The sequence below is a fragment of the Paenarthrobacter sp. 22069 genome, assembly GCF_052046035.1.
Classification (GTDB): domain Bacteria; phylum Actinomycetota; class Actinomycetes; order Actinomycetales; family Micrococcaceae; genus Arthrobacter.
Genome location: NZ_JBQEQF010000009.1, coordinates 113,357 through 156,336, shown reverse-complemented (window position 1 = coordinate 156,336; position 42,980 = coordinate 113,357). Strand labels below are relative to the sequence as shown.

The window sequence follows — 42,980 nt, the reverse complement described above, 5'->3', positions numbered from 1 at the left end:
CCCGACGTCGCTATTCATATTTGCCTAGTGCGCGTGATCTCCGCGGCTGTACTCGTACACCCAGCCAACCAGTGCCACGACGGCGAGGCCGCCGGCGATGAAGATGATCCAGGTACCTACGGCCAGGCCGAGGAATCCGGTGGCGCAGGCGATGCCCAGAACCAGGGGCCACCAGCTCCAGGGGCTGAAGTGCCCCTGTTCGCCGGCGCCTTCGTGGATTTCGGCATCACTGCGGTCTTCAGGCCGCAGCCCGACGCGCTTGCCGGTGAAACCGAGGTAGGCGCCGATCATGCCGGCGAGCCCACCGACGAGCAGGATGCCCAGGATACCGACCCACTCACCCCAGCTGGTCAGGAACCCGTAGACCAGGGCGACGGGAACGAAGAAGAAAACTCCAGAGCCAAAGATCCAGGATTCGATTTTCACTGTGCGGTGTCCTTCTGGTCGGCGTTGCCGAGAACCGCTGCTGCGGGAGCCGGCGACTCAGCTGTGTGGACCTGGCGGAGTTCCGGGTGGTGCAGGTCCAGGGCGGGACGCTCCGAACGGATCCGGGGCAGAGACGTGAAGTTGTGGCGCGGCGGCGGGCAGGACGTGGCCCACTCGAGCGATGCACCAAAGCCCCACGGATCATCGACCTGGACTTTCTCGGCGCTGCGCCAGGTGATGTAGACGTTCCAGAAGAACGGGATCAGGGACGCGCCGAGCACGAACGACGCCACGGTGGAGAACTGGTTCATCCAGGTGAAGTTGTCCTCGGGGAGGTAGTCGGCGTAGCGGCGGGGCATACCCATAACGCCGAGCCAGTGCTGGATCAGGAAGGTGCCGTGGAAGCCCAGGAAGAGGAGCCAGAAGTGGATCTTGCCGAGGCGCTCGTTCAGCATCTTGCCCGTCCACTTGGGCCACCAGAAGTAGAACCCGGCGAACATGGCGAACACCACGGTGCCGAACACGACGTAGTGGAAGTGGGCTACCACGAAGTACGAGTCCGAAACGTGGAAGTCCAGCGGCGGCGACGCCAGGATGATGCCCGTCAGACCGCCAAAGAGGAACGTGATCAGGAAGCCGATGCTCCACAGCATGGGCGTCTCGAAGGTGATGGAGCCGCGCCACATGGTTCCGATCCAGTTGAAGAACTTCACGCCGGTAGGCACTGCGATGAGCATGGTCATGAACGAGAAGAACGGCAGCAGGACGGCGCCCGTCACGTACATGTGGTGCGCCCACACCGTCACCGAAAGGGCGGCAATGGCGATGGTGGCGTAGACCAGACCTTTGTAGCCGAAGATCGGCTTGCGGCTGAAGACCGGGAAGATCTCGGAGACGATGCCGAAGAACGGCAACGCGATGATGTACACCTCGGGGTGGCCGAAGAACCAGAACAGGTGCTGCCACAGGACGGCACCGCCGTTTTCGGGATCGAAGATGTGCGCACCGAACTTCCGGTCCGCGCCCAGCGCGAACAGGGCCGCGGCCAGCGGCGGGAAGGCCATGAGCACCAGGATCGCGGTGATCAGCGTGTTCCAGGTGAAGATGGGCATCCGCCACATGGTCATGCCCGGCGCGCGCATGCAGATGATGGTGGTGATGAAGTTGACCGCACCGAGGATGGTGCCGAAGCCGGACAGTGCCAGGCCAAAGACCCACAGGTCACCGCCGATGCCGGGGGTGAACGTGGTGTTGGACAGCGGCGCGTAGGCGAACCAGCCGAAGGACGCAGCGCCCTGGGGGGTGATGAAGCCGGACACCGCGATGGTGGAACCGAACAGGAAGAACCAGAACGCCAGTGCATTCAGTCGCGGGAACGCAACGTCCGGAGCGCCGATCTGGAGCGGCATGATCACGTTGGCGAACCCGGCGAACAGCGGGGTGGCGAACATCAGCAGCATCACGGTGCCGTGCATGGTGAACAGCTGGTTGTACTGCTCTTTGGTCTGCAGGATCTGCATGCCGGGCTCGAACAATTCGGCACGGATCAGCAGCGCCATCACGCCGCCCAGGCAGAAGAACACGAAGGACGCGATCAGGTACATGTACCCGATGGTCTTGTGGTCAGTGGAAGTGATCCAGTTGACGACGATGCGCCCCTTGGATTTGGGTACCACAGGAGCCGACAGGACTCCCGCAGGTGCGGATTGGGTATACGTAGCCACGTCGCTCCCCTTACTTGGTTTCGTTCAGGTTCGGGTTGCGGTCGTACTCGACGCCGAGCAGGCCGGTGTTGCCTTCAGCCTTGAGCTGGTCCATGTGGGCCTTGAATTCGGATTCAGACACCACCTTTACGCGGAACAGCATTTCGGAGTGGTACTCGCCGCAGAGTTCGGCGCACTTGCCGTCGAAGGTGCCCTCTTTGGTGGGCGTGAACCGGATGTAGTTGGTCTTGCCGGGAATCATGTCGCGCTTCTGCAGGAAGGCGGGAACCCAGAAGGAGTGGATGACATCGCGGGCGTTGAGTTCGAGGTCAACAGACTTGTTCACCGGCAAGTACAGGGTGGGGAGCTGTTCCTTGTCGATGGTGTTGCCGGTGAGGTGCGCCTGGACGCCGGCCTCGTGGACGTCTTCCTGGATCACGTTCCCGGACTTGTAGTTGAAGTCCCAGGCCCACTGCTTGCCGCGGACGTCGACAACGACGTCGGCCGGCTGCGAGCGGTCATCGATCGCCTGCTGGTCGCGGTCGGTGAAGTAGAAGAACACCAGGACCATGAAGATCGGGATGGTGAGGTAGAAGACTTCCAGCGGAAGGTTGAAGCTGGTCTGGCGGGGGAAGCCGACCGTTCCCTTGCGGCGGCGGTAGGCAACCAGGCACCAGATGATCAGGCCCCAGGTAATGGCGCCTACAACAAGCGCTGCAATCCATGAGTTGACCCAGAGGTCCATGATGCGGTCGGTGTTGCTGGTGGTGCCACGTTCAGTGGGCATCCACCCTTTCTCTACCTCTGGCGAACATCCGGTCAAAACCAACGCGCCGGCAATCGCCAAGCTTGAGATCGTGGTGATCGTTTTGCGTCGGCTGCCGGTTCGGTTCTGCGAACTCACAGACGGCCCTTCCTACTTGTTGCTGTTGTCCGGGCAGCCATCGGCGCTCGGGCACAAAAAAGTTTTACTACTCGGTGTAGAGCTTACCGCTCCGCCGGGCGTTTCGCCCACATGTCGGCGCCGAGCCCCCGTGCCGTTTTGGACGGCAGGAGACCCGGCGCGGACATCGGGCGAAATAACCGGCTTAGTGGAACGAATCACCGCAGGCGCAGGAGCCTCCGGCGTTCGGGTTGTCGATGGTGAAGCCCTGCTTGGAGATGGTGTCTTCGAAGTCAATGCTGGCGCCGCTGAGGTAGGGCACGCTCATCTTGTCGACGACGACCTCCACTCCGTCGTAATCGCGGACGGCGTCACCATCAAGGAGCCGTTCATCGAAGTAGAGCTGGTAGATCAACCCTGAGCATCCACCGGGCTGCACGGCGACGCGCAGGCGCAGGTCCGTACGGCCTTCCTGCTCAAGGAGGCTGCGTACCTTCCCCGCGGCGACGTCGGTCAGGTTGACCTCGTGAACGGGCAGTTCGTCGCTGGCCACGGTGGTGGCGGTGCTGTTTTCGTTGGTTGAGGTGCTCATTGGCCTACCTTCTTAGGACGGTCTGGCGGCGTCGCCGAAACGGCGCCTGCCCCTACGGATACGGTATGGGCTATAGCTACATGCTACGCGCGGCAGTGGTGTAGCTCTAACTCCTGACGTAACCGTCAAAGCGTGCAGGTTGTTCCCTGGACGCCGGCCTGGCGGCACGGGCCGTCAGAGGCCTTCGTCGTTGAGACGGGCCAGCATCAGGGCTTCGGCGAGGATGGCGTTCCGGAAGTCGCCGATATGCAGCGACTCGTTCGCGCTGTGGGCCCGCGAATCCGGATCCTCAACGCCGGTCACCAGGATCTGCGCCTGGGGATAGAGCTCCGTCAGGTCGGCGATGAAGGGGATGGAGCCGCCGATGCCTGTTTCCACGGCAGGAACTCCCCAGGCCTCCCCCAGCGCCCACAGCGCCACGGACGCGGCAGCGGAGGAGGTATCGGTGCGGAACGGATTGCCGGCCTCACCCGGCGTGAATACGACCTTGGCGCCAAACGGTGCCGCTCCCTCGACATGCCGCCGCACCGCGTCCATCGCTTCGGCAGGCACTTGCCCCGGCGCCAGCCGAAGGCTGAACTTCGCCCTGGCGCGGGGAATGAGGGTGTTGGAGGCCACGTCCACTGCGGGGGCGTCGAAGCCGATGATCGACAGCGCCGGCTTGGTCCAGAGCCGCGACGCGATGCTTCCCGTCCCGGCCAGGCGGACACCGTCGAGCACCGAGGCATCGGCCCGGTAGTCGGCCTCCGGCATGTCCACGGTCGTTTCATCGGTCGACACGAGTCCGGCAATTGCCACGTTCCCCTCGGCGTCGTGAAGCGTGGCGATAAGGCGGGACAGAAGGGTGGGCGCATCCAGGACCGGACCGCCGTACATGCCTGAATGCACCGCGTGGTCGAGGACCTGCACTTCGATGGTGCCGTCCACCAGGCCGCGCAGGCTGGTGGTAAGGGCCGGCACCCCCACCTTCCAGTTGCTCGAATCGGCGACGACAATAACGTCCGCCCGCAGCAGTTCCCGGTTCGCCTCCAGGAATGTCCGGAACGTGGGCGAGCCTGCTTCTTCCTCACCCTCGATGAAGAAGGTCACTCCCAGTCCCAGTGAATCGCCGAGTACGTCGGAAACGGCGGCATAGGCAGCAGCATGCGCCATGATCCCGGCTTTGTCGTCGGCGGCGCCGCGTCCGTAGAGGCGGCCGTCCTTCTCGACGGCGGTGAACGGCTCGGTGTGCCACAGGGATTCATCACCGGGCGGCTGGACGTCGTGGTGGGCGTACAGCAGGACGGTGGGACGGCCTTCTGCCGCCGGGCGGCGGGCGACGACGGCGGGACCACCAGGTGTGCCGTCAGCCTTGTTGACGGTGAGCACCTGGACTTCCCCGATCCCTGCACTCCGCAGAAGGGCTGCGACGGCTTCCGCGCTGTGCTCCAGGGGGGTGCGGTCGAAGCTGGGCCATGCAATGCCAGGGATGGCAACCAGCTCTTTGAGCCGCGCCAGGGTGTGGTCGAAGGAGCGGTCTACCGCTGAACGGAGATCGTCCGTCCTGCCGGAAACCCCAGGGGCCGGACCTGAGGTGCTGGTGGTGCTGTGCGGGGTGGCCGCCGGTGTTGAAGTCATGGCCAAAACATTACCCCCGTCACATGCGGCGGCAGCGTTGGGCTGGGGTGACTGTACGCAACCGGACGCCGGCTGCAAGGTATTCTGTTCAGGTGTTCGGACGTAGAAAAGAAGCGCCCTCGGCGCAGGAAACCATAGACCAGCAGGCAGCGGAAGCGGCCGCGCGGCAGAACAGCGCGGCGGGCAAGGGTGCGCCTACCCCCACCCGGAAGGCCCAGGAAGCCGCCCGCAAGCGCCCGTTGGTGCCCGAGGACCGCAAGGCATCCAAGGCCGCCGAACGCCAGGCCGTCCAGGACCAGCGCCTGAAGATGCGGCGGGCCATGGACACCGGCGACGAGAAGTTCCTTCCCCTGCGCGACAAAGGTCCGCAGAAGCGGTTTGCCCGTGATTTCGTGGACGCCCGCTTCAACCTTGGCGAGTACCTGATGTTCGGTGCGCTGGTGTTCGTGCTGGTGTCCCTGGTGGTTCCCGCCTCCAGCGACATGATGATCTATGTCCTGGGTGCTTTCTGGGTGATGTTCCTGGCAGTCTTCGTGGACGTCTTCATTCTCTCCCGCAAGCTCCGCAAGCGCCTGGCGGAGAAGTTCGGTGAAGTGGAGCGGGGTACCGTCTGGTACGGCTCCATGCGGTCCCTTCAGTTCCGGAAACTGCGCCTGCCCAAGCCCCAGGTCCAGCGGGGCCAGTACCCGGCCTGAACAGGTATTAAGAGTTAATGACAGAAACCCCGGCGGGATCCGCCGGGGTTTCTGTTGTTAAGACGAGGCCGCAGGCCTGCTGCCGGAATGCCGTGGCCGCGGAGGATCAGGAACGGCGGTTCTTTGCCAGTTGACTGTTGATCCGTGCTGCCCAGAACGGACCTTCGTAGAGGAATGCCGTGTAGCCCTGCACCAGGGTGGCGCCGGCGTCGAGCCTTTCCTGTACGTCTTCGGCTGTTTCCACCCCGCCGACCGCGACCAGGGCGAGGGCGTCACCGGTGGCGTGCTTGAGCCGTTTCAGCACCTCGAGGGAACGCTGTTTCAGGGGAGCGCCGGAGAGGCCGCCGGCCCCGCATTTCTCTACCTCGTGGGCAGGTGAGGAGAGTCCGGTCCGGGCGATCGTGGTGTTGGTGGCGATGATACCGTCCAGTTTCAGGTCCAGGGCCAGCCGCGCCACGTCGTCAATGTCCTCGTCGCTGAGGTCGGGGGCGATCTTCACAAGCAGGGGCACGTGCCGTCCGGCGGCCCGGTCCGCTTCCTGGCCTACGGCGGTCAGGAGTGGGCGCAGGGTGTCCACGTCCTGGAGGAGGCGCAGCCCGGGCGTGTTGGGCGAACTGACGTTTACCACCAGGTAGTCGGCAGCGGGGGCCAGGCTGCGGGCGCTGACCAGGTAGTCGTCAACGGCGTCGGCCAACTCAACCACCTTGGTCTTGCCGATGTTGACCCCGATTACAGGCCGCACCGCCGGGTACTGCCGCTGAAGCGCAGCCCGCGCTGCTTTCAGCCGGGGCGCTACGGCCGCGGCGCCGTCGTTGTTGAAGCCCATCCGGTTGATGACCGCCCGGTCCTGGATGAGGCGGAAGAGCCGCGGCTTGTCGTTGCCCGGCTGGGCCTGCCCGGTGATGGTGCCTACTTCCACGTGTCCAAAACCGAGTTCGGTGAGGGCCTCGATGCCGTGGCCTTCCTTGTCGAAACCGGCCGCCAGCCCAAAGGGCGAGGGGAATGTGACACCAAAGGCGGTGGTCTGAAGCGACGGTGCCGGGGCGGTCAGCTTCCGCAGGAGCTTCCCGGCGCCGGAAGCATGCGCGAGCCGGATGCCCCTGAATCCGATCGTATGGGCGCGCTCGGCGTCCATCCATGAAAAGGCCAGCCTGAAGAAAGTGGGATAAACGCGCATGCCTCCAGTTTCCCGTTACTTGGTGCGCCGCACCAAAACGGCGACGGCGGAGGGCGTGGAAGAAGTGCCGGCATGCCGGTCTACCATGAGGGCATGCGCTGGCAGCAGGACATCCTGGGAGGCGACTTCGAGTCGCACTCTTTTGTCGCCAAGGGGACGGACGGCGTGGAGCGGACAGCAACGCTGGTGCGGCTGCGGCCGTCTGCCGGTGGCGGCGCCGGCGGCCGCCGGGCGGTGCTGTTCCTGCATGGCTGGAGTGACTACTTCTTCAATGAAGACCTGGCGCGCTTCTGGGTTTCGGCGGGTTATGACTTTTATGCACTGGACATGCACAACCACGGACGGAGCCTGCGTCCGGAGTCACCCGGCGGGTATGTGGCCGACCTAAACGCGTATGACGCGGAAATCGAAGAAGCGGGCCGGATCATCCGTGCTGAGGGTGCTCCCGGGCCGGTGGCGTTGATGGGCCATTCCACCGGTGGCCTGGTGGCAGCCTTGTGGGCCAGCCGGCACCCGAAGGATGTATCGCTGCTGGTCCTCAACAGCCCGTGGCTGGAGATGCATGGAAGTGCCCTGGTGCGCCGCGCGGCGGCGGGCATGGTGCGCCCGGTGGCGCGCGTCCGGCCGGAGGCAGTTCTCCGGCTGCCCCCGCGCGGGCACTACTGGCGCACCATAAGCAGCGCCGCGGACGGCGAGTGGGCGCTGGATGAACGCTACCGGCCGCGCATGGCCTTCCCCGTCCGTGCCGGCTGGCTCAGGGCCGTGCTCGCCGGGCATGCGCGGGTGGCCAAGGGCCTGGGCATCGAGGCACCAATCCTGGTGCTGTTATCGATGGGGAGCGCCAACGGGCTGTTGTGGTCCGAGGAGATGCGGCGCACGGATGCGGTCCTGGACGTCAACACCATCAGCGCCCGCGCCCTTACCCTGGGCCGGACGGTGACTGTGGAACGGATCGACGGCGCACTGCACGACGTCTTCCTCTCGCCCGCCCCGATCAGGGACGAAGCCTACGGGCGGTTGCTGCGCTGGTTGCGGGCCTACGGCTGACGCTGCCCCGCCGCCGGTATCCCAGGAGGGGCTGCAGCCGCGTCCACTGCCCCGCCGTAGCGCCGGTCGCGCCTGGCATATTCCTCCACGGCGGCCCAGAGCGTCCGGCGGTCCACATCGGGCCACAGCGTGTCCATGAACACGAACTCCGCGTAAGCGGACTGCCAGAGCAGGAAGTTGGACAGCCTCTGCTCCCCCGAGCTGCGCAGGAAGAGGTCCACGTCCGGCAAATCCGGTTCGTCCAGGTATTTCTGGATGGTCCGCTCGGTGATCGCGCCCGGTTTCAGCCTGCCGGCTGCCACGTCAGCGGCAATGGCCGAGACGGCGTCGGTGATCTCGGCCCGGCCGCCGTAATTAACACACATGGTCAAATTACAGGTGGAGTTTGCCGCCGTGAATTCCTCGGCCTCCTCCAGCTCCCGGATAACCGAGCCCCAGAGGCGTGGGCGCCGCCCCGCCCAACGAACCCGGACGCCCCAGTTGTCCAGCTGGTTTCGCTGCCTTCGCAGCACATCCTTGTTAAATCCCATGAGGAACCGGACTTCCTCAGGCGACCTGCGCCAGTTCTCGGTGGAGAACGCGTAAACGCTAACGTACTCGATGCCCAACTCAATGGCGCCTGCCATGACATCGAGGAGTGCAGGCTCCCCGGCCTTGTGTCCCTCGATGCGCGGCAGGCCCCGCTGGTTGGCCCACCTGCCGTTGCCGTCCATGACGATGGCGACGTGCCGGGGAATGAACTCGGATGGTATGGACGGGGCCACGGCACCGGACGGGTGCGGGTACGGTGCCACCACAGGGTGGGTCCGACGGCGGGGTGCGGTGTTCTTTTTTCCCAGGGCCACTGTCAGCTACGCTCCACATGTTTGAGGGATTTCAGTACTCGTTCGAGATGCCACTGCAGGTAGGCGGCCACCAGCCCCGCAGCCTCCTTGCGGTGCTGCTGCCGGGACGCGTCCGCCGTCGTCCAGTCGCCGGTCAGTAGCGCCGCCAGCAGGATGACCGTTTCCGGCGCCGGGGCGGGTGACCCGGGCGGCCGGCACTGGGTACAGACCATGCCGCCCAGCGGAGCGGAAAACGCAGTGTGGGGGCCAGGCGCCCCGCAGCGTGAGCAGTCCGTGAAGCTGGGCGCCCAGCCGCCGGTGGCCAGCGCACGAAGGAGGTAGGAGTCGAGGATCAGGCCGGCTGCGTGCTCGTCCCGGCTCAGTGCGGCGAGGGCCCCGACCAGCAGGTTGTATTGCGCGGTCCCGGCCTCCCCGTCGACGTCCGTAAGTTTCTCGGCTGTCTCGGTCATCGCGGCCGCGACGGTGTACCTGGCATAGTCCGCGGCGATGCTTCCGCCGTAGGCGCCCTTGGCGACGGCTTGGGTAACGATGTCCAGCGTGCGGCCTGCTACCAGCTGGAGGTCTGCCACCATGAACGGTTCAAGCCGGGCCCCGAAGCGGCTGCTGGTGCGGCGCACGCCCTTGGCAACGGCCCTGACCTGTCCGTGGTGCTTCGTGAGGAGGGTGATAATCCGGTCCGCCTCCCCCAGCTTATGGGTGCGCAGCACCACGGCGTCGTCCCGGTACGCTCGGGAGGCAAAAGAATTTTGGGCCACGCTCCATCTTCCCATCCCGCCCGGCAGGGTACCGCCAGGCCACGGGGGTCCCGCCGGGTTTGGCCGGCGGCACCCCCGGGGGTTTCTAGGCCTGGGCGTCCCGGATGGCGCGGTTGACCGCAGAGATCACGGCTTTGAGGGACGACATGCTGGTGTTGGCATCGATGCCGACGCCCCACAGGACCCGCTCCCCCACAGCGCACTCCACGTAGGCTGCCGCCATGGCGTTTCCGCCTTCGGACAAAGCGTGCTCGCTGTAGTCCAGTACGCGGACATCCACGCCGTCCTCGTGCAGGATGTTCAGCAGGGCGGCGATCGGACCGTTGCCGGTGCCGGTCCGGCTCACCTTGGCCCCGTCAATGGTGAGGGAGGCGTGCAGCGTCATGCCGCCGTCGGCATCCGTCTCCGTCTTGACTGCGCCCAGGGAGTAGCGTCCCCACTGTCCGTCAGCCTGCCCGGACGGCAGGTATTCGTCCTGGAAGGTCTGCCAGAGCTGGGCGCCGCTGACTTCGCCGCCCACAGTGTCCGTGCGGCGCTGGATGACGCCGGAGAACTCGATCTGCGCGCGGCGGGGCAGGTCCAGGCTGTGCTCGTTCTTGAGCAGGTATGCCACGCCACCCTTGCCGGACTGGGAGTTCACACGGATGACGGCCTCGTAACTGCGGCCCAGATCCTTGGGGTCCACCGGGAGGTACGGGACCTGCCAGGTGAAGTCGTCCACGGCCTTACCCGCCGCTGCAGCATCCCGCTCCAGGGCTTCGAAGCCCTTCTTGATGGCGTCCTGGTGCGACCCGGAGAAGGCGGTGAAAACCAGGTCTCCGCCGTACGGCGAACGTTCCGGCACCGGCAGCTGGTTGCAGTACTCCACGGTCCTGCGGACATCGTCAATGTTGGAGAAATCGATCATGGGGTCGATGCCCTGGACGAACAGGTTCAGGCCCAGGGTGACCAGGTCCACGTTGCCGGTGCGTTCACCGTTGCCGAAGAGGCAGCCCTCGATGCGGTCTGCGCCGGCCATGTACCCCAGCTCCGCGGCTGCAACACCGGTCCCGCGGTCGTTGTGCGGGTGCAGGGACAGGATGATGCCCTCGCGGGGGTGCAGGTGGCGGCTCATCCACTCGATGGAGTCGGCGTAGACATTGGGCGTGGCCATCTCCACGGTGGCGGGGAGGTTGATGATCACCTGGCGGTCGGCGGAGGCTTCGAAAACGTCGGCGACGGCGTTGCAGACCCGGACGGCATACTCCAGTTCGGTTCCGGTAAAGGACTCCGGAGAGTATTCGTAGGTCACGTGGGTGTCCGCGAGGGTTTCCTCGTACTTCTTGCACAGCCGGGCCCCCTGCAGGGCAATGTCCAGGATGCCGTCTTCGTCCTGGTTGAAGACAACGCGCCGCTGCAGCACGGACGTGGAGTTGTAGAGGTGGACGATGGCCTGCTTGGCACCCACCAGGGATTCATAGGTACGTTCGATCAGGTGTTCCCGGGCCTGGGTCAGGACCTGGATGGTGACGTCGTCCGGGATGTGGTTGCCCTCGATGAGCTGGCGGACGAAATCGAAGTCCGTCTGTGAGGCGGACGGGAAACCGACCTCGATTTCCTTGTAGCCCATGCGGACCAGCAGGTCGAACATCTTCATCTTGCGGGCCGGGCTCATGGGATCGATCAGGGCCTGGTTGCCGTCGCGCAGGTCCACGGCGCACCAGCGGGGGGCTTTGGTGATGATCTTGTCGGGCCAGGTGCGGTCCGGCAGTTCTACCTTGATCTGGTCTTGGAAGGGCATGTACCGGTGGGCAGGCATTCCGGAGGGCTTCTGTGCGTTTCGCATGATGTTCGTGGCCTTTTCTATCGATCTTCAGTGAAAGGGTGGCCGGGCAACACAAACTCCGCAGCGAGGGTGGGCCGTGCGCTAGATAGCGTCTGTGACCTCGCCGCGGCAGCTAAGGAGAAGGAGCTCTGCACGCACACTTTGAGGGTAACACGGGTGCGTAAGATGAAAGGGCACTACCGTCCGTAAAGTCCAGCATGCAGACGCCTCCGGTGTACGGCCGGGCCCCGGCGTCACAGCAAAGGAGTTGCAGTGCCCATTTCGGGGATCGATCTGTCCACCATTGATCACACAGTCCGGCCGCAGGATGACCTCTACCAGCACATCAACGGCGCCTGGCTCAAAGCCACCGAGATTCCCGATGACCGGCCCCTGGAAGGCACGTTCACCGCGTTGCGTGACGGGTCCGAGATCGCTGTCCGCGACATTATCGAGGAGGCAGCAGCCAAAGGTGCCGGCGCCAGCGGGATCGAGCGCAAGATCGGCGACCTCTATAACAGCTTCATGGACGAAGCGGCCGTTGAAGCCAAAGGCATGGAACCCATCCGCGGGCGGCTTGCCGACGTGTTTGCCACCACCTCGGTCCCGGAGCTGATTGCCCTGGCCGGCCGGCTGTTCCGTGCCGACGTGGGCGGACTCTTCTACATCTACCCCGCCCCGGATGCCGGAAACCCCGACCGGGTCCTGCTGTACACCGGACAGGGCGGCCTTGGCCTGCCTGACGAGTCCTACTACCGGGAGGAGAAGTTCGCCCCCATCGTGTCGGCCTATACAGCCCACGTGCAGAAGATGTTTGAGTTGGCGGGACTTGCTGATCCGGAGGCTGCCGCAGGCCGGGTCGCAGGGCTGGAGACCCGGCTCGCGTCCCACCACTGGGACAACGTGACGCTGCGGGACCCGCAAAAGACCTACAACCTCAAGACGGCGGACGAAGCCGCTGAGCTCTTCCCGCTGCTGGCAACCTGGTTCGATGCCGCGGGCATCGAGCCTGGCAAGCGGGCGGAGATCGTTGTGAGCACCCCCGACTTCTTCGCCGGTGCAGCGGGACTGCTGGACGAAGTGCCGCTGGCCACCTGGCAGGAGTGGCTGGCCATGCGCGTCGTGAGTGCGGCTGCGCCCTACCTGTCGTCCGGGTTTGTCGACGCCAACTTCGCGTTTTACGGCACCACCCTCAGCGGCACGCCGCGTAACAAGGACCGTTGGAAGCGAGGCGTCGCCGTCGTCGAGGCCGCCCTCGGCGAGGCCGTGGGCCAGATCTATGTGGCGCGGCATTTCCCTGAATCCCACAAGGCGCGGATGCAGACCCTGGTGGGAAACCTCATCGAGGCCTACCGCCGGAGCATCGCTGACGTCAGCTGGATGGGCCAGGACACCAAGGCCGAGGCGCTTCGCAAGCTGGAGGCCTTCCGGGCCAAGATCGGCTACCCGGAGGAATGGATTGACTACTCGGCCGTGGATATCGTCCCCGGCGATCTGCTGGGCAACGTGGAACGCGCCCACAACGCCGACGTCGACAGGCACCTGGACGAGGTAGGCAAACCCGTTGACCGGAACAAGTGGCTGATGACCCCGCAGACGGTGAACGCCTACTACCACCCGATGATGAACGAGATTGTGTTCCCCGCGGCAATCCTGCAGCCGCCGTTTTTCACGGCCGATGCCGATGACGCGGTCAACTACGGCGGCATTGGCGCGGTGATCGGCCACGAGATCGGCCATGGCTTCGATGACCAGGGTTCGCAGTTCGACGGCGGCGGGGCCCTGCGCAACTGGTGGACAGATGAGGACCGCCAGGCCTTCGATGCCCTGACGGCACGCCTGGTGGCGCAGTTCGACGCACTCTCCCCCACCGCTGCTCCAGGACACCACGTCAACGGGCGCCTCACGCTCGGCGAGAACATCGGCGACTTGGCGGGCCTGACGATTGCCTACAAGGCCTACCTCATCAGCCTCGAGGGCAAGGAACCGGATGTGCTGGACGGCCTGACGGGCGAGCAGCGCTTCTTCGCCTCCTGGGCCGCCGGCTGGCGCCAGGTGATCCGGCAGGAGGAGGCCATCCGGCGGCTGGCTACGGATCCCCACTCGCCCAATGAGTTCCGGACCAACGCCATCGCCAGGAACCTGGATGCCTTCCACGAGGCATTCGACGTCATGGCAGAAGACGGAATGTGGATGCCCGCCGCTGAGCGGGTCAGTATCTGGTAGCCGGACAGCAAAGGCCCCGCCGATGCCGGCGGGGCCTTTTTTGTCAGCCGCGGTTCTGTCTGCTGCGGCCTGCAGCCGCCGCATGAGCGGGATGGTGCAGTTACCGGACGATGAGGTCCGGGTTGGCCTGCTGGCACACCTTGTCGCCAGCCGTCTGGCTGACGATGTCCTGGGGCAAAGCTGCGGCCGCGCCTTCTCCTGCGCCGTAGGACGTACCTGTGGTGAAATCGCTGCCGACATACACCTGCACCCCTGAGACGCCGGGAGCGGGGATCATGAGGGTTGCCGGGATCCCCAGCAGTGCGGCGACGTCCGCAGCCACATCCCCGAAGCCGTTGCCATAGTAGACGGCGGTTTTAGCCACCGGCTGGGCGAGGAACTGGCCTGTCTGGGTAAAGCCGCCCGCCACCAGCGCCTGGACGATTTCCTGGGCCCGGCCGCCGACACCGCTTCCGTTGGCTACGGTCACGGGCTGGATGGCCTTGTTGTAGGGCGGCACCGGCGGAGTGGTTTCGGTGGATGACGGGGACGGCGTGGCCGATTCGCCGGGCGATGGAGTGGTGGGGGCGGTGGGATCAGTCAGGTCGACGTTCTTCCGCAGTGCCGAAAACAGCTGGGCGCCGGCTGGTTCGGCGATCACGAGCCGGTTGGGGTCGACAGGCGCCGGGGTGGTGGGCACCGCGACGAATGCCACCTTGCTGATGTCGATGTCCTTGAGCCGGTTGCCGATGGTCAGCAGCGTGGGGATGGAGGCCAGGCCGTCGTCGACGGTCAGGTTCTGGGTGACGACGTCGGCGATCTTCAGCATCTTCGCCGGGTCGCCCAACGTCCCCTCGTCCTTGATCTTGCGTGTCAGGGAGGACAGGAAGCCCTGCTGCGCCTTGATGCGTCCCAGGTCGCCGCCGTCGGCAAAGGCATGGCGGGTGCGGAGGAAGGCAAGGGCCTGTTCGCCCTGGACGGAGGACGTCCCGGCCGGCAGCCGCAGCCGTGAGTCCGGGTCGTAGACGGCGTCGCTGATGCAGACTTCCACCCCGCCGACGGCGTTGGACAGTTCCTTGACCGCGTTGAAGTCAGCCATCATGAAGTGGTCCACCTGCATGCCGGTCAGCTTGTTGACCGTATCCACGGCGCAGCCGATCCCGGCCTCGCTCATGGCCTCGTTGATCATGACCCCCGTACGGGCAGGATAGTCCTTGTTGGTCTTCCGGTCCTTGCAGTCGGGAATGTCCACCAGCAGGTCGCGGGGGAAGCTGATGATGTTGACCCGTTTGTTGTCCTCGGAGATGTCCATCAGCATCATGACGTCCGACTTGCCGTAGCCGGTGGAGTCGTCCACGGTTCCGTACTCAGCGTTCTTCCCGTCACGCGTATCGGAGCCGAGAATCAGGATCTGCAGCCGGCCGGTGGCATCGTTGCCCGGGGACTCCGTGCTTTCGCCGCCCGCATTCAACGGCGCCTTGGTGATGTTGGCCTGGAGCCGGAAGAACCAGAATCCGGCGAACACGGCAACCGCAACGAGGACCAGCGCAACTACTCCTGTGACCGCCTTCAACCACAGCGGCATGCCGCGCAGGGGCCCGAGGTGCCGGGCTGCACCCACATCGTGGCTGTTCGCATGACGGGATACCGGTCCCGGTCCGGCTGACAGGTCAGCCTCGTTGTCGCGTTCTCCGCGGACTCGACCCACGTGGTGACCCTTCCTCTGAAATACGAAATCCGGTCCATATTAGTGGTCCAGTCTGAAGAACTTGCCGGGGCACGCTTCCGCGAACGCCGTTTTGCGGGTCAGAAACCCAGTTTGACCAGCTGTTTAGGGTCACGCTGCCAGTCCTTGGCGACCTTCACGTGCAGGTCGAGGTAGATGCGCGTGCCCAGGAGGGCCTCGATGCCTTTGCGGGCATTGGTGCCGACTTCGCGCAGGCGGCTGCCGCCCTTGCCGATGATAATGGCCTTCTGCGAAGGACGTTCCACATAGAGGTTGACGCGCACGTCCAGGAGGGGATTGTCATCCGGACGGTCCTCCCGGGGGACGATTTCCTCCACCACCACAGCGAGGGAGTGCGGAAGTTCGTCCCGAACTCCCTCCAGCGCTGCTTCGCGGATCAGTTCGGCCACCATGACGGCTTCAGGCTCGTCGGTCAGTTCGCCGTCCGGATACAGGGGAGGCGACGGCGGCATGTGGCTGATCAGTACGTCGGCGACGGTTTCAACCTGGAAACCGTCGGTCGCGGACACCGGCACGATGTCCTTCCAGCCGTCCTCCCCCAAGACCTCACGGCCCAGCGCGGCCACCGCCAGGAGCTGTTCAGTCAGTGCCTGCTTGTCCACCAGGTCGGCCTTGGTGACGATGGCAATCACAGGCTTGCGGCCCACGGCGGCAAGCTGGGCGGCGATGAATTTGTCGCCGGGCCCGATCTTTTCGTTGGCAGGCAGGCAGAAGCCGATGGCATCCACCTCGGCGAGGGTGTCTGCCACAAGGTCATTGAGGCGCTTGCCCAGGAGGGTGCGGGGACGGTGCAGGCCCGGTGTGTCCACCAGGATCAACTGGGCGTCCTCCCGGTGGACGATGCCCCTGATGGTGTGCCGCGTCGTCTGGGGTTTGGCCGACGTAATGGCGACCTTCCTGCCCACCAGCGCGTTGGTCAGGGTGGACTTGCCCGCGTTGGGCCTGCCCACCAGCACCGAGAACCCGGCACGGAAACCGCCAAAGTCATCCGGCGCCGCAGCGTTACTTTTCTTGCTCACGTGGAACTCCCTGCTGGGTTGCTTCGGCCTCTTCCAGGAGGCCTTCAAGGTCAGTCTCTACTCTTGCTACGGGCGCCGCAATGATGTGGCTGACCCGGTTGCGCCGGCCTTCCAGCCGCTCCGCGCGCAGGGAGACGCCCTGCACCTCGACGCTGCTGCCGACAATGGGGACGCGGCCGAGCGCCTTGGCGAGGAGGCCGCCCACGGTGTCCACCTCTTCGTCGTCGATTTCCAGGTCAAACAGCTCGCCGAGGTCGTCGATGCCCATCCGGGCGCTGACCCGGTACAGACCGTCCCCCAGCGCCACGGCTTCGGCGCTTTCCGTGTCGTACTCGTCCACGATTTCCCCCACAATTTCCTCAATAAGGTCCTCAAGCGTGACGAGCCCTGCGGTGCCGCCGTATTCATCGATCACGATGGCGACGTGCGTGGACTCCTTCTGCAGTTCGCGCAGGAGGTCGCTCACTGGTTTGGACTCCGGCACGTAGCGCACTTCTCGTGCCAGGGAATCCACCAGGGGCGGCTCCTGGTCCGCGCCCAGCTGGTGGATGACGGCGGCGACGTCCTTGAGGTAGACGATGCCCAGGATGTGGTCTGTATTTTCCTTGATCACCGGAATCCGGGAGTACCCCGAACGCAGGAACAGGGACATCGCCTGGTGCAGGCTGGAGCCGGCGTCGATGGCTACGATGTCCGTCCTTGGAACCATGACAGCCCGGACAAGCGTGTCGCCGAAGTCGAAGACCGACTGGATCATCTCGGCTTCGGTGTCCTCGATCATGTCGGACTCGCTGGCCCGGTCCAGCAGTTCCCGGAACTCCTGTTCGCTGAAGAACGCATCGTCGCCTCCCGGAGCCCCGGGAGCCGCCGAACTGCCCAGGGCCACCAGCCAGCCCGGAATTGGCCCCAGGACACTGGTGAGGAACCGGACCATGGGCGCGGTGAAGCGGACCACCGCCGTCGAGTGCAGCCTGCCGAGCTGGCGTGGCGAGACGCCCACGATCACGAACCCCAGCAGGGCCATGATGCCTGTGGCCACAAGTCCGGCAAGCCAGACGCTGTCCAGCAGGCTCGCTATGAGTACGGCGACTGCCACCGCGGACGCCATTTCGAACCAGACCCGCCAGAAGCGCAGGGCCCGGGTGTGGGCCACGGGCTCGGCAAGGATGCGGCGCATGGCCGTCCCGCGGCTCCTGTGCAGCGCTTCTTCGGCGTCATGCCGTGGAAGGAAACTGAAGGCGGCCTCGGCTGCCGTCAGCAGAGCGGCGACGGCAAGGAAAACCAATGCCACCGCGACCAGGAGCAGTTGCGTCACTGGGTTGTCTCGGCGGGTGCTTCTTTGCCGGTGAAGCCGGACAGGAGTTCGCGCTGGAGCCCGAACATCTCCGCCTTCTCCTCCGGTTCGGCATGGTCGTAGCCCAGGAGGTGCAGGATGCCGTGCGTGGTCAGGAGCAGCATTTCGTCATCGAGCGAATGGCCGGCATTCCTGGCCTGGCCCTTTGCAACCTGCGGGCAGATGGCGATGTCGCCCAGCATGCCCTGCGGCGTGGGCCGGTCGGGAGTTCCGGGTGTCAGCTCGTCCATCGGAACTGAGAGCACATCCGTGGCACCCGGTTCGTCCATCAGCTCGATGTGCAGCTTCTCCATGGCCGGTTCATCCACCAGGAGGATGGACAGCTCGGCCTGCGGATGGATGAAGAGCTGCTCAAAGATATACCGCGAAAGGGCAACGAGCGCGGCTTCGTCCACCTGGACGCCGGACTCGTTGTTGACCTCGATACTCACGCGTGTTCCCCCCGTTTTTCCCGGCTCGCGGAGTGCTTGACCCGGTTCCGCTGGGCTTCATCCCAGATGCTGTAGGCGTTGACGATGTCCCCGACGAGCCGGTGCCGGACCACGTCGGCGGCATCCAGGACGGAGAAGTTGACGCCTTCGATCCCCAGCAGGATTTCCTCGACAATCCGCAGGCCGGAGCGCGTGCCGAATGGCAGGTCCACCTGGGTGACGTCTCCGGTGACCACCATCTTGGAACCGAACCCGAGCCGGGTAAGGAACATTTTCATCTGTTCCGGCGTGGTGTTCTGGGCTTCGTCAAGGATGATGAAGGCGTCGTTGAGGGTCCGGCCGCGCATGTAGGCCAGGGGTGCCACCTCGATGGTGCCGGCTGCCATGAGGCGCGGGATGGATTCGGGGTCGATCATGTCGTGCAGTGCGTCATAGAGCGGCCGGAGATAGGGGTCGATCTTGTCGCTCAGCGTTCCGGGCAGGAACCCGAGCCGCTCCCCTGCTTCGACGGCGGGACGGGTCAGGATGATCCGGCTGACTTCTTTTTGCTGGAGTGCCTGGACGGCTTTTGCCATGGCCAGGTACGTCTTGCCGGTGCCGGCCGGCCCGATCCCGAAGATCACCGTGTTCACGTCAATGGCGTCGACGTAGTTTTTCTGGTTCAGGGTCTTGGGACGGATGGTCCTGCCGCGGCTCGAGAGGATGTCATGGGTGAGCACATCCACGGGATTCTGGAGGGACTGGGTGCGCAGGAGCGCCGCCAGCTGCTGAAGAACGGCGGGTGTGATGACGGTGCCGCGCGCCACCAGTCCGCGGACCTCCTGGAGAAGCCGCATGATCCGGGGCACGTCACTGGTCGGTCCGCTGATGGACAGTTCGTTGCCGCGCGCATGGAAGTTGACGTCCGGGAACTGCTCTTCGATAAACCGCAGGGCCTCGTCATGGCTGCCAAGCGACTGAACCATCTGGTCTGAGTTCTCAAAGAGGACTACCTCGGTCCGGATTCCGGGCAGGGAGTGCGGGAATTCCCCGGGACTGCCTTCGCCCGTATTAAGCCGGCGCTTACCATTTGCTGATTCAGTCATGGTGCTGGCCCGCAGGCCTGTGGTCCCCTCGAAGATCGACGTCGCTTGTTTTCACTGCCCAGGCCGGGATTCCGCTGCGCGGAGCTCCATGCCCGGTGATCCCTATATCTTACGCCAGCCCCTGCCCACGCAGGGTCCACGCCGGGCATCCAGCGGCATGACGGGCGGTGAGCCCGGACGCCCTTCGGCACACGACAGGCAACTGCTGCCACGGTGGGACTGCGTCCGCACCGTGTTTGGTATCAACTTCATATCGGCCTCATATCGTTCCCGTTGCAGTTGGGCCGCAGGAGCCCAAAGTGCCGTTGTTGGACGGCCCCCCTGTGCAATGCTGGAAAACCAGCATCTGCTGGAAGCAAGGCCGCCAGGGGAACGGCCCGCCATGCCAGGAAAGGACAAGGGCAGGACAATGCCGGTTTCCTCTGCGCCCGAACGGGCAGGACGATCGATGGGCCGCCTGCGCCCGGCCGTCCTTGCGGGGATCCTGGTGCTCGTCCCAATCCTTGTGGGCTGCACCGCGGAGGGCGGACCGTCTCCCACCAGTACCATCGCATCGGTTCCGGCGACGGGCGGGACCATGCCGGACACTCCGGCGACCAGCGCTCCGCTGGAAACCACCCAGTCCTCCAACAAGGCCCCGGTGTACTGGATCGGCCGCAGCGGTGGGAACATCTTCCTGTACCGGGAGTTCCGCGACGTCCCGGAGCAGGAGAATCCGGTGACCCGGGCGCTGCGCGCGATGATGTCGGAGAAGCCGCTGGATCCCGACTTCTTCACGCCTTGGCAGAACCCGGACAAGCTTGCCACCTCCATCTCGGGCAAGGACATCATCACCGTCGATGTCTCTTCCGACGCCTTCAACAGCAACCTCGACGCCGACATGGCCGCGCGTGCCATCCAGCAGCTGGTCTATACGGCAACCGCTGCCGCCGCCAGTTCCGGCCTGATCGACACCGGCCAGCAGGTCAAGGTCAGGATCCTGGTGGACGGTCACACGGACTATGTCGCTTTCGGAAAGGTGCAGCTCGGTGCCCTGATGACCCGCGCCGCCGGCCTCGTGGCCCCGGTCTGGATCATCGATCCGCAGGAGAACGCCGAAGTGGCCGCCGGGAGCGTCAAGATCAACGGCCGCAGCACGTCGCCTGGTGCAAAGCTTCGCTGGCAGATCCTGCAGTCCCCCGACGACGGCACCAAGGCGCCGTTCCTGACGGGCGAAACCACGGCGGCCGCGGAGCAGGGGCAAGCGGGGATCTTCACGCTGGCCCTCAACCTGCCGGCCGGCGACTACGAGCTGCGGGTGGCGCAGGCAGGGTCCGGAGGCGAACCGGACCGGAACGAGGACACGAGGTCCTTCAAGGTCCGGTAGGTGCCCACCGGCCAAGGATATCGCTGGCCAGTACGACGGCGGCCGGACCCGCTGTGGAGGAGCGCAGGACATGGTGCCCCAACAGGGCAGTCACAGCGCCTTTGTCGCAGAGCCTGGTGACCTCGCGCGGACTGATCCCGCCCTCCGGTCCCACGATGAGCAGGACTTCGCCTGCACCGGGAACGGCTTGGCCGCGCCATCCCTCGAGGATGGTTCGCAGCGGCCGGACAGCGTCCTCGTGCAGGATGACGGCCAAATCCGCCGCTTCCACGGCTGCGGCAAGTCCGGCTGTTTCGACGGCGGCGCGCACCTCGGGGATCCACGCCCGCCGCGCCTGCTTGGCAGCCGCAGCTACCGAGGACTCCCACTTTGCGTGGGCACGCGCCGCCCGGTCGCCCTTCCAGCGGACGATGGACCGTTCAGACTGCCATGGGATGACGGCGTCGATTCCCAATTCGGTGGCGGTCTCGATCGCAAGCTCGTCACGGTCGCCCTTGGCCAGCGCCTGGACCAGTACCAGCCGGATGTCCGGCCTCTCTTCCACGCTGACGTCTGCGCATTCGACTTCCAGGGCGGAACCGGCAGCCGAAACCACTTTCCCGGTCATCCGCGTGCCGGCGCCGTCCACGATGTCCACCGCCTCGCCCGGAGACAGCCGCTTGACGGTCACCGCGTGACGGGCCTCGGGCCCCTCGAGGAGGAACACGCTCCCTGCCGCCATTCCTGACAGCGCTCCGGTGGACGTGAAGAAGACGGGGTTGCTCACCGCTACAGGTTACCGAACCGGTCCCGGAGCTTGGCGAACATGCCGCCGCTGGCGGCGAGCTTGCCCTCGGTGATCTGTTCACCGCGGAGCTTCGCCAACTGGCGGAGCAGGTCCTCCTGGGCGGAGTCGAGCTTGGCCGGAGTGTCCACCTGGAGGTGCACCTTCAGGTCGCCTCGGCCGTAGCCCCTCAGGTGGGTGACGCCCAGTCCGCGCAGGGTGATGATCTCGCCTGATTGGGTGCCGGGCTTGACGTCGATCTCCTGCGTACCGTCGAAGGTCTCCAGGCTCACGTCCGTGCCCAGCGCAGCCGCTGTCATGGGAATGTGCAGGGTGGCGTGCAGGTCATCCCCTTCACGCACGTAGGTGGCATCGTTGTTGACGCGGATCTCGACGTAGAGGTCGCCGGCGGGGCCGCCGGCAGGTCCGGCCTCACCCTGCCCGGAGAGCTGGATGCGGGTTCCGGTGGCAACGCCCGCGGGAACCTTGATGGTCAGTGACCGGCGGCTGCGGATGCGGCCCTGTCCGCTGCATTCGTTGCAGGGGTCCTTGATGACGGTACCGAAACCTTCGCAGGTGCCGCAGGGGGCCGCGGTCATGACCTGGCCCAGGATGGACCGTACAGCCCGCTGGACCTGGCCGCTGCCGCCGCAGATGTCGCAGCGTTCAGGGTGGGTCCCCGGGCGGCAGCAGGATCCATCGCACGTGGGGCAGACCACGGCCGTATCCACTTCGAGCTTCTTGTTGACGCCGAAGACGGCGTCGCGCAGGTCGATCCGGACGCTGATGAGGGCGTCCTGGCCGCGCCGGACCCTGGAGGCGGGACCGGAGCTGCCGCCGGCGCCGAAGAAGGTGTCAAAGATGTCCTGGAACGCGAACCCCTGCCCTGCGTAGCTTGCACCTCCGAAGCCGTTGTCCGTGCCGTTCTCATTGCCGGTGGTGTCATAGACCCGGCGCTTTTGGGGGTCGGAAAGGACCTCGTAGGCGTGAGTTACCGCCTTGAAGCGTTCCGCAGCGTCGTCACCCGGGTTTACGTCCGGGTGGAGGGTGCGGGCCAGCTTGCGGTAGGCCTTCTTGATCTCCTCCCCGGTAGCTTCGGGTGAGACTCCAAGGACGTCATAGTGGCTGCTCAAAGTTCGTATCTCTTCCTTGTTGTACTGCGTTCAGTCGGCGGCCAAGCCCGTATTCTCCTGCCGGACAGCTCCGGCGGACACGGGTCAGGGCCCCAAAATCCTGGAAAGGTAGCGGGCGACTGCCCTGACGGCGGCCATGGTGGTGGGATAGTCCATTCGGGTCGGGCCGAGGATTCCTACTTTCGCGGCGCTGTCCGGACCATAGCCGGTGGCCACCACGGATGCCTCAGCGAGACCGTCATAGGGGTTTTCCCGTCCGATGCTCACGGCCACACCCCGGTGGTCCTGCGCCATTTCGCTCAGGAGGCGCAGCATCACCACCTGCTCCTCGAGCGCCTCAAGCACCGGGCCGATGCTCAGCGGGAAATCCACGTTGGACCTGGCAAGGTTGGCCGTCCCGGCCATGACCATCCTGTCCTCCCGGCTGCTTTGCGCCAGACCCTCCAGTCCCAGGGCCAGCGCGTGCGCTGCCTTGCGCTGCGCCTGGGGCGTTGCGGCCACGACGGCGGGAAGCGCCTGGGCGAGTTGGCTCAGCCGGGTTCCGCCCAGGGCACCAAGGAACCGGGTGCGGAGCTCGGCCACCATGTCATCGCCAAGGTCCTGTCCGACGTCGATGACGCGCTGCTCGACTTTGCCGCTGTTGGCGATCAGGACCACCAGGACCTTGCGCGGGGCCAGCAGGACGAATTCGATGTGGCGGACAAGCGCCCGGCTCAGGTGCGGGTACTGGACCACGGCCACCTGGTTGGTCAGTTGCGACAGCAGCCGGACGGTGCGTTCCAGGACGTCGTCGAGGTCATCTGCGCCTTCCAGGAGCGCCTGGATGGCCCGGCGTTCGGCGGCGGACAGGGGTTTGACGGCCGAAATCTGGTCAACGAAAAGCCGGTAGCCCTTGTCGGTGGGAATCCGGCCGGCACTGGTGTGCGGGGCCGTGATGAGCCCCTCATCCTCCAGCGCGGCCATGTCGTTGCGGATGGTGGCGCTCGAAACGCCAAGGTGATGCCGCTCCACGAGGGCTTTCGACCCCACGGGTTCACGGGAGTGGACGTAGTCCTCAACGATGGCCCGCAGTACTTCCAGTTTGCGTGGCTCGCTCACTCTCCACCTCCATCCATGGTCCGGGTCGCCCGCCCCGCCCGGGGCAGCCCAGGGGTTAGCACTCGACATGCCTAAGTGCTAACAGTCTATTATGCCTTGCCCCGTTGTTAGCATTGGTACCGCTCCGGGCGAAATTCCGGGGTCAAGGACCTAGCGCTAGGCGGATCGACTTCATGGATTACCAGAACTGGGGGCCCCGGGGAATCTCCGCTCCTGCCCGGACGGAACTTCCCGAAGTTCCAGTCCAGCGCGGCATGGTGCTTGAGGAAGTCCAGTCCGGCTGGGTGGGGGCCGTGACGCGGGTGGAGAAATCCGGCGGGATGCACGTCGTGGCGCTGGAGGACCGGCGAGGCAAGTCCCGCACTTTCCGCCTGGGGTTCGGTTTCCTGCTCGAGGGCCAGCCCATCCGGCTGATGCCCCCGGCACCAAAGGCTGCAGGCACCGGAGCAGTCGCGGGGCGGACCGCATCGGGCTCGGTGCGCGTGGAAGGCCAGCGCGCCCAGGTAGCGAAGGCCAGCCGGATCTGGGTGGAAGGCAAGCACGACGCCGAACTGGTGGAAAAGGTCTGGGGAGACGACCTGCGCGTGGAGGGCATCGTCGTCGAGCCCCTGCACGGTATCGACGACCTGGCGGGGGCCGTCGCCGCGTTCAACCCCGGCCCCGGCCGGCGGCTGGGTGTACTGGTGGACCATCTGGTTCCCGAATCCAAGGAATCCCGCATCGCGGAGGCCGTCATGGCTTCCCCGGGGGCCGCGGGCAACGTCCTGATTGTCGGCCACCCCTACGTTGACGTCTGGCAGGCCATCCGGCCCGCTGTCCTGGGCATCGACAAGTGGCCCGCCGTTCCCCGCGGGCAGGACTGGAAAACCGGGATCCTGAAAGCGTTCGGCTGGCCGCACGCCACCAAGGAAGATATCGGACTCGGATGGCAGAAACTGCTGGGGGCCGTCCGCACCTACGCCGACCTCGAAGCGTCCCTCCTGGGACGGGTGGAGGAAGTCATCGACTTCCTCACCGTGCCCTGACGGCCGGGCCCCTGCCCAACAGCCAGTATTCTTGGTATTGCGGGTGCCTTGGATATACACGGCACACCCCCACCGCGCCAGAAAATGAAACCAGCACCACTTGCACCTCCGAAGGAACAGACTGTGGCAGACAACGCACGTGATCACAGGGACGGCCAGGGCCGTTCCGAGTACCATGGCGTCCCCGCCAACGCGCTGCCGCTCACGGCCAGCGAAGACCGACAGTGGGCCACGCTGGCACACTTCGGCGGAATCCTGGGATGCGTCCCGTCGCTGCTGATCTACCTGATTTTCCGGGACCGCGGACCGTTCACCGCCCAGGAATCGAAGGAAGCACTGAACTTCAGCCTGCCACCCACCATCGCCGCCGTGCTGGCCAACATCCTGGTGTTCATCCCCTATGTGGGAAACATCTTCGCGGTCATCGCCACCCTGATCTGGGTGGCGCTAACCTGCTTCTCCGTGGCAGCAGGAATCCACGTCAACCGCGGCCAGCCGCACCGGTACCAGTTCAACCTTCGCTGGATCAAGTAACCGGCGTTCCGGGGTCCCGTGCGGGTTCGGAAGGAACCTGTCGGAAGGAACCTGCGCGTCAGTCCGGCAGGATACGGCGGACCACCGCGTCCGCAAGGAGCCTGCCCTTGAGCGTGAGGACCAGACGGCCCTGGAACGCAGCGGCGGGTTCCACCAGGCCGTCGGCGATCAGGCCGGCCATCTGGTGCCTGCCCGCGGCAGTAAGCGTCGACAGGTCCAGCCCCGACTGCAGCCGCGCTTCAAGCATCACCCGTTCCATGGTCCGGGTCCCGGCATCCAGCGTCTCCCTGCCGGCTGCCGGCGAATGCCCCTGGGCCAGACGGTTCGCATAGGCGGACGGGTGCTTCACGTTCCACCAGCGCACTCCGCCCACGTGCGAATGGGCGCCGGGGCCGATGCCCCACCAGTCGTCACCGCGCCAGTACGCCAGATTGTGGCGGCACGCGTGTTCCGGGCTTCGCGCCCAGTTGCTGACCTCATACCAGCCGAGTCCGGATTCGGTGATCAGCTGGTCGGCGAGTTCATATTTGTCCGCGTGGTCGTCGTCGTCAATTCCCGGGACCTCGCCGCGGCGCATCTGCGCAGCCAGCTTGGTGCCGTCCTCAACAATCAGCGCGTAGGCGCTGATGTGGTCCGGCTGGTACGACAGCGCGGTTTCCAGGGAGTGGCGCCAGTCGGCCAGCGACTCCCCCGGCGTACCATAAATCAGGTCCAGGCTGACATCCAGTCCGGCCTCCCGCGCCCACTCAACCACCTGCGGAACCCTGCTGGGCGTGTGGGTGCGGTCCAGGACCTTGAGCACGCGCGGCACGGCGGACTGCATGCCGAAGGAGACCCTGGTGAAGCCCGCCTCCTTGAGCACGGCGAGGGATTCGGGGGTGACCGAGTCAGGGTTGGCTTCGGTGGTGACCTCGGCGCCGTCCTCGATGCCCCACTGGTCGATGGCAGCGCGAAGGATCAGGGCGAGGTCATCAGCCGGCAGCAGCGTGGGCGTGCCGCCCCCAAAAAAGACCGTGCTGAGCTTCCGCCCCGGCAGCCCTGACCGTGCCATCACGGTGCCGGCCAGGGACACTTCCGACACGGCGGTTTGGGCGTAGGCATCCTGTGACGCGCCGCCGCCCAGTTCGGTGGCGGTGTAGGTGTTGAAGTCGCAGTACCCGCAGCGCACGGCGCAGAACGGGATGTGGACGTACAGGCCAAAGGCCCGGGCCGTCGCACCGTCCGCCGCCTGTGCAGGCAGCAGACCGTCCGACGGCGCCGGGTCACCGAGGGGAAGCACGCTGGGCATCAGCGGGTCCCCCGCTGGGCGGTGGTCACTTCTTCTTGGCCTTGTCCTTTGATTCGTCGGTGGTGAGGGCGGCGATGAACGCTTCCTGCGGAACCTCCACCGTTCCCACCATCTTCATGCGCTTCTTGCCTTCTTTTTGCTTCTCCAGCAGCTTGCGCTTTCGTGAGATGTCACCGCCGTAGCACTTGGCCAGCACGTCTTTGCGGATGGCCCGGATGCTTTCGCGGGCGATGATCCTGGAGCCGATGGCAGCCTGGATGGGTACCTCGAACTGCTGCCGCGGAATGAGTTCGCGGAGCTTTCCGGTCATCATCACGCCGTAGGCGTAGGCCTTGTCCCGGTGGGTGATGGCACTGAAGGCGTCCACTTGTTCGCCCTGGAGCATGATGTCGACCTTCACCAGGTCGGCAACCTGCTCGCCGTCGGCCTTCCAGTCCAGGGAGCCGTAGCCACGGGTTTTTGACTTCAGGATGTCGAAGAAGTCGAAGACGATTTCCGCCAGCGGCAGGCGGTAGCGGATTTCCACCCGGTCCTCGGAGAGGTAGTCCATGCCGCCCATCACGCCTCGGCGTGACTGGCACAGCTCCATGATGGCGCCGACGAACTCGTTGGGGGCCAGGATGGTGGCGGAGACCATAGGTTCGCGAACCTCGGCGATCTTGCCGGTGGGGTACTCGCTGGGGTTGGTCACCCGGACCACCTTCTTGTCCTCCAGGGTCACCTCGTATTCCACGTTGGGTGCCGTGGAGATGAGGTCGAGGTTGTATTCGCGTTCCAGGCGCTCGCGGGTGATCTCAAGGTGCAGCAGCCCCAGGAAGCCCACGCGGAAGCCGAAGCCCAGGGCAGCCGAGGTCTCCGGTTCGTATACCAGCGCGGCGTCGTTGAGCATGAGCTTTTCGAGGGCGTCGCGGAGTACCGGGTAGTCGGCGCCGTCCAGCGGGTACAGGCCGGAGAACACCATGGGCTTGGCATCGGCGTATCCCGGGAGCGACGCGGCGGCCGGTTTGGCGAGGTTGGTGACGGTGTCGCCTACCTTGGACTGGCGGACGTCCTTCACACCGGTGATCAGGTAGCCCACTTCGCCCACGCCAAGGCCCTTGGAGGGTGTGGGTTCCGGGGAACTGACGCCGATTTCCAGGAGTTCGTGCGAGGCCCTGGTGGACATCATCTGGATGCGTTCGCGCGGGTGGAGCATGCCGTCCACCACGCGCACATAGGTCACGACGCCGCGGTAGGTGTCGTAGACCGAGTCGAAGATCATGGCACGGGCCGGCGCATCAGGGTCGCCCTTCGGCGCGGGCAGGTCACGGACGATCTTGTCCAGGAGTGCCTCCACGCCTATGCCGGTCTTGCCGGATACGCGCAGGACGTCCTCAGGGTCGCCGCCGATCAGGCTGGCCAGCTCGGCTGCATACTTTTCGGGCTGCGCCGCCGGCAGGTCGATCTTGTTCAGCACCGGGATGATGGCCAGGTTGTTCTCCATGGCCAGGTACAGGTTTGCGAGCGTCTGGGCCTCAATGCCCTGGGCCGCGTCCACCAGCAGGATTGCGCCTTCGCATGCGGCCAGGGACCTGGACACCTCATACGTGAAGTCCACGTGTCCCGGCGTATCGATCATGTTCAGCGCATAGCTGACGCCGTCCACTTCCCAGGGCATGCGGACCGCCTGGGACTTGATGGTGATGCCGCGTTCGCGCTCAATGTCCATCCGGTCCAGGTACTGGGCCTTCATGTCGCGCGCCTGGACCACCCCCGTGGACTGCAACATCCGGTCAGCCAGGGTGGACTTGCCGTGATCGATATGCGCGATGATGCAAAAGTTCCGAATAATTGCCGGATCTGTCGCGGCGGGCACCGGTGCGGTGCGGGCCATGGGAGACACGCAGGGTCCTTACTGTTGGCTTTTCTGCAGCCATCCGCCAGGCACACGAAAGGCGCCTGCGGTCCAGCCGCACATCTTCAACGTCCAGTGTCCCACGTCCGGGACCGCACCACCGCATCCGGGCCGGGCTCCGCAGGGCATTTCCGCGGCACGCCTCCACCTATAGGCTTTCCGGATGGCCATCGACTTCCGTTCCCTGGGGCAAGCCGTCCGACGCGGCCTCCGCCTGCTGCAGACCCGCCGCCCTGCGCGCCCTCCGGGAACCGGCAGAAGGCACAGCCCCGCCGGCACCCGCTCGGAGCCTTCCGCCGGGATTCCCTCAGGGGCCAAATATCCCGGTGACTACCGCGGGCGGGCAGTTGTCCGGTACGCGCCGCAGCCTGATGGCGATCCGGATCCCGGCGAAGTGGTGTGGGCTTGGGTTCCCTTCGAGGAGGACCACAGCCAGGGCAAAGACCGTCCCGTGCTGCTGGTGGGGCACAACGGCCCCTTCCTCCTGGGACTGATGATGACCAGCAGGGACAGAGTGCCCGCCGGCAGCAGCTCAGGGGATTACGTGGACCTCGGCTCCGGAGCCTGGGACAAACAGGGCCGGGCCAGCGAGGTGCGGCTGGACCGTGTTCTGCAGATCCGGCCGGACAGCATCCGGCGCGAGGGCGCGGTGCTGGACAAGGCCCGCTTCGGGAAAGTGGCGTCCGGACTGCGCAGGCGACACGGCTGGACCTGACGGTCCCAAATGGCCAGCGCCGCCGCTGACCTGCTATTCTTTATTGCTGTGTGTCCGTGCAGGTCGACGGTCACTGATGGTTGGCCGCCATAGGTATCCCCACGCCGCTCAGTCAAGGCCAGCCTGAAAGCCCTCTAGACCATTTCCGCATTACAAAGAGAGTTCACACGTGGCGAATATCAAGTCCCAGAAGAAGCGCATCCTGACCAACGAGAAGGCACGCCTGCGCAACAACGCAGTCAAGTCTGAGCTGAAGACGGCCATCCGCGCCGTCAACACCGCCGTTGAGTCCGCTGACAAGGAAGCTGCTACTACTGCGCTCGTTACTGCCAGCCGTAAGCTGGACAAGGCTGTCAGCAAGGGTGTTCTGCACAAGAACAACGCAGCGAACCGCAAGTCGGCGATCTCCAAGAAGGTCAACGCACTCTAAGGTTTCCAGTTCCCACGAACTGATGGTGTGGCCGGTACCGCAAGGTGCCGGCCACACGCTTTTAACCTCTATTCCTCGGCCGCCGGAAACCGGGTCCCGGCGGCTGGCGGCAGCACCGCCGTCGGAAGTCACGGGGCCCAGGCGGTGGAGCGCACTAAACCCCGTCAGCCCGGGACTTCGTGCTGTTTTGTGCGCCTACCTGCCCTGGACTGACATGGCGATCACGGTTACGGCATGCTCGACGGCATAAACGGGATCCCGGGAGAGGCCCTTGACCTGGGCGTCGGCCTCCGCCGTGACCTGGATGGACCGCACCAGGCCCTCCGGGGTCCAGCGCCGGACGTCCCGCTGGGCCTGCTCCACAAGCCAGGGCTGCATGCCGAGCTCCGCCGCGATCTGCGCGGATGACCCGGACGCACCTGCCACCCGCGCCACCGTCCTCAGCTTCGCAGCGAGGGCTGCCACCAGCGGTACCGGGTCGGCTCCGGTGGCCAGTGCATGGCGGAGCGTCGAGAGCGCCAGCGGGGCGTTCCCTGCCATGGCGGCGTCGGCCACTTTGAATGCCGTGGCCTCAATCCGTCCGCCGTAGTACTTGTCCACCGTCTCGGTCGTGACAGTGCTTCCGGCGTCGGCAATCAGCTGGGAGCATGCGGCGGCGAGTTCCGACAGGTCTGCTCCCACGGCATTGACCAACGCCTGGACGGCGTCCTGGTTGATCCGGCGTCCGGCTGCCTTGAACTCCGCCGCGACGAACGAGATCTTGTCCGCTTCCTTCTTCAGGGGCTGGCAGTCGACCACCGGCCAACCTGCCTTCTTGACGGCGTCGAGCAGTTTTTTCCCACGGGTTCCGCCGGCATGCCGCAACACGACGACGGCGTCCTGTTCGGGGTGCTGCAGGTAGGCGAGCGCGTCTGCGAGGAAGGCGTCGTTCATTCCTTCCACGGCTTCCACTTCGATGAGTTTGCTCTCGCCGAACAAAGACGGGCTCACCTGCATTGTCAGTGTGCCTGGTTCATATGCCGCGGCGTTGATGCGGCTCAGCTCAACGTCCGGTTCGGCTGCCCTGACTTGCGACCGGATCCGGTCCATGGCCCTGATGCCGAGATACTCTTCCGGCCCGCTCACCAGGACGATCGATGCCGGCGCTGCGTCCCGCCAGGAGGCGGTATTCGATGCCGGGGAGCGGGTTGCTCGCTTTTGCGCAGCGGCCATCGACGGTTCCTTTCGGAGGTTTTATTGCAGTATCCCAGCCTGCCATGTCCGGAGCCCGGGTCCAAGCTGCGGTGATCGCGTATACGGCGCATCACCACTTCCAGCACCTCGATCAGGGCCACTGTACGGGCGTGTATGTTCCGGACTTTGCGGACCACCTGCAGCGGATGGGCCACCGCCCAGAGAGCGGCCAAGCTTAAGGCCGATAGCAAGACCATGGACAGCAGACCTGGGACTCCTTCGGGCCACGGAAGGGCGGAGCCCGGCAGCATGGCGGCGAACCTGGCCGTAGCGGCGATGCAGGCGGCACAGGTTCCGGCCACCACCATCAATACGGTGGCCGCCCATGGCAGCATGACCACCAAAGGCACGGCAGCGGTTCCAAGAAGGGTCACCGGGGCGACAAAAGGCGATACGGCCACATTGGCCAGCAGCGAGTATGTTGCGAACTGGGGTTGCAGGAGGACGATGGCGGGCCCGCACAGCAACTGTGCGGACAGGGGGACGGCGACCGCGGCAGCGAGCCATCGCGGCACTGCCTCAGGGATCCAGACGATGATCGGCCGCCCCAGGAGGATGATGCCCAACGTGGCCAGGACGGACAGCAGGAAGCCGAAGCTTGTGCCCAGGGACGGCTCGATTAGCAGCAGACCGATGACGGCCAGGCACAGGAAACTCAGGCCACGTCCCGTCCGTCCGCCGGCCAGCGAAGCAACGCCGATGGCGCCCATGAGTGCAGCCCGCAGGACACTGGCATCAGGTCCCACCAGGACCACGAACAGGGCCAGGCCGGCGAGGGCCGCGGCCGCAGCAGGCAGCCGTGGCAACCGGAACCGGCGGCAGAGAAGCAGTAACGCGCCCAGAACCAGGCTGCAGTTTGCCCCGCTGACCGCTGTCAGGTGGGTCATGCCCACGGCCTTCATGGCATTGACCAGTCCCTCGTCAAGAGTGCCCGTGTCGCCGGTGACCATTCCGGGCAGGAGCCCGCGGGCGTCTGATGGCAGGAATGCTGCAGCTGCTACGAACCGGGCGCGAAGTTCCCGTGCCGCTTCCTCCAGTGGAGAGCCGCCCGTGGCCATGCCGGGAGCCGTGGAGGCGGCCAGATTCGCTGCCTCCGGTTCTCCAGGGTCCGGAGTCCGCAATTTACCAGTGGCACGCAGCGTCTGTCCCGGCAGCACGGCACCCCAGCCCTGGCCGCCCATGACCTTCAGCCGGGCCCGGGTCCGGAGCAGGACACCCCCGGTGGACACTTCACGGGTCCACACCGGCACGGACCAGCGTTCCGCCGTTGCTCCGGCCCCGCCGACCGCCCTCGGACTACCGGCCACCTCGACGATGGCGACGACTGTCCTTCCACCGGCGGCGGCCTCCGCAAGGGGGCCGTCAAAGCGTTGGCTTGATGCCGTCGCGGAGTGCGCTGCGGTGGCTGCTGCCAATACCAGGGAAACGCCCAGTGCGGCGGTCATGGTCCGCCTCCCCGACGCGCGGGGCGCGCTGGAGCGACGCTTGACGGGATTGGGCTTTCGCCTCGGGACACAGTTAGCCGCCCACACCAGACACAGGCCGCCGAGCCCTGCCAGCACGCAGCAGAGGACCGCAAGCTCCCGGGGTGGCAGCCAGAGCCCGGCTACCGAGGCGCCCCACACCAGGGCCGCAGGGAGGGCGAGCCGAAGGTCAACGCGGCGCCGTGGGCCTTGGGCACTGCACTGGGCGTCTGCCTTGGCCTTGCAGCTGTCCGCAATCCGGTTGCGGACCCCGCCCATGGAGCGCGCGAAGGAGCCCCGCAGGACTTCCACTTCCCGCGGTACGCGGCGCCGGCCCGACGGCACCGCCGGCATTCGCGGTCCGAAAGGTGTTGGCGAAGGGGGCACGCTCACTGCAGGGGCGCTGGTTGCTGGCAGGATCCGCGTGTCCGCAGCAGGACGCGGGTCAGACTGCTGCCCCGTGCCGCCGCCCTGCACTGCGGATTCAACGAACCGGTTCCAGGCGCTGGGACGCGTGCCCTTTGCGGCCATGATCGGCTGCTCCCCTCCCCTGTCCGCCGTCCGGCGTCCCCTGAAGACTGTGGCCACGTTGATGCGCCCTACACCGTCACCAGCGGCAACAGGGCCTCGAGCATTTTCGGCCCAACCCCATCCACTGCATCCAGCTCTTCGACGCTCTTGAAAGGACCGTGTTCCTTGCGCCAGTCGATAATCCGCTGGGCAAGTACCGGCCCGACCTTTGGAAGTGTGTCCAGCATGGCAACATCGGCGGTGTTCAGGTTCACCTTCCCGCCCGGCGTACCGGCAGCCGCTCCCTGGGACCCGGTACCGTCCCCGCCACTGGCCGCAGCTTCAGAAGCGTTCGGCGCGGCAAGAGGTTCTCCCTGCAGCGGCACTTGGATCTTTTGTCCGTCCTCCACAACCAGTGCGAGGTTCAGGCGGTTGGCGTCTGCCTCTGTCGTTGCACCGCCCGCAGCAGCAATCGCGTCCTCGACGCGGCTTCCCTGCTGAAGCCGGACTACTCCGGGTTTGGCCACGGCTCCGGCCACATGGACCACCACCGTGCCCGGAGGGCCGGACTCCGCGGGACGTAGGCCTGCAGGTGCCGGATGTTCTTCGGCTCCGTCCGGAAGGTTGTACCGGCCCTGTTTACCGTCAGTTGTCCCGGAACTTACGCCCGAAAGGGGCAGGACGTCCGGCGCCGCAGAGGCTGACTGCCACCAGAACCAGGCGCAGGCGGCTGCAGCCACGGTAGCGAGCAGCAGGGCAACCCGTAACCCCACGCGCCAGCGCAGGGCAGGCCCGATACCGGAAGTCGCTTCCGCACCATCTGGAGGCTCGCTTGCTTCCACAAACCCCCTGTACTCAAACCCGTCCAGGCCAAGACCGTTCTTCGGATCACCCGGCCCTGCCTCACCTAGTGCAGCCTGGAGCCTTGCCCTCACGTGGCGCGCCTGCTGACCCGTTGTTGCAGCGTCCCGGCGTGACATAACTACACCCTAGGAACCGTGCCCGTTATCCAGCAGACGCCAAAGCCCCTATGTGGAAAGCTGGCTGCCGAGAACCGCTTATTCGACGCCCCGGTTTGTCAACGGTAGTTCGCCCGGGGCCCGAGTGTTTCGAGGCAGTGATGCAGGTGTAGGAAGTCGTCAAGGCGTCTGCCACTTCGTCTTTTCCGGCGGACGGACAGCAGCAACCAGCACGTGCATGGCGTCGCCCCTTCTCCCTGCCTGTTGACCCAGCGGTTACGCTCACCTTATGAGGCGTCGGGGATTGATCATTCTTGCTGCTGTCCTATTAGTTGCGGCAGTTGTTGGAATTAGTCTGCGGGCCTCTTGGCCAAGTGCGTGTCCGGCCATTGGATACGCGTACAGCGGGGACGTCGAGCTTGTTTTCTCCTCACCACCCCAGACGGTCGAGGCGTGCATCGGCAAGGGGTGTACGCCTGTGGCGGTTATCAGAAACGGCGAGGGAAGATGGCTCGTCCCGCAATCCGCCCCGTATCTAACTGCACGCGCCAGCGTCACCTCAATCCATGTGAGGGCAGCAGCTTCGTCCGGCAGCGGGGTAGCGGAAGAGCTACCGATAAAGACCAGGTCGACAGGAGAAAGTCCTTACGGCCCTGCATGCGGCGGTCCGTTTGAGTTCGAGCCAGTGCAGGTGACTTTCAGCTGACGGGTCCCGGTTGCCGCGCGGTTATCGACCAGCCCGACGAACCTCGTCGTTCGACATCCGGCTGGGTGTATAGTCTCCCCATGCATTGTTGGCGTCGATTTACTAGCCCCCGACCGGTTTCCGGTCGCGAGGGCTTATTGGCGCGCGCCTAGGTCCTGGCGCAGGAACTGAGTCGGGGGTGAAAGACCACCACTCTCATTTCCAAGAAGGACCACCATGCCCAACTACCTCAGCACCGCCGAACTCAATGACGCCCTGACCGTCCGGGATCTCTCCGATCCGAACCAGGGACCCCATGCCATGCAGCCGCTCCTGCAAAGCGTCATTCACGCACTCTCCAGCCGATGGGATGTGCCGCACCGGATTATCCGCCACAGCCCCCTGGTCAGCATCGCCGACAACTACGACCACCTGGGCTTCAACGCATCCCACGTGAGCAGGGACCAAAGATACACCCGATACGTCAGTCCGACGGTGATGCTGCGCAGCCACACCTCGGCCGCCATCCCGTCAGTGCTGCGGGCGCTGGAGCATGGCACATCCCTGGACGAGCTCTGGGCCATTCCCGGACTGGTATACCGGCGCGATGTGATTGACCGCACCCATGTGGGAACACCGCATCAAGTCGATCTGTGGCGCGTCAGTTCACGGACAACGCTCAACGCCGGCGACCTCCAAAAGATGATCGCGTCCCTTGTCGAAGCAGTACTTCCCGGTGCCCAGTGGCGTGCAGTCCCGGCAGTGCACCCATACACGGTGGAGGGTTTACAGATTGACGTCCTCTTGGACGGGGAATGGCTTGAGCTCGCCGAATACGGGCTCATGACGCCGCACCTATTCTCGCAGGCCGGACTCGATCCGTCTGCCTGGTCCGTGCTGGCTCTAGGCATGGGACTGGACCGCGCCCTGATGCTGCGCAAAGGCATCCCCGACATCCGGCTGCTCCGTTCCATGGACGAACGCATCGAGCGGCAGATGATGAACCTGGAACCCTGGCGACCGGTTTCCCAGATGCCGCCCATCCGACGGGACATATCAGTTGTCGTTCCGGAGGATCTGGAAGCGGAATTGCTGGGCGACCGGGTCCGGAGAGCGCTGAACGGGCAGGCAGACGACCTGAAAGCGTCGAACTGCTGGCACTCACTCCCCGGGCGGACCTTCCGGTGTCAGCGCGCGAACGGCTCCAGATACGCGAAGGACAGGCCAACGCGCTGATACGGCTCGTGCTCCGGCCCCTCACCAAAACGATGACCGATCAGCAGGCCAACCGGATCCGGGACGATGTCTACGTTGCGCTGCATGAAGGACCGGTCCAGGAGCTCATTGCAGGATAGGGCTGTTCCGTTGCCGCCACTCCCCCGGTCAAGGAGCTCCTGGCCTTCCCTCCAATAATGCTGGATCGGCCCAGCTCGGGTGGCTTGCGAGTTGGCCATGAACCAACTGCTCTTGGTCCGCAGCAGCAAGGAGCCGTCATCGCCGGCTCTTACCGCAGTAGGACGCCTCAGCGCCTCGTCCGGTATCTGGTGAGAACCACACCGGCGGGGAACATCCGCGTCTCCACCAGGTCCAGGTTCACCCAGGTGTCCAAGCCGGTGAAGAACGGCGTGCCTCCGCCTGTCAGGACCGGATGGGTGACCAGCGCATATTCATCGATCAGGCCTGCCCGCATGGCTGCCCGGGCGAGCGTTGCGCCGCCGATGCTCATCGGGCCACCTTCCCCGGTCTTGAGCCTGCTGATCTCCGCGATCGCGTCGCCAGTGACCAGCCGCGTGTTCCAATCGACCCTGTCGATCGTCGATGAGAACACCACCTTCGGTGTGTCCCGCCAGTTTCGTGCAAACTCGATCTGTGCCGCGGTGGCGTCAAGCTGCTGGTCACCGGTGGGCCAGTAGGAGCTCATCGTCTCCCACAGCTTGCGCCCGTACAGCGACAGGTTGTTCGCCTGCTCCTGCTCCAGCCACCACTGAAACAGTTCTTCGCTGGGCGCGCTCCAGCCAATGTCGTCATCCGCCGCGGCGATGTACCCGTCCACAGACAGGTTCATGCTGTAAATCAGTTTCCGCATGGCACCAGCCTCCCACCGGCCGGTCCCCAGCGTACAGACCTGGTGCGACGCCGGATACGCATCGGAGGAGCCTCTGTCCACCGATGCCCTCCTGGCTTATGCGTGTGTACCGCCGGGGAGGTCGGGGCTCCTGCCCACAATGACCGCGAGGACGCCGAGCCCGGCGTGCGCTGCCAGGACGGCAGGCAGGGAACTGATCTGGGCCGGCGGGCATTCCGGCAGGGCCGCTTCCAGCCGCGCCGCCAGGCTCTCCGCTTCCTCCGGATTCCCGAAGTGGTGGACAGCGAGGGTCACGGCCTCGTCCGGCAGCGGCGCCGCGTGGGCCACCACGATTTCCTCAAGGCGCGCGACGGCCCTGGCCGCCGAACGTACCTTTTCCAGCGGAACGATCCTGCCGCCGTCGACCGCCAGGATGGGTTTTATGGCCAGCATGGTGCCCAGCAGCGACGCGGCGGCGCCGATCCTTCCGCCCCGCCGCAACTGCTCGAGGCTGGGCACGTAGAAGAAGACCTTGGTGCGTGCGGCCTGTTCGGCTGCTGCTGCCGCCACGGCAACCCGGCCGGCGCCGGCCGCCGATGCCTCCACTGCTGCCTGCACTGCCAGGCCCTGGGCCATGCCGACGGTCCGGGTGTCCACGACGTCAACCGGAATTCCCACCTTGGCCGCCGCCAGTCTCGCAGCGTCGGCCGTACCGGAAAGCTCACCGGATATGTGAACCGAAACAATCCCCTCGAATCCACGCAGCTCAGCAGCACGGTAGGCCTGCTCAAACTGCCCGGGTGAAGGCCTGGACGTCTTGACCGGCGTCCCGGCGGCCAGGGCCACGGCGATGGTCGCCAGGATGTCATCTTCGCCCTCGCCATAGATTTCCGGCCCCACCATGACGGGCATGGGCGTTACGGTCAGGAGACCGTCCCGGGGAAGTCCGCGGAGATACTCCGCCGGCAGGGCTGCTGCGGAGTCGGTCACGACGGCGGTGNCGGAGCCCCCGTCCGCCGGGTCCCCGGCCGGGTCGCGGGACGGAGCCCCGACAACCGCGCACGGACCCACGGCCAGGCGGCGGCGTTACTCTCAGGCAAGGGGCCTCCTGGATACGGTGTCCGGCTCAGGCAGCACCGGCCGCCGGAAAATGTCCGGCGGCCGGTGGATACTGCGGGTGCAGCAATTACGCCGGAACGATGTTGACCAGCTTAGGCGCACGGACGATGACAGTCCGGATGCCCCGGCCGTCCAGGGCGCGCTGGACATTTTCCGACGCCAGCGCGAGCCCGCGCAGCTGATCCTCGGAAACGTCCGGGGACACCTCCAGCCGGTCACGGACCTTGCCCTGCACCTGGACGACGGCGGTGACCGTGTCCTGGACCAGGAGGGCCGGATCGTGGGCAGGCCAGCCTGCGTTGGCGACGGATGCCGGGTGGCCCAGCAGATTCCACATGTCCTCCGCCGTGTACGGCGCGAACAGGCTGAGGATCACTGCCACAGCTTCGGCGGCCTCGCGCACGGCCGGGTCGGCGGCGCCGGCCCCGGAATCGATGGCTTTGCGCGTGGCGTTGACCAGTTCCATCAGCTTGGCGACCACCACGTTGAACTTGTTGGCGTCCAGGAGCTCTGCGGCATCGGCAATGGTGCGGTGCGTCACCGAACGCAGGGCACGGTCACCGGCTGCCGCGTGCACGCCGGGCTCGCTGGTGACGTCCTGGGCGAGGCGCCAGGCGCGGGCCAGGAACTTGGCCGAACCCGACGGCGACACGTCAGCCCAGTCCACGTCGTCCTCCGGCGGGGAGGCGAACACCATGGTCAGCCGGACAGCGTCCACGCCGTACTTGTCGAGCTGTTCGCCGAGGTCCACGCCGTTGCCCAGCGACTTGCTCATGGCCTTGCCGCCGTTGAGCACCTGCCCCTGGTTGAGGAGGGCACTGAAGGGTTCGTCGGCGTCGATCATGCCGAGGTCGTGGATGACCTTGGTGAAGAAGCGGGCGTACAGCAGGTGGAGGATGGCGTGCTCCACGCCGCCGACGTACTGGCCAACGGGCATCCAGTCGTTGATCTTCTGCGGATCGAAGGGCCCCTCGGTGAAGTGGGGCGACACGAAGCGCAGGAAGTACCAGGACGAGTCCACGAAGGTGTCCATGGTGTCGGTGTCGCGCTTGGCCGGGCCATGGCAGGAGGGGCATTCAACATTGACCCACGCTTCGGCGGCGGCCAGCGGTGAGGTGCCCTTCGGAGCCAGGTCCTCACCGCGGAGGTCCGACGGCAGCGTCACCGGCAGCTGCTCGTCCGGAACGGGCACTTCGCCGCAGGACGGGCAGTGGATGATGGGAATGGGGGTACCCCAGAACCGCTGGCGGCTCAGCAGCCAGTCACGGAGCCGGAAGTTGACGAACTTCTCACCGGTGCCCTGGCGCTCCAGGATGGCGATGGCGGCGGGAATGGCCTCGGCCTTGGGCAGGCCGTCCAGCTCTCCGGAGTTGATCAGGGTGCCCTCCCCCGCCGTCGCCGTGCCTGATACGGCGGGATCCTCTTCGCCGGTGTCCAGGACAGCCCGGACCGGCAGGTCGAATGCGCGGGCAAAGTCGAGGTCGCGCTGGTCGTGGGCCGGGACGGCCATGATGGCGCCCGTACCGTAGTCAGCAAGGACGTAGTCGGCGGCCCACACGGGCAGCTTCTCCCCGTTCAGCGGGTTGATGGCGTAGCGGCCGGTGAATACGCCGGTCTTTTCGCGCTCGGTGGACTGGCGTTCGATCTCGGACAGCGCCTTGACCCGTTCGCGGTATTCGTCCAGGGCGGCGGCATGTTCATCCGTGACGAGTTCGACGGCGAGCGGCGCGTCGGCGGCCACCACGAAGAAGGTTGCCCCGTACAGGGTGTCCGGGCGGGTGGTGAAGACCGTGACATCCTTGGCCGGCTTGCCGCCGTCGGCTTCGATGACGAAGTTGACGTGCGCGCCTTCGGAGCGGCCGATCCAGTTCTTCTGCATGGCCAGCACGCGCTCGGGCCAGTGGCCGCGGAGCTCGTCCATGTCGTCCAGCAGCCGGTCGGCATAGTCGGTGATTTTGAAGTACCACTGGTTCAGCGACTTCTTGGTTACGGTGGTGCCGCAGCGCTCGCAGGCGCCGTTGACGACCTGCTCGTTGGCCAGCACCGTCTGGTCCTTGGGGCACCAGTTCACCGGGGAGTCCTTCCGGTAGGCCAGGCCGCGCTCGTAGAAGCGCTTGAACAGCCACTGGGTCCAGCGGTAGTACTCCGGATCGGATGTGTGCAGCCGGCGCGACCAGTCGGCCGAAATGGCGTACCGCTTGAAGGAGGCAGCCTGCGTCTCGATGTTGGCGTAGGTCCACTCGCTGGGGTGGGCGTTGCGCTTGATGGCCGCGTTTTCGGCCGGCAGGCCGAAGGAGTCCCACCCGATCGGGTGCAGGACGTCGTAGCCCTTCTGGCGCAGGTAACGGGCCACCACATCACCCATGGCGAACGCCTCGGCGTGGCCCATGTGCAGGTCGCCTGACGGGTACGGGAACATGTCCAGCACGTAGCGGCGCTCCCGGGACCCATCGTCCACCGGGGTGAAGACCTTCAGGTCTTCCCACACCTGGGGCCATTTGGCCTCCATGGCGGTGAAACTGTAGGTGCCCTCTTCAGGCTCCGCCGATACTGTTGTTGCTGTTCCGGTCTCTGTCTCCGGCTGAACGCCCACTGCTGCCCTCTTCTGTTCTGTTACGGCATCTGTGCTGCCATAACGGCCTGATCCTCCTGCTGCCGGCCCGGCGCCATGCCCCGGACACACAAAAGCCCCTCGCCATGGAGGGGCTGCCGCTCAGCTGTCCAATATTCGGAGCCGGCGGCTAACTAAGCAGAAGGATCGCACGCATGGTTCTACTTTAGCGCACATGCACACCCCCTCAGCGTAAGTCGCAAATGAGCGGCTGAGGGAGTGTGCACGTGCAAAGAGGGGCCGGTGGCTCCCCGCCATGGTGTGGTGGGCACCGCGAAGCGGGCGGGCGGGAGTCACCGGCCCCTCTCAGGGGCCGCCTTCCTCAACCTAAGTTGGATCTAGCGAACGTCCTCGTCGACCCAATCCATGGACTTGGTGACGGCCTTCTTCCAGAGCCGCATCTGGCGGTCCTGTTCGGCCTTGTCCATCTGGGGTTCCCAGCGCTTGTCCTCGGACCAGTTGGCCGAGAGCTCGCCGAGGTCCTTCCAGAACCCGACCGCCAGGCCTGCCGCATACGCAGCGCCCAGTGCCGTGGTCTCGATGACCTTGGGACGGATGACCGGGACGCCCAGGATGTCCGCCTGGAACTGCATGAGGGCATCGTTGGCGACCATGCCGCCGTCGACCTTCAGCTCGCTCAGCGGCACGCCGGAGTCCGCGTTGACAGCGTCCAGTACCTCGCGGGTCTGGAAGGCGGTGGCCTCCAGCGCTGCCCGGGCGATGTGGTTCTTGTTGACGAACCGGGTGAGGCCGACGATGGCGCCGCGGGCGTCGGAGCGCCAGTAGGGCGCGAAGAGGCCGGAGAACGCCGGGACGATGTAGACGCCGCCGTTGTCCTTGACGGACGCGGCGAGGGTTTCCACCTCGGGGGCGCTGCTGATCATGCCCAGGTTGTCGCGCAGCCACTGGATGAGGGATCCGGTGACGGCGATGGACCCTTCGAGGGCATAGTGCGGCTTGGCATCGCCCAGCTTGTAGCCGACGGTGGTGAGCAGTCCGTTCTTCGAGTGGACGATTTCCTCACCGGTGTTGAAGATCAGGAAGCAGCCGGTGCCGTAGGTGTTCTTGGCCTCGCCGGTTTCGAAGGCGGCCTGCCCGAAGGTTGCTGCCTGCTGGTCACCGAGGATGCCCGCCACGGGCGTCTCGCGAAGCAGCTGGGAACCATGGACTTCGCCGTACACCTCCGAAGAGGACTTGATCTCGGGCATCATGCTGCGGGGCACGCCGAAGATGCCGAGGATTTCCTCATCCCACTGGAGGGTTTCGAGGTCCATGAACAGCGTGCGCGAGGCGTTGGTGACGTCGGTGACGTGGACGCCGCCGTCCACGCCGCCGGTCAGGTTCCACAGCACCCAGGCGTCGGTGTTGCCGAAGACAAGGTCCCCGGCCTCAGCCTTCCCGCGGGCGCCGTCGACGTTGTCCAGGATCCATTTGATCTTGGTGCCGGAGAAATAGGTGGCCAGCGGCAGGCCAACCTTCTGTTTGAAGCGGTCGGCGCCCCCGTCCCTGCCCAGCTCATCCACGATGTCCTGGGTGCGGGTGTCCTGCCACACAATGGCGTTGTAGACCGGCTTGCCCGTGGTCTTGTCCCACACCACCGCGGTTTCGCGCTGGTTGGTGATGCCCACGGCGGCGATGTCGTGGCGGGTGAGGTTCGCCTTGGAGAGCGCCGAACCGATGACCTCGCGGGTGTTGTTCCAGATTTCCGCTGCGTCGTGTTCCACCCAGCCGGCCTGCGGGAAGATCTGCTCGTGTTCCATTTGGCCTGAGGAGACAATGGCGCCGCTGTGGTCGAAGATGATGGCGCGCGTGCTGGTGGTGCCCTGGTCGATGGCGATTACGTACTGGTTCATTGTGACGTCCTTGTCTTGGAGTGATGTGGAAGGTACGGGTCAGGCTGCGGCCGTGACGATGATGGGGACAATGCGGGCCACGAGTCCGCCGAGGGCGCCGCCGATCAGCGGGCCTGCGACGGGAATCCAGGAGTAGGCCCAGTCACTGGAGCCCTTGCCCTTGATGGGAAGTACTGCGTGGGCTATGCGGGGCCCGAGGTCACGGGCCGGGTTGATGGCGTAACCGGTGGGGCCGCCGAGGGAAACACCGATGCCGACCACGAGCAGCGCGACGGCGAGCGGGCCGAGTCCCGAGGGGGTGCCGCCCAAAGTCAGGATGACGAAAACCAGAACGAAGGTGCCGATGATCTCGGTTACGAGGTTCCAGGGGGTGGAGCGGATCGCGGGGCCGGTAGAAAAAGTTCCAAGCTTGCCGGCGGGCTCGGGTTCGTCATCGAAGTGCTGCTTGTATGCCAGCCAGCAGACCACTGCGCCGAGGAAGGCGCCCACCATCTCGCCCCCGAAGTAGGTGAGGGTGGAAGCAAAATCAACGGCAACGCCGGGAGCGTATTCGGCCTTGCCGTTGAGGAGCAGGCCGAGGGTAACTGCGGGGTTCAGGTGGGCGCCCGACTTGGCAGCCACGAAGACACCGCAGAACACGGCGATACCCCATCCCCAGGTGACCATCAGGAAACCGCCGCTATTGCCTTTTGTTCCCCGCAAAGCCACATTGGCAACGACGCCGCAACCCAACAGGGTCAGCATGCCCGTGCCAAAGACTTCGGAGAGGAAGACTAATCCTAGAGACATCTTTGACTCCTTCTTTGTTTAGTTGTTGGCCCTCCGTGTGTGAAGGACCGTTGGGGCCCGGG

At 65.6% G+C, this 42,980-nt stretch carries 36 protein-coding genes; 9 read left to right on the top strand and 27 right to left on the bottom strand.

Features of this window, described 5'->3' with window-relative positions; genetic code table 11:
• Positions 1 to 24: 24 nt before the first annotated feature.
• The 5 genes from ACTJK0_RS09625 to ACTJK0_RS09605 form a co-directional block, all read right to left on the bottom strand.
• The gene (locus ACTJK0_RS09625) at positions 25 to 426 is read right to left on the bottom strand and encodes a cytochrome c oxidase subunit 4 (protein ID WP_110542974.1); all 402 of its coding nucleotides are present in this window, start codon (positions 424 to 426) and stop codon (positions 25 to 27) included.
• Entirely contained in the window at positions 423 to 2,150 is a 1,728-nt protein-coding gene (ctaD, locus tag ACTJK0_RS09620; protein WP_110542973.1) for an aa3-type cytochrome oxidase subunit I, read from the bottom strand. Before ctaD ends, ACTJK0_RS09625 begins: the two co-directional genes overlap by 4 nt.
• A gap of 10 nt (positions 2,151 to 2,160) precedes the next feature.
• Positions 2,161 to 3,033 carry an aa3-type cytochrome oxidase subunit II gene (gene ctaC / locus ACTJK0_RS09615; RefSeq protein ID WP_110542972.1) on the bottom strand — a complete coding sequence of 291 codons (873 nt, stop codon included), beginning with the start codon at positions 3,031 to 3,033 and terminating at the stop codon, positions 2,161 to 2,163.
• Between the two features lie 184 nt (positions 3,034 to 3,217).
• Positions 3,218 to 3,604, bottom strand: a complete 387-nt coding sequence (locus tag ACTJK0_RS09610) for a HesB/IscA family protein (protein ID WP_109044573.1) — start codon at positions 3,602 to 3,604, stop codon at positions 3,218 to 3,220.
• Positions 3,605 to 3,778: 174 nt separating this feature from the next.
• Complete coding sequence (locus tag ACTJK0_RS09605; protein WP_110542971.1) at positions 3,779 to 5,221, bottom strand: dipeptidase; 1,443 nt, start codon at positions 5,219 to 5,221, stop codon at positions 3,779 to 3,781.
• Between the two features lie 92 nt (positions 5,222 to 5,313).
• Here ACTJK0_RS09605 and ACTJK0_RS09600 point away from each other — a divergent pair, with 92 nt between their 5' ends.
• Positions 5,314 to 5,916, top strand: a complete 603-nt coding sequence (locus ACTJK0_RS09600; protein ID WP_110542970.1) for a DUF3043 domain-containing protein — start codon at positions 5,314 to 5,316, stop codon at positions 5,914 to 5,916.
• Between the two features lie 106 nt (positions 5,917 to 6,022).
• On the opposite strand, the gene ACTJK0_RS09595 is transcribed toward ACTJK0_RS09600, so the two are convergent.
• On the bottom strand, positions 6,023 to 7,093 hold the full coding sequence (locus ACTJK0_RS09595; RefSeq protein WP_110542969.1) for a quinone-dependent dihydroorotate dehydrogenase: 1,071 nt from the start codon (positions 7,091 to 7,093) through the stop codon (positions 6,023 to 6,025).
• A 93-nt stretch (positions 7,094 to 7,186) separates the two neighbouring features.
• Here ACTJK0_RS09595 and ACTJK0_RS09590 point away from each other — a divergent pair, with 93 nt between their 5' ends.
• Positions 7,187 to 8,140, top strand: a complete 954-nt coding sequence (locus tag ACTJK0_RS09590; RefSeq protein ID WP_440745003.1) for an alpha/beta hydrolase — start codon at positions 7,187 to 7,189, stop codon at positions 8,138 to 8,140.
• Here the strand turns inward: ACTJK0_RS09590 and ACTJK0_RS09585 are convergent.
• From ACTJK0_RS09585 to leuA, 3 genes are all read right to left on the bottom strand, one after another.
• Positions 8,131 to 8,985, bottom strand: coding sequence for an isoprenyl transferase (locus tag ACTJK0_RS09585; RefSeq protein WP_440744992.1), 855 nt, complete (start codon positions 8,983 to 8,985; stop codon positions 8,131 to 8,133). The two genes, ACTJK0_RS09590 and ACTJK0_RS09585, sit on opposite strands and share 10 nt — an antisense overlap.
• A gap of 2 nt (positions 8,986 to 8,987) precedes the next feature.
• A complete protein-coding gene (recO, locus tag ACTJK0_RS09580) occupies positions 8,988 to 9,740 on the bottom strand; it encodes a DNA repair protein RecO (RefSeq protein ID WP_110542967.1) in 753 nt (250 codons plus the stop codon).
• Between the two features lie 85 nt (positions 9,741 to 9,825).
• Positions 9,826 to 11,565 (bottom strand): 2-isopropylmalate synthase, encoded by a 1,740-nt coding sequence (gene leuA, locus ACTJK0_RS09575; protein WP_110542966.1) that lies wholly within the window; start codon positions 11,563 to 11,565, stop codon positions 9,826 to 9,828.
• A gap of 252 nt (positions 11,566 to 11,817) precedes the next feature.
• Here leuA and ACTJK0_RS09570 point away from each other — a divergent pair, with 252 nt between their 5' ends.
• The gene (locus ACTJK0_RS09570) at positions 11,818 to 13,770 is read left to right on the top strand and encodes a M13 family metallopeptidase (protein ID WP_440744991.1); all 1,953 of its coding nucleotides are present in this window, start codon (positions 11,818 to 11,820) and stop codon (positions 13,768 to 13,770) included.
• A gap of 100 nt (positions 13,771 to 13,870) precedes the next feature.
• On the opposite strand, the gene ACTJK0_RS09565 is transcribed toward ACTJK0_RS09570, so the two are convergent.
• From ACTJK0_RS09565 to ACTJK0_RS09545, 5 genes are all read right to left on the bottom strand, one after another.
• A complete protein-coding gene (locus ACTJK0_RS09565) occupies positions 13,871 to 15,457 on the bottom strand; it encodes an LCP family protein (protein ID WP_440744990.1) in 1,587 nt (528 codons plus the stop codon).
• Between the two features lie 98 nt (positions 15,458 to 15,555).
• Positions 15,556 to 16,515, bottom strand: a complete 960-nt coding sequence (gene era, locus ACTJK0_RS09560) for a GTPase Era (protein WP_110542963.1) — start codon at positions 16,513 to 16,515, stop codon at positions 15,556 to 15,558.
• Positions 16,499 to 17,830 (bottom strand): hemolysin family protein, encoded by a 1,332-nt coding sequence (locus ACTJK0_RS09555; RefSeq protein WP_110542962.1) that lies wholly within the window; start codon positions 17,828 to 17,830, stop codon positions 16,499 to 16,501. Before ACTJK0_RS09555 ends, era begins: the two co-directional genes overlap by 17 nt.
• Positions 17,827 to 18,300 (bottom strand): rRNA maturation RNase YbeY, encoded by a 474-nt coding sequence (gene ybeY, locus ACTJK0_RS09550; RefSeq protein WP_110542961.1) that lies wholly within the window; start codon positions 18,298 to 18,300, stop codon positions 17,827 to 17,829. The genes ACTJK0_RS09555 and ybeY overlap by 4 nt, the downstream gene beginning before the upstream one ends.
• On the bottom strand, positions 18,297 to 19,385 hold the full coding sequence (locus ACTJK0_RS09545) for a PhoH family protein (RefSeq protein WP_440744989.1): 1,089 nt from the start codon (positions 19,383 to 19,385) through the stop codon (positions 18,297 to 18,299). The genes ybeY and ACTJK0_RS09545 overlap by 4 nt, the downstream gene beginning before the upstream one ends.
• A gap of 409 nt (positions 19,386 to 19,794) precedes the next feature.
• Between ACTJK0_RS09545 and ACTJK0_RS09540 the strand changes: the two genes are divergently transcribed.
• Positions 19,795 to 20,751 (top strand): GerMN domain-containing protein, encoded by a 957-nt coding sequence (locus tag ACTJK0_RS09540; RefSeq protein ID WP_440744988.1) that lies wholly within the window; start codon positions 19,795 to 19,797, stop codon positions 20,749 to 20,751.
• On the opposite strand, the gene ACTJK0_RS09535 is transcribed toward ACTJK0_RS09540, so the two are convergent.
• The 3 genes from ACTJK0_RS09535 to hrcA all read right to left on the bottom strand — a co-directional run bounded on the left by ACTJK0_RS09535 (position 20,738) and on the right by hrcA (position 23,745).
• A complete protein-coding gene (locus ACTJK0_RS09535; protein ID WP_440744987.1) occupies positions 20,738 to 21,517 on the bottom strand; it encodes a 16S rRNA (uracil(1498)-N(3))-methyltransferase in 780 nt (259 codons plus the stop codon). The genes ACTJK0_RS09540 and ACTJK0_RS09535 overlap by 14 nt on opposite strands.
• 2 nt (positions 21,518 to 21,519) lie before the next feature.
• Entirely contained in the window at positions 21,520 to 22,647 is a 1,128-nt protein-coding gene (gene dnaJ / locus ACTJK0_RS09530) for a molecular chaperone DnaJ (RefSeq protein WP_440744986.1), read from the bottom strand.
• Between the two features lie 84 nt (positions 22,648 to 22,731).
• Positions 22,732 to 23,745 (bottom strand): heat-inducible transcriptional repressor HrcA, encoded by a 1,014-nt coding sequence (gene hrcA, locus ACTJK0_RS09525; protein WP_440744985.1) that lies wholly within the window; start codon positions 23,743 to 23,745, stop codon positions 22,732 to 22,734.
• Between the two features lie 173 nt (positions 23,746 to 23,918).
• Between hrcA and ACTJK0_RS09520 the strand changes: the two genes are divergently transcribed.
• Both ACTJK0_RS09520 and ACTJK0_RS09515 read left to right on the top strand, forming a co-directional pair.
• On the top strand, positions 23,919 to 24,770 hold the full coding sequence (locus tag ACTJK0_RS09520; RefSeq protein WP_440744984.1) for a DUF3097 domain-containing protein: 852 nt from the start codon (positions 23,919 to 23,921) through the stop codon (positions 24,768 to 24,770).
• Between the two features lie 123 nt (positions 24,771 to 24,893).
• On the top strand, positions 24,894 to 25,304 hold the full coding sequence (locus tag ACTJK0_RS09515; protein WP_277797547.1) for a DUF4870 domain-containing protein: 411 nt from the start codon (positions 24,894 to 24,896) through the stop codon (positions 25,302 to 25,304).
• Positions 25,305 to 25,362: 58 nt separating this feature from the next.
• Here ACTJK0_RS09515 and hemW read toward each other — a convergent pair whose 3' ends face one another.
• Both hemW and lepA read right to left on the bottom strand, forming a co-directional pair.
• Positions 25,363 to 26,592 carry a radical SAM family heme chaperone HemW gene (hemW, locus tag ACTJK0_RS09510; RefSeq protein WP_440744983.1) on the bottom strand — a complete coding sequence of 410 codons (1,230 nt, stop codon included), beginning with the start codon at positions 26,590 to 26,592 and terminating at the stop codon, positions 25,363 to 25,365.
• Between the two features lie 25 nt (positions 26,593 to 26,617).
• Entirely contained in the window at positions 26,618 to 28,474 is a 1,857-nt protein-coding gene (lepA, locus tag ACTJK0_RS09505; protein ID WP_440744982.1) for a translation elongation factor 4, read from the bottom strand.
• 175 nt (positions 28,475 to 28,649) lie between these two features.
• Here lepA and ACTJK0_RS09500 point away from each other — a divergent pair, with 175 nt between their 5' ends.
• Together ACTJK0_RS09500 and rpsT are read left to right on the top strand one after the other, a co-directional pair.
• Complete coding sequence (locus ACTJK0_RS09500; RefSeq protein WP_440744981.1) at positions 28,650 to 29,201, top strand: type II toxin-antitoxin system PemK/MazF family toxin; 552 nt, start codon at positions 28,650 to 28,652, stop codon at positions 29,199 to 29,201.
• A gap of 169 nt (positions 29,202 to 29,370) precedes the next feature.
• Positions 29,371 to 29,631 (top strand): 30S ribosomal protein S20, encoded by a 261-nt coding sequence (gene rpsT / locus ACTJK0_RS09495; RefSeq protein ID WP_043454339.1) that lies wholly within the window; start codon positions 29,371 to 29,373, stop codon positions 29,629 to 29,631.
• Positions 29,632 to 29,826: 195 nt separating this feature from the next.
• Here rpsT and holA read toward each other — a convergent pair whose 3' ends face one another.
• The 3 genes from holA to ACTJK0_RS09480 are packed head-to-tail and all read right to left on the bottom strand — an operon-like array spanning position 29,827 to position 33,679.
• Complete coding sequence (gene holA / locus ACTJK0_RS09490) at positions 29,827 to 30,843, bottom strand: DNA polymerase III subunit delta (RefSeq protein ID WP_110542951.1); 1,017 nt, start codon at positions 30,841 to 30,843, stop codon at positions 29,827 to 29,829.
• A complete protein-coding gene (locus ACTJK0_RS09485; protein ID WP_440744980.1) occupies positions 30,753 to 32,915 on the bottom strand; it encodes a ComEC/Rec2 family competence protein in 2,163 nt (720 codons plus the stop codon). Before ACTJK0_RS09485 ends, holA begins: the two co-directional genes overlap by 91 nt.
• Before the next feature lie 11 nt (positions 32,916 to 32,926).
• Positions 32,927 to 33,679: a ComEA family DNA-binding protein gene (locus ACTJK0_RS09480; RefSeq protein ID WP_440744979.1), complete on the bottom strand. Its 753-nt coding sequence runs from the start codon at positions 33,677 to 33,679 to the stop codon at positions 32,927 to 32,929.
• Positions 33,680 to 34,718: 1,039 nt separating this feature from the next.
• Here ACTJK0_RS09480 and srmL point away from each other — a divergent pair.
• Positions 34,719 to 35,717 carry a PheS-related mystery ligase SrmL gene (gene srmL / locus ACTJK0_RS09475; RefSeq protein ID WP_440744978.1) on the top strand — a complete coding sequence of 333 codons (999 nt, stop codon included), beginning with the start codon at positions 34,719 to 34,721 and terminating at the stop codon, positions 35,715 to 35,717.
• Positions 35,718 to 36,003: 286 nt separating this feature from the next.
• Here srmL and ACTJK0_RS09470 read toward each other — a convergent pair whose 3' ends face one another.
• From ACTJK0_RS09470 to ACTJK0_RS09450, 5 genes are all read right to left on the bottom strand, one after another.
• Positions 36,004 to 36,567 (bottom strand): dihydrofolate reductase family protein, encoded by a 564-nt coding sequence (locus ACTJK0_RS09470; protein WP_110542947.1) that lies wholly within the window; start codon positions 36,565 to 36,567, stop codon positions 36,004 to 36,006.
• Positions 36,568 to 36,663: 96 nt separating this feature from the next.
• Complete coding sequence (locus tag ACTJK0_RS09465) at positions 36,664 to 37,536, bottom strand: DegV family protein (RefSeq protein ID WP_440744977.1); 873 nt, start codon at positions 37,534 to 37,536, stop codon at positions 36,664 to 36,666.
• Between the two features lie 196 nt (positions 37,537 to 37,732).
• Positions 37,733 to 40,258, bottom strand: a complete 2,526-nt coding sequence (gene leuS, locus ACTJK0_RS09460) for a leucine--tRNA ligase (RefSeq protein WP_440744976.1) — start codon at positions 40,256 to 40,258, stop codon at positions 37,733 to 37,735.
• A gap of 356 nt (positions 40,259 to 40,614) precedes the next feature.
• Positions 40,615 to 42,129 carry a glycerol kinase GlpK gene (gene glpK, locus ACTJK0_RS09455; RefSeq protein ID WP_440744975.1) on the bottom strand — a complete coding sequence of 505 codons (1,515 nt, stop codon included), beginning with the start codon at positions 42,127 to 42,129 and terminating at the stop codon, positions 40,615 to 40,617.
• Between the two features lie 39 nt (positions 42,130 to 42,168).
• The gene (locus ACTJK0_RS09450) at positions 42,169 to 42,918 is read right to left on the bottom strand and encodes an MIP/aquaporin family protein (RefSeq protein ID WP_110542943.1); all 750 of its coding nucleotides are present in this window, start codon (positions 42,916 to 42,918) and stop codon (positions 42,169 to 42,171) included.
• Between the last annotated feature and the right edge of the window lie 62 nt (positions 42,919 to 42,980).

Coding starts and splice junctions, on each gene's coding strand:
- ACTJK0_RS09610 (WP_109044573.1), bottom strand. CDS start 3,604: ATGAGCACCTCAACCAACGAAAACAGCACCGCCACCACCGTGGCCAGC.
- ACTJK0_RS09605 (WP_110542971.1), bottom strand. CDS start 5,221: ATGACTTCAACACCGGCGGCCACCCCGCACAGCACCACCAGCACCTCA.
- ACTJK0_RS09595 (WP_110542969.1), bottom strand. CDS start 7,093: ATGCGCGTTTATCCCACTTTCTTCAGGCTGGCCTTTTCATGGATGGAC.
- ACTJK0_RS09590 (WP_440745003.1), top strand. CDS start 7,187: ATGCGCTGGCAGCAGGACATCCTGGGAGGCGACTTCGAGTCGCACTCT.
- leuA (WP_110542966.1), bottom strand. CDS start 11,565: ATGCGAAACGCACAGAAGCCCTCCGGAATGCCTGCCCACCGGTACATG.
- ACTJK0_RS09545 (WP_440744989.1), bottom strand. CDS start 19,385: ATGACTGAATCAGCAAATGGTAAGCGCCGGCTTAATACGGGCGAAGGC.
- ACTJK0_RS09540 (WP_440744988.1), top strand. CDS start 19,795: ATGCCGGTTTCCTCTGCGCCCGAACGGGCAGGACGATCGATGGGCCGC.
- ACTJK0_RS09520 (WP_440744984.1), top strand. CDS start 23,919: ATGGATTACCAGAACTGGGGGCCCCGGGGAATCTCCGCTCCTGCCCGG.
- hemW (WP_440744983.1), bottom strand. CDS start 26,592: ATGCCCAGCGTGCTTCCCCTCGGTGACCCGGCGCCGTCGGACGGTCTG.
- ACTJK0_RS09500 (WP_440744981.1), top strand. CDS start 28,650: ATGGCCATCGACTTCCGTTCCCTGGGGCAAGCCGTCCGACGCGGCCTC.
- holA (WP_110542951.1), bottom strand. CDS start 30,843: ATGGCCGCTGCGCAAAAGCGAGCAACCCGCTCCCCGGCATCGAATACC.
- srmL (WP_440744978.1), top strand. CDS start 34,719: ATGCCCAACTACCTCAGCACCGCCGAACTCAATGACGCCCTGACCGTC.
- ACTJK0_RS09470 (WP_110542947.1), bottom strand. CDS start 36,567: ATGCGGAAACTGATTTACAGCATGAACCTGTCTGTGGACGGGTACATC.
- glpK (WP_440744975.1), bottom strand. CDS start 42,129: ATGAACCAGTACGTAATCGCCATCGACCAGGGCACCACCAGCACGCGC.
- ACTJK0_RS09450 (WP_110542943.1), bottom strand. CDS start 42,918: ATGTCTCTAGGATTAGTCTTCCTCTCCGAAGTCTTTGGCACGGGCATG.